This is a genomic window from Pseudomonas costantinii, from assembly GCF_001870435.1.
GTDB classification, from domain to species: domain Bacteria; phylum Pseudomonadota; class Gammaproteobacteria; order Pseudomonadales; family Pseudomonadaceae; genus Aquipseudomonas; species Aquipseudomonas costantinii.
Map to the genome: position 1 here is coordinate 281,018 of NZ_MDDR01000035.1, position 48,983 is coordinate 330,000.

Below are 48,983 nucleotides of genomic sequence, written 5' to 3' on the forward strand. Positions count from 1 at the left end.
ATAACCAGCTTAGGGTTAGGTTACTTTGCTAAAGAGAAAGCTCATGTGCTGACTCAAGTAGGTTTGCCAAACCCAGCGGTGTTGGAAGTACCAAAAGCAAAACCGGCTTCTGATGATGTCCCGGTGCTTCAAGAGCAAAAGTCGGCTACTCCAGCGACTGACGTACCTCCAGCTCAAGAGCAGAAGTAAGAAGGGTTGTAATAGCTGTATTGCCGAGGTGGTGGAATTGGTAGACACGCAACCTTGAGGTGGTTGTGCCCATAGGGTGTAGGGGTTCGAGTCCCCTTCTCGGTACCAATTATCAGGAGAGCCCGCTGTTGCGGGCTTTCTTGTAGGTGGAAGGTTACATTGACCCTGTAAGGGATCGGTCGTATACTTCCGCCCCAGCTTTGTCGCGGGGTGGAGCAGTCTGGTAGCTCGTCGGGCTCATAACCCGAAGGTCGTCGGTTCAAATCCGGCCCCCGCAACCAGTTTTAGCGGAGCCCCTTTTAAGGGGCTTTTTGTTAGCTGGACACTTTCAACGCCGCTGTTCGACGGCGTTTCAAGGATGGGCGTTTCGCCCATTTTTTATTTTGCACAGCATGCACATACATGCACGAGGGGGTTCAGGTGTCGAGCAAGCTAGAAGAGTTGCAGGCCTTGTTGGCCCCGGTGGTCGTGGCCCTAGGCTATGAATGCTGGGGTATTGAGTTTTCGGCTCAAGGTCGCCACTCAATGTTGCGCGTTTATATCGATAAAGAGGGCGGTGTGCTGGTGGACGACTGTGCCATTGTCAGCCGTCAGATCAGTGGTGTCCTGGATGTTGAAGATCCAATCTCCGTTGAATACACCCTCGAAGTTTCCTCGCCAGGCATGGAACGCCCACTGTTCACTATTGATCAGTTTGCAAAATTTGCCGGTGAACAAGTGAAGATCAAGCTGCGATCTCCCTTTGAAGGGCGACGCAACTTTCAGGGCCTTCTGCGCGGTGTAGAAGAGCAGGATGTCGTGGTGCAGGTAGAAGACCATGAATTCCTGTTGCCGATCGATATGATCGACAAGGCCAACATTATTCCCAGTTTTGACTGAGACGCGGATCCCGCGGATCCAATGGCTTGCGAAAGGCGAGGCGTACGATGAGCAAAGAAGTACTGCTGGTTGTTGAGTCGGTATCCAATGAAAAGGGCGTACCGGCAAACGTGATTTTTGAAGCGCTGGAGCTGGCCCTGGCCACTGCTACCAAAAAGCGTTTTGAAGACGAAGTTGATCTGCGTGTGGAAATCAACCGCCACACCGGTGCCTATGAGACTTTCCGTCGCTGGACGGTCGTCGAAGAAGCCGATCTTGATGATCCGGCCATCGAAACCTGGCCGAGCAAGGTTGCGCAAACGCATCCTGGCGCCCAGGTCGGTGATGTCGTCGAAGAAAAGATCGAGTCGATCGAATTCGGCCGTATTGCTGCACAGACTGCCAAGCAGGTCATCGTGCAGAAGGTTCGCGAAGCCGAGCGCGCTCAAGTCGTTGACGCCTATCGCGAGCGCCTGGGTGAAATCATTTCCGGCACCGTGAAAAAAGTCACTCGCGACAATGTGATCGTCGACCTGGGTAACAACGCCGAAGCGTTGCTGGCCCGTGAAGACATCATCTCTCGTGAAACCTTCCGTGTTGGCGTGCGTCTGCGTGCGCTGCTCAAGGAAATCCGCACCGAGAACCGCGGCCCTCAGTTGATCCTGTCGCGTACTGCGCCGGAAATGCTGATCGAACTGTTCCGTATCGAAGTGCCGGAAATCGCTGAAGGCCTGATCGAAGTCATGGCTGCGTCCCGCGACCCGGGCTCGCGCGCCAAGATCGCGGTCCGCTCCAAAGACAAACGCATCGATCCGCAAGGTGCTTGCATTGGTATGCGCGGTTCGCGCGTGCAGGCAGTGTCGGGCGAATTGGGTGGTGAGCGTGTGGACATCGTCCTGTGGGACGATAACCCGGCGCAGTTCGTGATCAACGCCATGTCGCCAGCTGAAGTGGCGGCAATTATCGTTGACGAAGATGCCCATGCAATGGACATCGCCGTTGGCGCAGACAATCTGGCTCAGGCCATTGGTCGTGGTGGTCAGAACGTGCGTCTGGCCAGCCAGCTGACCGGCTGGACCCTGAACGTGATGACCGAATCGGACATCCAGGCTAAGCAGCAAGCTGAAACCGGCGACATCCTGCGCAACTTTATCGACGAGTTGGAAGTCGACGAAGACCTGGCGCAGGTGCTGGTAGATGAAGGCTTCACCAGCCTGGAAGAGATTGCCTACGTACCGTTGGAAGAAATGCTCAACATCGACGGCTTTGACGAAGACACCGTCAACGAGCTTCGCGCTCGGGCCAAGGATCGTTTGTTGACTAAAGCCATCGCTACTGAGGAAAAGCTGGCAGACGCCCATCCGGCCGAAGACCTGCTCTCGCTTGAGGGTATGGACAAGGATTTGGCGATGGAACTGGCGGTGCGCGGCGTAATTACCCGCGAAGACCTGGCCGAGCAGTCTATTGACGATCTGCTCGACATCGACGGCATTGACGATGATCGTGCCGGCAAGTTGATCATGGCCGCCCGAGCCCATTGGTTCGAGTAACTAGGCGCGGCCTGAGGAGAGAAGTGCATGACGCAAGTCACGGTGAAACAACTGGCCGATGAGGTCAAAACACCGGTAGAGCGCCTGTTGCAGCAGATGCGTGAGGCAGGTCTGCCGCACACCGCCGCCGATGAAGGTGTGAGCGATAGTGAGAAGCAGTCTTTGCTGACTCACTTGAAGAGCAGCCACAAGGCGAAAGTGGAAGAACCGCGCAAGATTACATTGCAGCGCAAAACCACCAGCACCCTGCGTGTTGCTGGTAGCAAAAGCATTAGCGTTGAAGTACGCAAGAAGAAAGTCTTCGTACAGCGCAGCCCGGAAGAAATCGAAGCCGAGCGCAAACGCGAACTGGAAGAACGTCGCGCAGTAGAAAATGCTGCTCGTCAGAAGGCTGAAGAAGAAGCCAAGCGTCGCGCCGAAGAAGAAGCGCGTCGCCAGCCTGCTGCTGCGCAACCTGCTGCCACTGAAGCAGTCGCTGCGACTAGCGCGCCAGTAGAAGCTGTGCGTGAGGCCGCTCCGGTTGCCGCCGCACCTGCTCCTGCAGCTGACGCTCGCAAGCGCGACGAACCTCGTCGTCCGGACAAACCACGTGCTGACGATAACAGTCGTCGCGGTGGTGGTGGCGATGGCGAGCGTAAAAACGCTCCGCATCGTGCCTCGGTCAAAGAGAAAGCGCCTGCGCCACGCGTTGCTCCACGTACTACCGACGAAGAAAGCGATGGCTTCCGTCGTGGTGGTCGTGGCAAGGCCAAGCTGAAAAAACGCAACGCCCACGGTTTCCAGAGCCCAACCGGCCCTGTCGTGCGTGAAGTGAAGATCGGCGAGACCATCACTGTTGGCGATCTTGCCCAGCAGATGTCGGTCAAGGCAGCTGAAATCATCAAGTTCATGTTCAAGCTGGGTACTCCGGCCACCATCAACCAGGTACTGGATCAGGAAACTGCCCAACTGGTTGCTGAAGAGCTGGGCCACAAAGTGACCCTCGTCAGCGATACCGCCCTGGAAGATTCCCTGGCTGAGTCTCTGAAGTTTGAAGGTGAGGCCGTTTCCCGTGCACCGGTTGTGACCGTAATGGGCCACGTTGACCACGGTAAAACTTCCCTGCTCGACTATATCCGTCGTGCCAAGGTTGCTGCAGGCGAAGCCGGCGGTATCACCCAGCACATCGGCGCTTATCACGTTGAAACCGAGCGTGGCATGGTGACGTTCCTCGACACCCCTGGTCACGCCGCGTTTACCGCAATGCGTGCCCGTGGTGCCAAGGCGACCGACATCGTGATCCTGGTAGTTGCAGCGGACGACGGTGTAATGCCGCAGACCATTGAAGCTGTCCAGCACGCCAAGGCTGCCGGTGTTCCTCTGGTCGTTGCCGTGAACAAAATCGACAAGCCGGGTGCAGATCTCGATCGCATCCGTAGCGAACTGTCGGTTCACGGCGTGACTTCGGAAGAGTGGGGTGGCGAGACGCCATTCGTGTCGGTCTCCGCGAAAATGGGTACCGGCGTTGACGAACTGCTCGAAGCCGTTCTGCTGCAAGCCGAAGTGCTGGAACTGACCGCTACTCCATCGGCTCCTGGTCGTGGTGTTGTGGTTGAGTCCCGCCTCGACAAGGGCCGTGGCCCGGTTGCGACCGTTCTGGTTCAAGACGGTACCCTGCGCCAAGGCGACATGGTCCTGGTCGGTTCGAACTACGGCCGTGTACGTGCCATGCTCGACGAGAACGGCAAGCCAATCAAGGAAGCTGGCCCGGCTATCCCGGTCGAGATCCTCGGCCTGGATGGTACTCCGGACGCTGGCGACGAGATGAGCGTAGTTGCTGACGAGAAGAAAGCCCGTGAAGTGGCTCTGTTCCGTCAAGGCAAGTTCCGTGAAGTCAAGCTGGCCCGTGCTCACGCCGGCAAGCTGGAAAACATCTTCGAGAACATGGGCCAGGAAGAGAAGAAGACGCTTAATATCGTCCTCAAATCTGACGTTCGTGGTTCCCTCGAAGCGTTGAACGGCGCCTTGAACGGCCTGGGTAACGACGAAGTGCAAGTGCGCGTTGTCGGTGGCGGTGTCGGTGGTATCACCGAGTCCGACGCTAACCTGGCACTGGCTTCCAACGCTGTACTGTTCGGCTTCAACGTGCGTGCCGATGCAGGCGCTCGCAAGATCGTCGAGCAGGAAGGCCTGGACATGCGTTACTACAACGTCATCTACGACATCATCGAAGACGTCAAGAAAGCCCTTACCGGCATGCTTGGCAGCGACGTTCGGGAGAACATCCTGGGTATCGCCGAGGTGCGTGACGTGTTCCGCTCGCCGAAATTTGGCGCGATCGCCGGTTGCATGGTTATCGAAGGTGTTGTGCACCGTAACCGTCCAATCCGTGTACTGCGTGAAGACATCGTTATCTTCGAAGGCGAGCTGGAGTCTCTGCGCCGCTTCAAGGATGACGCTTCCGAAGTACGTGCCGGCATGGAATGCGGTATTGGCGTCAAGAGCTACAACGACGTCAAAGCTGGCGACAAGATCGAAGTTTACGAGAAGGTTCAGGTTGCTCGCAGCCTCTAACTCGCGCACTTCAGGAGCCACGCAGCGTGTGGGCATGCAAATGCCCCGCGCAGTGTCCGGACTCTAAACGCAACGCCCGGTCTGGCTTTTGTCAGGCCGGGCGTTTGCCGCTTTCAGACCCCACGGGTTTCACCGTGTGGCAGTAACAGGTAACAAGACATGGCAAAAGAATACAGCCGTACCCAGCGTATCGGCGATCAGATGCAGCGCGAGCTGGCCCAACTGATCCGTCGCGAAGTCAAAGACCCTCGTGTAGGCCTGGTCACCATCACTGCCGTTGAAGTGAGCCGTGACGTGGGTCACGCCAAGATCTTCATCACCGTGATGGGTCAGGACAGCAGCGAAGAAATCGCGCAAAGCATCAAGGTGCTCAACTCGGCTGCTGGCTTCCTGCGTATGCAGTTGGCCCGTGAAATGAAGCTGCGCAGTGTTCCCCAGTTGCACTTCCACTACGACGAAAGCGTCGTGCGTGGCGCGCACCTGTCGGCACTGATCGAGCGCGCCGTGGCTGAAGACAGCCAACACCCGTCTACACCTGAAGACGCCAAGGAGTAAGCGGTGGCTCAGGTCAAACGTATCCGTCGCAACGTCAGCGGTATCATTCTGCTCGATAAGCCCATTGGCTTTACCTCCAATGCTGCGCTGCAGAAGGTCCGCTGGCTGCTCAATGCCGAAAAGGCAGGGCACACCGGCAGCCTCGATCCCCTTGCCACCGGCGTTCTGCCGTTGTGCTTCGGCGAGGCCACCAAGTTCTCGCAATACCTGCTCGATTCCGACAAGGGGTACGAAACCCTGATGCAACTGGGCAAGACCACCACCACGGCAGATGCTGAAGGTGATGTTTTGCAGGTTCGCGACGTGACCGTTGGTCGTGCTGAAATCGAAGCTGCTTTACCCGGTTTTCGTGGGCAAATCAGTCAGATACCTCCGATGTACTCGGCCCTTAAGCGCGACGGGCAGCCTCTTTACAAGCTGGCACGTGCGGGCGAAGTAGTGGAGCGTGAACCGCGTTCTGTTACTATTGCGCGCTTGGAATTGCTTGCCTGTGAAGGCGACACTGCCCGCTTGGCCGTGGACTGCAGCAAAGGCACCTATATCCGTACCCTAGTGGAAGATATCGGTGAACAGCTCGGTTGCGGCGCGTACGTTGCAGAGCTGCGACGCACACAGGCCGGCCCATTCAGCTTGGCCCAGACGGTTACGCTGGAAGAGTTGGAAGCGGTACACGCCGAAGGCGGCAATGAAGCAGTTGATCGCTTCCTGATGCCATCGGACAGCGGTTTGCTGGATTGGCCGTTGTTGCACTTTTCGGAGCACAGCGCGTTCTACTGGCTCAACGGCCAGCCGGTACGTGCCCCGGATGCCCCGAAATTCGGCATGGTGCGAGTACAGGATCATAACGGTCGCTTTATCGGTATCGGTGAAGTGAGCGAAGACGGGCGCATCGCGCCGCGTCGACTGATTCGGTCAGAATGACCGAACGAGTGTGGCTGTTAACAGGCACGGTCAACACTCATTTTTAGATACAGGGATTTGTCCCTGGCCTGTTGAAACTGCCCTTTGGGTGGTTTCCTGAAAAAAGGATTGCCTCATGGCTCTCGACGTTCAAGAAAAAGCACAAATCGTAGCTGACTATCAGCAAGCTGTTGGTGACACTGGTTCGCCAGAAGTGCAAGTTGCACTGCTGACCCACAACATCAACAAGCTGCAAGGTCACTTCAAGGCCAACGGTAAAGATCACCACTCCCGTCGTGGTCTGATCCGCATGGTAAACCAGCGCCGTAAGCTGCTGGACTACCTGAAAGGCAAGGATCTGGGTCGTTATCAGACTCTGATCGGTCGCCTGGGTCTGCGTCGCTAATAAGCGATTGCGCTAGAGGTTGGTTGTCTGCCGTGTGTCAGTGGGATTCCCGCTGGCCCATGGTAGGCTCCCAGCCTCAAGTTTTATCTGGATACACGTTTTACCCTGGACGAAGGCCGGGCCGACTCCCGACATTGCCCAAGAATTTCGCAAGAAGACAAGTTCCCCAAGAGCCACAAAGAAGGTAGGACACCGTGAACCCGGTTATCAAAAAATTTCAATTCGGTCAGTCGACCGTTACCCTCGAGACAGGCCGTATCGCCCGTCAAGCCTCCGGCGCAGTGCTGGTTACCGTTGACGATGACGTTACCGTATTGGTGACCGTTGTTGGCGCCAAGACCGCTGACCCAAGCAAAGGCTTCTTCCCTCTTTCCGTCCACTACCAGGAAAAGACTTACGCTGCCGGTAAGATCCCTGGCGGTTTCTTCAAGCGCGAAGGCCGTCCTTCCGAGAAAGAAACCCTGACCTCCCGACTGATCGACCGTCCGATCCGTCCGCTGTTCCCAGAAGGCTTCATGAACGAAGTGCAGGTTGTCTGCACCGTCGTTTCCACCAGCAAGAAGACCGATCCGGACATCGCTGCGATGATCGGTACCTCGGCTGCCCTGGCCATCTCCGGTATTCCTTTCGATGGCCCAATCGGCGCTGCCCGCGTTGCTTTCCACGAAAGCACCGGCTACCTGTTGAACCCGACTTACGAGCAACAGAAAGCTTCGAGCCTGGACATGGTCGTTGCCGGTACCTCGGAAGCCGTGTTGATGGTTGAATCGGAAGCCAAAGAGCTGACCGAAGACCAGATGCTGGGCGCTGTACTGTTCGCCCACGACGAGTTCCAGGCTGTCATCAAGGCCGTCACCGAGCTGGCTGCTGAAGCTGCCAAGCCAACCTGGACCTGGGCTCCACAAGCTGAAGCCACTGAACTGCTGGGCGCTATCCGCTCCGAGTTCGGCGCTGCCATCTCCGACGCCTACACCATCACCATCAAGGCCGACCGTTACGCTCGCCTGGGTGAGCTGAAGGATCAGGTCGTTGCCAAGCTGTCCGGTGAAGAAGGCCAACCTTCTTCCAGCGAAGTCAAAGCAGCATTCGGTGAAATCGAATACCGCACCGTTCGCGAAAACATCGTTAACGGCAAGCCACGTATCGACGGTCGCGACACTCGTACCGTACGTCCGCTGAACATCGAAGTCGGCGTTCTGCCGAAGACTCACGGTTCGGCACTGTTCACCCGTGGTGAAACCCAGGCTCTGGTAGTCGCGACTCTGGGCACTGCCCGTGACGCACAACTGCTGGACACCTTGGAAGGCGAGAAAAAAGACCCGTTCATGCTGCACTACAACTTCCCTCCGTTCTCGGTAGGCGAGTGTGGTCGCATGGGTGGTGCTGGTCGTCGCGAAATCGGCCACGGCCGTCTGGCTCGTCGTTCGATTGCCGCCATGCTGCCAGCTGCTGACGTATTCCCGTACACCATCCGTGTTGTGTCGGAAATCACTGAGTCCAACGGTTCCAGCTCCATGGCTTCGGTCTGCGGTGCTTCCCTGGCTCTGATGGATGCCGGTGTACCGATGAAAGCGCCGGTTGCTGGTATCGCCATGGGTCTGGTTAAAGAAGGCGAGAAGTTCGCCATCCTGACCGACATCCTGGGTGATGAAGACCACTTGGGCGACATGGACTTCAAAGTAGCCGGTACCGCTAAAGGTGTTACCGCGCTGCAGATGGACATCAAGATCAAAGGCATCACCGAAGAAATCATGGAGATTGCTCTGGGCCAAGCCCTGGAAGCGCGCCTGAACATCCTCGGTCAGATGAACCAGATCATTGGTCAGTCCCGCACCGAACTGTCGGAAAATGCTCCGACCATGATCGCGATGAAAATCGACACCGACAAAATCCGTGATGTTATCGGTAAAGGCGGCGCGACCATTCGTGCGATCTGTGAAGAGACCAAGGCTTCGATCGACATCGAAGACGACGGTTCGATCAAGATCTTCGGCGAAACCAAGGAAGCTGCTGAAGCTGCACGTCAGCGCGTCCTGGGCATCACCGCTGAGGCTGAGATCGGCAAGATCTATGTCGGTAAAGTTGAGCGCATCGTCGACTTCGGCGCATTCGTCAACATCCTGCCGGGCAAAGACGGTCTGGTTCACATCTCCATGCTGAGCGACGCTCGCGTTGAGAAAGTGACCGACATTCTGAAAGAAGGCCAGGAAGTGGAAGTGCTGGTACTGGACGTGGACAACCGCGGTCGTATCAAGCTGTCCATCAAGGACGTAGCAGCAGCCAAGGCATCGGGCGTTTAATTACCCGCAGGCTTTACGCTGAAAAAGAGGACCCTTCGGGGTCCTTTTTTTATGGGGGACGGAAAGTGATGGAAAATCAGCCGTTTATCCATCTGCAAAACCTGCAAGTTGCATGCAGGCATCACCCTCTTCATGCAAGTTGCACGATTTCAAAAGTTGAATGAATTCATAACCTATTGTTTTTGAAGGGGATTATTGATTTATAAAACTTGGCACAACGCCTGCAACAGTACTGGTAACCCTGCGGCATTAACGTTGAAACGCTGCAGACCTTCGAAAAACAGGAGTTACTCGTATGAAGAAGTTCGCTATCGCTGCTGCAACTGCCACCGCGCTGACCCTGACCATGGCTAACGTTGCGTTCGCCCAAACTTCCCAGGCTCCAATGGTTGTCGCCGCCGGTGAAGTGACCAAGGCCAAGGAAGCGACCTCCGACACCTGGATCACTACCAAGGTGAAAAGTGACCTGGTAACCGAGAAAGGCATTCCTGGCACCGACATCAAAGTCGAAACCAACAAAGGCGTAGTTTCCCTGTCGTCGACCGTCGCAGTGACCGAAGCGCAGAAAACTACAGCGGTGAACATCACCAAGCAAATCAAAGGCGTTAAAGCTGTATCGGCCGACGGCCTGAAAGCAGAGTAACGCTTAACAATTCGTCTGAACTGAATGGCGGCGGCGGCGGGTGAGCTAGATATCCACCCAATGCACCTCTGGCGTTCATGCGACCGACCACACGGATGTGGTTATTACAGGCCCCGGCACTTGTGTCGGGGCCTGTTCTATTGTGGGAAGAAATACATTTCGTAGGTATATGAAAATCAAATGTGGGAGCGGGCTTGCCCGCGAATACGGAGTGTCAGTCGACATCTACATGACTGATCCACCGCCTTCGCGGGCAAGCCCGCTCCCACATTTAGATTTGTGCTGGTCGCCGGTTACTCAGCATCTAGATGCATCGGTGTTACCACTCGACCATCCTTCTCTGCCTGCCCCAGGTTTGCATCAATGAAGTACACCCGGTCATCCTCCAGTTGGCCTTTGTCCACCAGGTAGTCCTTGATGGTGCTGGCCCGGTCCTGGCCCAACTGGCGCAGCAGAACATCACTGGCGCTCCAGAACTTGATTATCCCGTCGCGCAGTTTCGCGGTGCGGTCATCGCTGCTCAGGTCCTTCCATTCGGCCGGTGGTTGCTGTTTCAGGCGGGTACGGTAGATGCCTTCCAGTAATGGCGCCTTTTCCTTCTCAGGTACGACAAGCAACGACGCTTGGGCCGGGACTTTGTCGCCACGACGCTGAAGGATTTTGTAGTAGTTGTATTGATATTCACGTTCCAGGCGTTGCGCGGCGAGGAACGGGCCATCACTGCTGGCGGCGGCCGTGCCTTCGATTTCCAGGCGCAGGGCTGGGCGTTCTTTCAGCGCTTTTGCCAAGCTGTTCAGAGCGCCTTCGGCGTCCTTGCTCAAATCGCTGGAGCCAGCGGCGAAGGACACATTACCCAGGTCTTCCGAGCCCCCCCCGGTCAGCAGCCCACCTATAAACTTGAACGGCGCGGTCGCTGCGCGTACCACCAGGTTGCGCAGGGTCTGCCAAACGATCGGCATCACGCTGAATTGCGGGTTGTTCAAGTCGCCGGTCACTGGCAGCTCGATGGAAATTTTTCCGTCGCTGTCTTTGAGCAGCGCGATCGCCAGGCGAATCGGCAGGTCCACGGCATCGGTGCTGTCGACTTTTTCACCCAATTGCAGTTGTTCAATCACTACTTTGTTTTCGGCCTTCAATTGGCCCTTGGTGATCACATAGTGCAGGTCGAGATTGAGGCGGCCTTTGCGGATTCGGAAACCGGCAAATTTGCCGGAATACGGCGTCAATGTCGTCAGCTCGACACGTTTGAAGCTGGTGGCGATATCCAGCGCCGCCATCGGGTCAAACGGGTTCACGCTGCCTTTGATGGTCACTGGCGCGTAGCGATCCACCTTGCCGTTGATGTCGACGCTGGCCGGTTTGGCCTGGCGACTGTCAATCGTACCGATCTGCCCGTTGAGTTGTTGAATGGCAGTGGCGAAGTTGGGTGTGAGGCTGAAGTCTGCAAAGTTGGCCGAGCCGTCATTGATCGCAATCTGTCCGATATGAATGGCCAAAGGTTTGTCTTTACTTGCCACAGGCTTGGCCGCTGATTTGGCGCCACTGTTGGCCGGTTGCGGAATCAACAAGTCGTCGATGTTGGTGGTGCGGTCATCGTTGATCATGAAACGCGCATACGGCTGCTGCAGGTTAACCTTGTCGATCGACAGGCTTTGGCCATGCTGATAGTTCACGCCCTCCAGCACCAGGCGCTGCCATTTGAGGAAGTCACGGGTCTTGAGGGTGTCCAGGGTATGCAGTTGGTCGACCTGAGCGCGGCCGGTGACCTGAAGGGCCAATGGCTCAGTGCTTTTCAGGTTCACATCCAGATTGCTACCCAGCATGCCGCTTCGCAGTTCCAGGCGAATGAAAGGGCTGATATAGGACTGAGCGACCCGCAGGTCGATGTCCTGAGTGTTTACCTTCAGTTTGGCGCTGACCGGGTTGAGGTTGACCTCGCCAGTTGCCAGGATCTTGCCTTGCTTGCCCAGACCGGTGTCGACCTTCAAGGTAAAGGGGCTCTGATTAAGGCTGTCGAAGTTCTGCACGTCGACGTTCAACGGGCCCAGCTCCAGCGCTACCGCAGGTTTGACTTGGCGGTCGGCCAGATGCACTTGGTAGTTGCGAAGCTGTACATCCTTGAGCAGCACTTGCCATGGCTTGCTGGGCGCTGCGGGTTCAACTTTTGGTGAATCGGCGGTTGCGGGTGTGGTGGCAGGTTCCGGCGCCTTGGCGACTGGCTTGCTCGGTTGGCTGGCGAACAATTTCTGCCAGTCCAGTTGCCCATCGGCCTCGCGGGCAGCCCAGGTTTCCAGCTTGTTACTGCGAATTTTGCCGACAATGACCTGCTGCTTGGCGAGGTCCACCGTGGTGTCGCTGACGTCCAGGCGTTCCAGGCGCACCAAAGGCCGGCCATCCGGAGCCTTGATAGCAAAAGGCGCGATGCTGGCTGCAGTGTTAGTCAGGTTCAGTTCAGTTTCTTTGGCCAGGCTGAATTTGTAGTTGGTGCTGAAGTTGAGCACACCGTCTTCAAGCACCAGTGGTACAGCGTCACGTACATACGGCCACCAGGCTTTCATCTTGCCATCGGTGACTTTCAGCGTGCCCTCGGAGGTGATTGGCTCCAGGCTGAAATTGCCTTTCCAGTCGATTTGTCCACCTTCTGGGCCGGCGGCCACCAAGGTCATGTCGGCGTTGTCTTCTGGCAACGTGCTGAGGTTTTTCAGCTCGAAGTCGAGTTTGTCGTAGAGAAACTCGATGGGTTCGCTGGGGCGTAAATCTTGAAAGTGTACGTAACCGCCCGCCAGTTGAATGCGGTCAATGCGCAGTGGGAACGGTTTGGCGTTTGGATCGGTCGGGGTTGGTTCACTTGGAGGCAGTTTAAATAACTGCGCCAGATTCAGTTGGCCGGACTTGTCGAACAATAGCTCGGTCTTTGGCTTGTCCAGTTGTATATCAGCCAGGTGCAGGGCGAGGGTCCAGAGACTGTCGATCTGCAAGTTGGCGTAGAGGCGCTCGAAGCCTATCTGTTCCTTGCCGGGATCGCCGATCTTCAGGCCCCACAGCGTCAGCTCCAGGCTGAACGGGTTGAGCTCAATCCGCTCGATGCGCGCCGGCACCGTGGCGTAATTGGCCAACTGTTGGTTGGCAATGCGAAGGGCAATGCCCGGCAGAATCAAAAAGCCCAGCAAGCTGTACAGAGCAAGGGCAGTCAACAAGGCGCCTATGGCGCGAATCAATCCTTTGGGCATGGGTGACGCCATCTATGTCGAACGAGAGTGCCTTGGAGTATGGCACGGGTTTTCGGTTCCGAAGAGCTTGGCTTTTTGAGACAAGTCTTACAGTTGCAGAATCAGCGTTTTCAACGGCGGCTGCTGGTCTTGTGAGGGAAAGTCGACCCCCGGCGTCATGATTTGCCAGTCGCGTACCGGGCGACCGGCTTTTTCTGCGCAACGCAGCACCTGTTCACGCCAGTCATCCATGCTGACCTTCGCCAGGTTGTTGCAGCAGATCAGCACGCCATTATCGGCGGTCGCCAGCAACGCGGGCTTGAGCAAGCTTTGATAGTCGCGCAACAGGTCGACGGTGCCGAAGGCACTCTTGGCCCAGGCCGGTGGGTCGAGCAATACCAGGTCATATTGGCGTTGCTCAAGGCGCGGATAACTCGGTAGTTTTTGGCCGCGACGCTGGGTGATCGGCAGGCCCGCCAGCTGGCGAATCGCTGGGAAGTAGTCGGACTGCACGAAATTCATTGCCGGTAATTGCGGATTCAGCAGGCCGTTTTCGCGCCCAACCGCCAGGTTGCCTTCGGCGAAGTCCAGGTTGCACACCTCGCGGGCGCCACCGGCTGCCGCGCTCAGGCCCACGCCGCAGGTGTAGGCGAACAGGTTCAACACACTTTTGCCGGCACTGTTGTTTTTGACCCAGCCGCGGGTGTTGCGCAGGTCGAGGAACAGCAACGGGTCTTGCCCTGCGTGACGCCCACGTACACGGTAATTGAGGCCCCATTCGTGGCCGACCAAGTCTTCCAGTGCGGCAGGTTCTGCACGGTACACCGTGTCTTCACGGTCGATTCGCGAGTTGCCACGGGAGCGATCGTTGTAGACCAGCAGCAGCTCGAGCCCGATGTACTGGTTGATCAGTTGATGCAGGTCCAACAGGTCCGCCGTTTCCAGGGACTGGTGGAAACTCTGCACCAGCAGTTGCGGGCCGTAGCGGTCGATTGTCAGGCCGCCGGCGCCTTCCTGGCTGCCGTGGAACAGGCGGTAGCAGTCGGTGCCCTGGGCATGCAGCTCACTGATCAGGTCTTGGCGATGATCGAGGGCGGCGCGCAGCGCCTGATTCAAGGGAGACATAGAGCGCGCCTTGCTTGCTGGTAAATGAGGGAAATGCGGGCGCGGAGTTTAACAGCTATAAGCCGCCGTCTACATCAACCCCATCCGCCGATGGGCGCGTTGCACCGAACCATTGCGCATTGCCCAGCGCAGCAACGGAGCACTGCGCCTCACCCCTGCGCGGATCATCTGGCGTTGCAGCGGGCTTTGATGTTGTTCGAGTAAAGTGCTTGCCCAGTCCGGCAGCAGGTCGATCCCGGCCTGCATCATCAGGCTGCCAAATGGCTTGGCCAAGGTGCTGGGGGCGGGCGCATTGACCAGCAGGCGCAGCACTTCGCGGCTGCGCTCGTCGCACAGCAATTGTGGGCGAATGCGTGCCAGGTAATCTGAAATTTCCTGCCGTGAACGTGGAACATGCCGAGCGCCCAGTTGTTCGGCGACCAAGGCAATTTCACTGTAGTAACGATCCTGGTCCCGACCTGAGAGGTGTGGGTTGCGATAACGCAGGTGCGCGGCCAGGAAGTTGCTGACTTCGGCCACATGCACCCAAGTCAGCAGCTCCGGGTCGCTAGCCGCATAGGGCCTCCCATCCGGAGCATGCCCGACCACTTGCAGGTGAATGGTGCGCACTTTTTCGATCAACCATTCGGCGTCTTTGCGTGAGCCGAAGGTAGTGCCGGAAATAAACTGCGAGGTACGCCGCAAACGCCCGAGCATGTCCTGGCGGAAATTCGAATGGTCCCATACCCCGGCCAGGGCCAGCGGGTGCAAGGCTTGCAGCATCAAGGCGCTGATGCCGCCGATGAGCATGCTGCTGAAGTCGCCATGGACTTGCCAACTGACCGAGTCCGGTCCGAACAGGCCTGGATCGCCCTTGGGGTTTTCCAGGTCCAGTTGGCCCAACGACAAGCCTGTGAGGCTCATCAGCTGGGTTTCGATACAGCTGCGGATAAATTCCATGGCGGCTCGGGTTTTCCTATCGATTCAGGCGTTTGTCGATCAGGCCATCTACAACGCTTGGGTCGGCCAGGGTCGAGGTATCGCCGAGGCTGTCCAGTTCATTGCAGGCGATCTTGCGCAAAATTCTGCGCATGATCTTGCCGGAGCGGGTTTTTGGCAGGGCCGGCGCCCATTGGATCAGTTCCGGCTTGGCAAAGCTGCCGATTTCCTTGCTGACCAGGTCAAGCAGGTGTTTTTTCAGTTCATCGTTTGGCTCGACGCCCTTCATCGGCGTGACGAACGCGTAGATGCCTTGGCCTTTGACATCATGGGGGTAACCCACGACGGCGGCTTCGGCCACTTGGTCATGCAACACCAGAGCACTTTCCACTTCAGCGGTGCCGATACGGTGGCCGGACACGTTGATCACGTCATCGATGCGCCCGGTGATCCAGTAGTCGCCGTCTTCATCGCGTCGCGCGCCATCGCCAGTGAAGTAGTAGCCTGGGTAGGGTTTGAAGTAAGTGTCGATCATGCGCTGTGGGTCGCCGTAGACGCTGCGGATCTGCCCTGGCCAACTGGCTTTGATCACCAAAATTCCGCTGCCTGCGCCGATGATTACGTTGCCTTTTTCATCCAGTAGCACGGGTTGCACACCGAACATCGGCTGGGTTGCGCAGCCAGGTTTGATGCGCTGGGCGCTGACCAAGGGACTGAGCATGATGCCGCCGGTTTCGGTCTGCCACCAAGTATCCACGATCGGGCAGCGTTGTTCGCCCACGGCGTTGAAGTACCAGTCCCAGGCTTCCGGGTTGATTGGCTCGCCGACGCTGCCCAGCAGGCGCAGGCTGGCGCGTGACGTATTTTCCAACGGGCCGTGGCCCTCGCGCATCAAGGCGCGCAGTGCAGTTGGCGCGGTGTAGAAGATATTCACCTGATGTTTGTCGATCACCTGCCAGAAGCGCGAGCTGTCCGGGTAGCTCGGCACGCCTTCGAACATCAACGAGGTGGCGCCATTGGCCAGTGGGCCATACACGATGTAGCTGTGGCCGGTGACCCAGCCGACATCCGCGGTGCACCAGAACACTTCGCCGTCGCGGTAGTCGAGTACGTACTTGAACGTCATTGCGGCTTGCAGCAGGTAACCGCCGGTGGTGTGCAGCACGCCTTTGGGTTTGCCGGTGCTGCCGGAGGTGTAGAGGATGAACAGCGGGTCTTCGGCGTCCATCGGTTCGGGCGGGCAGTCGTCGCTGGCTGCGTCCAGGGCTTGTTGATACTTGAGGTCGCGGTCTTTTACCCAGATAAGATCCGCACCCGTGCGTTCCACCACCAGCACCGTGCTGACGTTCGGGCAACTGGCCAAGGCCTTGTCGACGTTCTGTTTCAACGCCACCGGCTTACCACCGCGCACGCCTTCATCGGCGGTGATCACGGTGCGGCAGTCGGCGTCGAGAATACGGTCGCGCAGGGCGTCCGGCGAGAACCCACCAAACACCACCGAGTGCACTGCACCCATCCGAGTGCAGGCCAGCATCGCGTAGGCGGCTTCCGGGATCATCGGCATGTAGATGCACACCCGGTCGCCTTTTTTCACGCCACGGCTTTTCAGCACATTGGCCAGGCGACTGACGTTTTGATGAAGTTGGCGGTAGGTGATTTTGGAAGATTTTGCAGGATCATCGCCTTCCCATATGAAAGCTGGCTGATCGGCGCGATGCGCCAGGTGACGGTCGATGCAGTTGTAACTGACGTTCAGTTGGCCACTGGCGAACCATTGGGCGGCGCCAGTGTGGATGTCTGAGGTTTGAACGGTGTGCCAGGGTTTGATCCAGTCGAGAAACCCTTTGGCCTGTTCGGCCCAGAAGGTATCCGGCTGCTCAATGGATTGGCGATAGAGGCGCTGGTAGTCCTCTTGACTGAGTTGCGCAGCCCGGCGGACGGCATCGGCGGTGGGGAATGTGCTGATATCGAACATGAGCGGTCCTTATTCTTGTTTTAGCGACAAGTGATAAAGATGCACGCAGTGGGGGGAGGGTTCAAGGCCAACGTCCAAACGAACGCTGGCCTTGATTGACCGACTTTAGCCGCGGTGACGACCGCGGAAGTAGTTGATCAGGCCCTGGGTCGACGCATCGTCAGCCAAGGTTTCTTCGGCGCCGGTCAGGCGGTTGTATACGCCTTTGCCCAGCTCTTTGCCCAGCTCCACGCCCCACTGATCGAACGCGTTGATACCCCAGATCACGCTCTGCACGAACACTTTGTGTTCATACATGGCGACCAGTGCGCCCAAGCGGCGTGGGCTGATGCGTTCAACCACGAGGGTGTTACTTGGGCGGTTGCCCGGGATCACCTTGTGCGGTGCCAACTTCTGCACTTCGGCTTCCGGAATACCCTTCTCACGCAGTTCGGCTTCGGCTTCGCTGCGGGTCTTGCCGAGCATCAGCGCCTGGCTTTGGGACAGGCAGTTGGCGTACAGCCACTGATGGTGGTCGGACACCGGGTTGAAGCTGACGATCGGCACGATAAAGTCGGCCGGGATCAGTTGGGTCCCCTGGTGCAGCAACTGGTGGTAAGCGTGTTGACCGTTACAACCTACACCGCCCCAGATCACCGGGCCGGTATCGGTGGACACCGGCGTGCCATCCTGACGCACGCTCTTGCCGTTGGACTCCATGTCCAGCTGTTGCAAGTGCTTGGTGATGTTACGCAGGTAGTGGTCGTACGGCAGGATCGCATGGCTTTGCGCACCCCAGAAGTTGCCGTACCACACGCCCAGCAGGCCCAGCAGCACCGGCATGTTCTGTTCGAACGGTGCGTTCTGGAAATGCTGGTCCATGGTGTAGGCACCGGACAGCAGTTCCTTGAAGTTGGACATACCGATGGCCAGGGCGATAGGCAAGCCAATGGCGGACCACAGCGAATAACGGCCGCCGACCCAGTCCCACATCGGGAAGATGTTTTCTTCACGGATACCGAAGGCCACAGCCGCCGCGTTGTTGCTCGACACGGCGATGAAGTGGCGGTACAGCTCGGCTTCCGAGCCACCCTGGGCCAGGTACCAGGCGCGTGCGGCCTGGGCGTTTTTCAGGGTTTCCAGGGTATTGAAGGATTTCGACGAGACGATGAACAGTGTGGTCTCGGCGCGCAGCTTCATGGTCAGCTCGTGGAACTCGCTGCCGTCGATGTTTGCCAGGTAGTGGCAGCGTACGCCTTTGTGGGCGTAGGACAGCAGCGCTTCGGAGACCAGTTCCGGGCCGAGGAACGAGCCACCGATGCCGATGTTCACCACGTCAGTGATCGGCTTCTCGGTGTAGCCACGCCACAGGCCGTCGTGGATGCGGCCGACTAGGTCAGTGATCTGGTTCAGCACCTTGTGCACGTCCGGCATGATGTTCACGCCGTTGACCGACAGCTTGTCACCCACTGGGCGACGCAGGGCGGTGTGCAGGGCAGGGCGGCCTTCGGATGAGTTGACCGGCTCGCCGTTGTACAGCGCGTCGATCGCGCCCTTGAGGTTGACTTCCTTGGCCAGGGCCACCAGCAGGTCGCGGGTCTCGCTGGTGATCAGGTTTTTCGAGTAATCGAGGAAAAGTCCGCAGCTGCTCAAGGTGAATTGGGAAAAACGCTGAGGATCGGCATTGAACGCTTCGCGCATGCTGAAATCCTGCATGGCTTGGCGATGTTGATTGAGCGCTTGCCAGGCGGGCAGAGCGGTAACGTCATGAGGAGTGCGGTAGTACGCCATCGCTGCGGGTTTCCTTTTATTACGGGGACTGCCTTTAGGACACTTTAAAGTCCGGAACGTCCAGTCTTTCATCAAGGGCTGGGTCTCGGACAGCGCTAACCATAGCGCAGGGCGATTACATTAAACCTAGCGTGTCGATATGTCTTGGCTTTGTCTGCGCTGTAGCCGGTACTTTTTTATACCGGCGCAGCGGGCAGGGCAACAGCTGGGCTGTTTTTGATGTGAGAAAAACGGGGGGTGGTCAGGCCAGGTTCAGGTGCAGGTTGTCGATCAGGCGAGTAGCACCCAGGTAGGCGGCCACTAGGATCACCACATCGCGATCTTCAGCCGTGGCCGGACGTAGATGCACGCCTTGGCGCACTTCCAGGTAGTCCAGGCGCAGTCCTGCGGCCTCAATGTGTTGGATCTGTTCGGCGCGCAGCTTGGCGAAATCCTGGTCACCGCCTTTGATCGCGGCGGCAATCTGGCTGAGGCTGCGGTACAGCACCGGGGCGATGGCACGTTGTTCTTCAGTGAGGTAACCGTTGCGCGATGACAGCGCGAGGCCGTCGGCGGCACGTACAGTAGGCTCGCCGATGATCTGGATCGGCATGTTCAGGTCATGGACCATCGCGCGGATAACTGCCAACTGCTGGTAGTCCTTTTGGCCAAACACAGCCATGTCCGGTTGGACCATGTTGAACAGTTTGCTGACCACCGTGGCCACACCTTCGAAGTGCCCGGGACGGCTGGCGCCGCAGAGACCTTCAGACAGTTGCGGCACACTGACGCGGGTCTGGCCTGTCATGCCGCCGGGGTACATTTCCTCGACGGTGGGCGCGAACAACAGGTTGCAGCCGGCTTGCAGGAGTTTTTCCTGGTCGGCGGCCAAGGTGCGCGGGTACTTGTCCAGGTCTTCACCGGCGCCGAATTGCAGCGGGTTGACGAAGATACTGGCGACCACGAAATCCGATTGCTGGGCTGCTTTAGTCACAAGTGTGGCATGACCGCTGTGCAAGTTGCCCATGGTGGGCACAAAACCAATGCGCTTGCCGGCGCTGCGGGCGTGGGCGACGGCGGCCCGCAGTTCTCGTACGGTTTTAACGGTGTTCATGCAGAGAATCCGTGTTCAGCGCCAGGGAAGGTAACGGCTTTGACTTCGCTGACGTAAGCGCTCAACGCGGCGTGGATGCTGTCCTGACCGGCCATGAAGTTTTTCACGAACTTCGGTACGCGGCCGGAAATCGACAGGCCGAGCATGTCGTGCACTACCAGCACTTGGCCGTCGGTGTCCGAACCGGCGCCGATACCGATCACCGGCACTTTAACGGCTTGAGTGATTTCTGCCGCCAGTTCGCTGGGCACGCATTCAAGCACGATCATTGCCGCGCCCGCTTGCTCCAGGGCGATCGCATCTGCACGCATCTGACGCGCCTGGGCTTCGTTGCGGCCTTGAACCTTGTACCCGCCGAGGATGTTCACCGACTGTGGGGTCAGGCCCATGTGTACGCACACCGGCACGCCGCGCTCAGCCAGCAGGCGGATCGATTCGGCAAGCCACACGGCGCCTTCGACTTTGATCATGTGCGCACCGGCTTGCATCAGCTTACCGGCGTTATGGAGGGTCTGTTCAACAGTGGCGTAACCCATGAACGGCAGGTCGGCGATGATGAAAGCGCCGTCGTTACCGCGTTTGACGCTGGCAGTGTGGTAAGCGAGTTCATCGGTGGTAACAGGCAGGGTGCTGTCATTCCCTTGAAGAACCATGCCCAGGGAGTCACCCACCAGTAACACCTCGACACCCGCCTGGCAGCTGGCGTGGGCGAAGGTGGCGTCATAGCAGGTCAGCATGGTGATTTTTTCACCTTTGAGTTTGAGGCTCTGCAAGGTGGTCAGGGTAATGTCTGGCATGAAAAGGGTCCTCATTCAGGCGCTTGGAAACAGCGAGTAACGCGCGTGAGTCTTCGTTTATACAGGCGCACTGTCTTGAGAGCAGTGCTTATAAGGCCTGGATTGCGCCCTTTAGCGCCGGGTAGGCGGCAGCGGGACGCCTATAGTCGTGATGAGGACACGGGAAGTCAATTGGATGTGTTACCGCATTGTTACGAGTGGGGTGTTACCGCTGTTACTGATGCGATTCAGCTGGTGCGATGCGCTCCAGGCCGACAAACGGGCAAGCGAGTAGCAGCTCGCAGAGCGTTTGGCCGTCGGGCAGTGTCAAGGTGGCAGGCGCCAGTTCGGCCAGCGGGTACAACACGAACGCCCGCAGGTGCATCTGGTAGTGAGGCACCTTGAGGCGCGGCTCGTCGATCAGTCGATTGCCAAACAGTAGGATGTCCAGGTCCAAGGTGCGCGGGCCCCAACGCTCAAGGCGTTCGCGGCCCTGGTCGTTCTCGATGGCTTGCAGCGCGTCGAGCAGTTCCAGTGGCGCAAGGCTGCTGTCCAGCGCTGCAACCGCATTGGTGTAGCGCGGTTGGCCCGCAAGCAGCGAATCACTTTGATAGAACGCGGACACGCCAGCGACGGTGGTGCCCGGCAATGACGACAACGCCCGGGCGGCGCTGCGCAATTGCTGATCAGGGGCAGCCAGGTTGCTGCCCATGCCGATGTAGATACGCTCCACGTTTATTCGCCCGCTGCGCCCGAGGTATCTGCGCTGCGCTTACGCTTGCTGCTGGAGCTGCGACGGCGCTTTTTCGGGCCTTCGCCGGCGCCATCGCCTTTGCTGCCGAGGTCACGGATCATGTCGCGGCGCTGGCTGTCATTGGCGTCCTGATAATCGGTCCACCATTCGCCCAGGCCGTCGGTCTGCTCGCCGGCGCTTTCGCGCAGCAGCAGGAAGTCGTAGCCGGCACGGAAACGCGGGTTGTCCAGCAGCAGATCGGCGCGTTTGCCGCTGCGGCGGGGCAGGCGCTCTTGCATGTCCCAGATCTCGCGGATCGGCATGGTGAAGCGTTTCGGGATAGCGATGCGCTGGCACTGCTCTGCGATCAGCTCGTGAGCGGCTTCCTGCATGGCTGGGATTGGCGGCATGCCTCGGTCCTGCAAGCGCAGTACGCGTTTTGGCAGGGCTGGCCACAACAGTGCGGCAAACAGGAACGCCGGGGTCACCGGTTTGTTCTGCTTGATGCGCAGATCGGTGTTGATCAACGCTTCGCTGATCAGGGTGTGGGTGTAGGTCGGGTTGTGTTCCAAAGCCTCGGCGCTGGCCGGGAACAGTGGGTCGAACAACTGCAGGTCGACGAGCATTTCGAACGTGTCGGCGGCATAACCCGAGAGGAACAGCTTGAGCACTTCTTCGAACAGGCGTGCCGACGGGATTTCCCGCAGCATCGGCGCCAACTCGCGAATCGGCGCGGCGGTGTGTTTCTCGATACCGAAGTTCAGCTTGGCGGCAAAGCGCACCGCTCGCAGCATGCGCACCGGGTCTTCCTGGTAACGCTGAGTCGGGTCGCCGATCAGCCGGATCAAGTTGTTGCGGATGTCGTGTACGCCATTGGCGTAATCGAGGATGCGCTCGCTGACCGGGTCGTAATACAGGGCGTTGATGGTGAAGTCGCGGCGTTGCGCGTCCTCTTCCAGGGTGCCGTAGACATTGTCACGCAGGATGCGCCCGCTCTCGTTGCGGGAAGACTGATTGGTGTCTTCCTCTTCATCGTTTTGCGGGTGGCCGGCGCGGAAGGTCGCGACCTCGATGATTTCGCGACCAAAGTGAATGTGCACCAGCTTGAAGCGGCGGCCGATGATCCGCGCATTGCGGAATTCGGCTCGCACTTGCTCGGGCGTGGCGCTGGTGGCGACGTCGAAATCCTTCGGCGTGATATTGAGCAGCATGTCACGCACGCACCCGCCCACCAGATAAGCCTGGTAGCCGGCGTTCTGCAAACGTTCGACGATGTTCACCGCATAACGGCTGAATTGAGCGCGCTGCAATGAATGCTGATTGCTGTTAAGCACTTCAGGCGTGCTGCGAATGTGTTGCGTACGACGCAAGGGGGAACGGAATGACTGGAACAACTTCTTCAGCATGGGATGCACTGTTTGAAGGAATGTTCGGCCATAACGAAGAATGACCGCATGATGGGCGGGGATTCTAGCATTTAGTCGGGGGATGGTGTAGGAACAAGCTGCAGGCCTTGCGCCATAAGCCTTAAAACGTTAAATGCCGGAAACTACAAGGGGAGCCGAAGCTCCCCCAGAAGTAGTTGCGTGCTCTATTTTTATTATTGGTTGCGGGCTTCTTGTTTTTGTTGATCGCCCTCGCCATGAAGCTTCACCTTCATGACACTCCCAATCGGGAGTCAAGAGCAAACGGATTGCTTTGGTCGCTGTGTTGCTGATCTACGATCCAACCAGTTCAGGCTCTGCCTTAGGGCAGTTTTTGTTGTTCTCGGCCTGGTTGCGGGGCAAGCCCCAAATGCAACGCCTCTCCAAAAGAATCAGTTAGCTGCGCCTCCGCCGTGTTGTTTTTGTTATGCGTGAGTCGATTCGTCTTATTTTTATTGTCTTGTACAAAGCTTGTTATTGTTTTTGTACTAAGCATATAGCAGGGTGCGTGCCAACTTTTGTACCGCCCAGCAAAACCGGGGGGTTGAGGTGGTTTCGGGTTTCCAGCAGGCGAAAAAAAGCCGGGGCTTCGTTACCGTAAGCCCCGGCTTTTGTTACGTGAAAATTTAGCGGTAACAGTTTTTTCACATCTGAGGGTGTTACCTGTGGGGGCACACCCTCAACTCTCGCTGGCCACCCCGGTCTTGCGTCGTGGAATGCCCAAGCGCTGGCGCCGTTCCCACAGGCACTTACGGCTCACGCCCAGCTTGCGAGCCAGTTCGGTTTCGGTCATGTGGTCCTGATGCTCAAGGACGAAATGCTGGAAGTAATCTTCCAGCGACAAATCTTCCGTCGGCTCATGACTGGTATTGCTACCACCGCCCTGTTGCGGGGCCAGACCGATGAAGTCGTCGTCCTCCAAGTCACTGAGCTCAATATCGATACCCAGCAGCTCTGCAGAAATTTCCGGGCTCTCCGACAAAATCACCGCGCGTTCGACCGCGTTCTCCAGTTCTCGCACGTTACCTGGCCACGAGTAATGCCGAATCGCCTGCTCGGCGTCCGCGGCAAACTTCAGGTCGGTACGGTTGATGCGCGCACTCTGACGCAGCAGGAATGCGTTAGCGATCTCGTTGACGTCGGCGCCACGTTCACGCAGGGCCGGCAACTTGAGGGCGATCACATGGAGGCGGTAGTACAAGTCTTCACGGAACTGGCCGATCTTGGCCAGGCTCTTCAGATCACGGTGGGTAGCCGCGATCAGTCGAACATCAACCTTCTGCGATTGCACCGAACCTACGCGGCGAATTTCACCTTCCTGCAATACGCGCAGCAAGCGCGCCTGCGCTTCAAGAGGCAGTTCGCCAATTTCGTCGAGGAATAAAGTGCCGCCGTCTGCCGCCTCGACCAAACCCGCCCGCCCGGCGCTGGCGCCGGTAAACGCGCCTTTCTCGTGGCCGAACAGTTCGGACTCGATCAGGGATTCGGGGATCGCCGCGCAGTTCACCGAGATCATCGGTGCCTTGGCGCGCTTGGACAGGTTGTGCAGCGCTCGGGCTACCAGTTCCTTGCCGGTGCCCGACTCGCCCTGGATCAATACATTGGAGTCGGTAGGCGCGACTTTGCGGATCTTGCCGTACAGGTCCTGCATCGGTGGGCAGGAGCCAATGATGCCGATCTCGCCGTTGCTGTTGTCGACACCTGGCTTATCGGCGGCTTTACCGGCTGGGCGCTGCTCGGCGGGCGAACTGCTGGCCGACTGACGGTCGCGCAGGATGCGGGCTACGGCCTGGAGCATTTCGTCGTGGTCGAAGGGCTTGGCGATGTAGTCCACCGCGCCCATCTTCATTGAGTCCACTGCCGAACGCAGGCTGGCGTAGCTGGTCATGATCAGCACCGGGGTGCCTTGGCCAAGCTTGATCAGCTCGGTGCCCGGCGCGCCCGGCAGGCGCAAGTCGCTGACAACCAGGTCAAACGTGGGAATGCTGAATCGCTCTTGGGCTTCCTGCACCGAGCCGGCTTCGCTGACCTGGTACTGATTACGTTCAAGCAGGCGACGCAAGGCAGAGCGGATAATTGTTTCGTCTTCGACGATCAAAATGTGCGGCATTGATTCAATTCTCTCGACGGTCTCAGTTCACAGCGGACGTCGCTTCGACATGACGCGGCAAGGTCACCCGAATACGGGTGCCGCGTTGGCTTTCAATGTCAGCCGGGCTGTCGATGGTGATTTGTCCATAATGCTCTTCAACGATGGAATAGACCAGTGCAAGGCCCAGACCGGTACCTTCACCTGGATCCTTGGTGGTGAAGAAGGGTTCGAACAATCGGTCCATGATGTTCTGTGGAATGCCGCTGCCTTCATCCTCAACGATCAGATCGATCGTATGTTCGAAAGCCTCGGTCTTGACGCGTACCGCGCCGCCGGCCGGCGTTGCGTCGCGGGCGTTGGACAGCAGGTTGATCAGTACTTGGGCCAGGCGTTGTGAGTCGCCGTCAACCCAGTGGTCCGGGTCGCACAGGTTAAAGAACTGTACTTCGAAATTGCGCCGGTTCAAGGCCAGCAGCCCAATGGCGTCTTGCGCTACTTCAGCCAGGCACACAGCCTCGTCCTGGTTCTGATGGGCGCCCGCGTGAGCAAAGCTCATCAGCGACTGCACGATGCGCGAGACACGCTTGGTCTGCTCAAGGATTTGCCCGCTGATCTCGGTGATTTCGCCATCTTCTTCGCGCTCTTCCCGCAGGTTCTGCGCGAGGCAGGCGATACCGGTGATCGGATTACCAATTTCATGGGCTACCCCCGCTGCCAGGCGGCCAATACTGGCCAAGCGCTCGGAGTGCACCAGCTTGTCTTCGAGCATCTGGGTTTCGGTCAGGTCTTCTACCAGCAACACCAAACCGCTGTTACCGGGTGCCAGGGGTTCGTCGATGGCAGCTTTGTGCAGGTTGAGCCAACGGGTCTGGCCATCGAGGGCCAAATGTTGTTTGTGCAAATGCTCGTCAGGCAGGTTGATGAAACCTTGCAGCAGTTCTTTCCATGGGTCTCCCAGGGTATTGAGGCGCGAACCGACCACACGTTGAGCGGCGATTCCCGTCAGTTCTTCCATGGCCTTGTTCCACATCAGGATCTCTTGGTCCTTGGCCAGGGAGCACACGCCCATCGGCAGTTCCTGCAGGGTCTGGCGGTGGTAGCGACGCAGGGCATCGAGTTCGGCCGCGAGGCCGGTGAGACGTGAGTGATAATCCTCCAGCCGGCTCTCGATGAAGTGGATGTCTTCGGTCACGTAGTTTTCGCCGCCGGCCTTGTAAGGCAGGAAGGTTTCCACCATGTCCTGGGACACGCTCGGGCCCATCAGCCCGGACAGGTTGGCTTCGATTCGGTCACGCAGGCGGCGTAACGCATAGGGTCGGCGCTCGTCGAATGGCAGATAGAGATCGCGTAGCGCTTGTTCGACTTCCTTTTGCGCGGCTTTCGCACCCAGGGGTTTGGCCAATTGCGTGGCGAACTCCTGGGGTGACGCGGCATGCAGTTCACGGCGTTGCGGGCGGCGCACGTTGTCCACTGCGCAGGCTTCGGCGGCGCTGGTCTCTTCCGGGCTGGCGTTGGTGAACAGCGAGATCAGGGTGAACATCAGCACGTTGGCAGCCAGGGACGCAATCGCTGCCATGTGCCAACTGGTGTCGTCCAGCACGTAGATCATGTTCAGCAGTGGGATGTAGAAACCTTGCAGGTTGCCGACCAGCGGCAGCAGCATGGTGACGATCCACACGAGGATGCCTGCTAGCAGCCCGGCGATAAAACCACGGCGATTGGCCGTCGGCCAGTACAGCACCGACAACACGCCCGGCAGGAACTGCAAGGTGGCGACGAAGGCGACGATACCCAGGTTGGCCAGGTCCTGTCCGGCGCCGAGCAGCAGGTAGAAACCATAGCCGGCCATGATGATCGCGACGATCAGCGCACGGCGTGTCCATTTCAGCCAGCGGTAAATATTGCCTTCAGCGGGTGGCTGGTACAGCGGCAACACCAGGTGGTTGAGCGCCATGCCCGAGAGGGCCAAGGTGGTGACGATGATCAGTCCGCTGGCGGCTGATAAACCGCCGACGTAAGCGAGGAGTGCCAAGGCTGGGCTGTTGGCGGCAATCCCGATGCCGAGGGTGAAATATTCAGGGTTGGTGGTCGCCCCCAGTTTCAGGCCGGCCCAGAGGATCAGCGGCACCGCCAGGCTCATCAGCAGCAGGAACAGCGGCAAGCCCCAGCTGGCGCTGACCAGTGAGCGCGGGTTGAGGTTTTCGGTGAAGGTCATGTGGTACATGTGCGGCATCACGATCGCCGAGGCGAAGAACACCAGCAGCAGCGTGCGCCATGGGCCTTCCTGTAACGGAGTATGCAGGGCGGCGAGGGCGGTCTGGTTTTGCAGCAGCCACAGTTCAAGTTGTTGCGGGCCGTCGAACACGCCGTAGAGCGCATAGAGGCCGACGCCGCCGATGGCGATCAGCTTGATCACCGATTCGAAGGCAATCGCAAATACCAGGCCTTCGTGCTTCTCGCGGGTGGCGATATGGCGCGAGCCGAAGAAAATCGTGAACAGGCTGATCAGCGCGCAAAAGGCCAGGGCGACCCGATGTTGAACGGGTTCGCGAGTCAGAATGCTGATGGAGTCGGCGACGGCCTGGATCTGCAGGGCCAGCAGGGGCAACACGCCGATCAACATGAAGATGGTGGTCAGCGCACCGGCCCAGGTGCTGCGAAAACGAAAGGCAAACAAGTCCGCCAGGGAAGACAACTGATAGGTGCGAGTAATCTTCAGAATCGGATACAGCAACACGGGTGCCAGCAGGAAGGCGCCGGACACCCCTAGATAGCTGGAAAGAAAGCCATAACCGTATTGGTAGGCCAAACCCACTGTGCCGTAGAACGCCCAGGCGCTGGCATAGACGCCCAAGGACAATGTGTAGGTCAAGGGATGGCGAATGATCGCCCGCGGAATCATTCCACGCTCACTGATCCAGGCGACGCCGAACAACGCAGCCAGGTAGGCGGCGCTGATCAGCAGCATCTGGGTGAGGCTAAAGCTCATCGGCATCTTTTTGGCTCTGCAGGATGAAGGTCACGACGATCAGGATCAGCCACAGCAGATAAGGGCGGTACCAGGCGCCTGTGGCGTCGATCCACCAATCCATGATGGCGGGGGAAAACAGGTAGATCCCGACGACCAGCAGCAGGACCAATCGATAGATGTACATGTTGGCCTCTGATTAAAAAACTGCGGCGATGGTAACGGATGGTGGCCAAGCTGCAAGCGCCTTCAGCTCAATTGCGCTTCGGCCAATGTGAGTGTGCGCGGGATAAGCAAAGCATCCCAGTGCGCAATACCCCAATCCAGCAGTTCCCGTGGGCTGGCGTGAAGCAGCTCGTCGCCGGGTTGCTGGCCGAGAGCGCGCAATGCTCTCAACAACAAAGGCGTGGCCTGGTCGGTCGCCAACGGTGGGGATCGGTAAGACTTTCCCAGCTTGTTACCGTCCGGCTGGATGATCAGCGGTACGTGCAGGTAGCGCGGTTGGCGCAGGCCCAGTAACTCCTGCAAGTACAGCTGGCGCGGTGTGGAGTCCAGCAGGTCGGCGCCGCGCACGATATCGGTAATACCTTGCCAGGCATCATCGAGCACCACGGCCAGTTGATAGGCGTAGAGGCCGTCTCGGCGACGGATAACGAAATCGCCTACATCACGGCCAAGATGCTGTCGGAATTCGCCCTGCACGCGGTCGGTAAAGTGGTACTCAAGTTCGGGGACGCGCAGGCGTATCGCGGCATCTTGCTGATCGTGCCCCGCATTGCGGCACAAACCTGGGTAAATCCCGTTGTAGGGCTCCAGCTGTTTACGTGAGCAGGTGCAGGCGTATGCCAGGCCATGGTTGAACATGTCGTTCAGTACTTTGGCGTAGGCGTCATGCCGCTCGCTTTGCCGGACCAGTTCGCCATCCCACTCAAAGCCGTAGCTTTCCAGGGCATGCAGAATCGCCGTCTGGGCGCCGGGTTGTTCTCGAGGTGGGTCGAGGTCTTCCATGCGCATTAACCAGCGGCCATGGTTGGCACGGGCATCGAGGTAGGAGGCGAGGGCGGCGACCAGTGAGCCGAAGTGCAAATGGCCGCTGGGCGTGGGGGCGAAACGCCCGATATAGGTAGAGGCTGTCATGGGCCGGATACTACTGGAAAATCGGTAAACGCCAGAAACAAAAATGGGGCGTTTGCACGCCCCATTCGTTCAGTTCGGCAGGGATTACTTGCCGACCTGTTTTTCCTTGATTTCAGCCAAGGTTTTGCAGTCTACGCAGAGGTCCGCAGTAGGGCGGGCTTCCAGGCGGCGAATACCGATCTCGACGCCGCAGGATTCGCACCAGCCGTATTCCTCGTCTTCGATCAGTTGCAGTGTCTTGTCGATTTTCTTGATCAGCTTGCGCTCACGATCACGGGCGCGCAGTTCGAGGGCGAATTCCTCTTCCTGGCTGGCACGGTCTGCCGGGTCCGGGAAGTTGGCTGCTTCGTCCTTCATGTGGTCAACCGTGCGGTCGACTTCCTGCATCAAGTCCTGCTTCCACTGCTTCAGGATTTTGGAGAAGTGCTCGCGCATGGGCTTGCCCATGTATTCCTCACCCTTCGATTCAACGTAGGGTTGGAAGCCGCTGATGCTCTGTTGCTTTGCTTGGGTGGACATGAATAGACCGCCTCTCACTCTTCTAATCCATTGCGCAGGATTGCAACGTCACCGACACCTGCCGGCCCTGCGGCTGCAAGCGGGCGAACTTACCAGATAGATTCGGGGTGCGCCACTCCCGGTTGTCGAGGCCCACAGTAAAGGGGGTAGCAAACACTAGCAGCCCACCGTGGCTGGGAATGTATCGTCTCGAATGTTGATTTTAGTCGTTTTGCACGCGCTTGCCCGGACCGCGTAGGGGGCGAGCAGGCAATAGAACATGTTTTACGTCGCGGGTTCGGTAGAATCCTGATTTTGTCCTCACCGTTAAGGAAGGCTAATGGCTCAGCCCTACAGTGCGCGTAGTCGCGCCATCGAACCTTTTCATGTCATGGCGTTGCTGGCGCGAGCCAATGAGCTGCAGGCGGCCGGCCATGACGTGATCCACTTGGAAATCGGCGAGCCGGATTTCACCACGGCCGAGCCGATCATCCAGGCCGGGCAGGCGGCGTTGGCCAACGGCAAAACCCGCTACACCGCGGCCCGTGGGTTGCCCGAGTTGCGCGAGGCGATCAGCGGTTTTTATCAGCAACGCTACGGCCTCAGCGTAGATCCTGAGCGAATTCTGATCACTCCCGGTGGCTCCGGCGCCTTGTTGTTGGCCAGCAGTCTGTTGGTCGATCCGGGCAAACACTGGCTGTTGGCTGACCCCGGTTATCCCTGTAACCGACACTTCTTACGCTTGGTAGAAGGTGCGGCCCAGTTGGTGCCGGTAGGTCCGCAAGTCCGCTACCAATTGACCGCCGATCTGGTGGCCAAGCATTGGAATCAGGACAGTGTGGGCGCGTTGGTCGCGTCCCCGGCCAACCCCACCGGCACGATCCTCACGCGGGACGAGTTGGCCGGGTTGTCGAGTGCAATCAAGGCGCGCGACGGCCACTTGGTGGTAGACGAGATTTATCACGGCCTCACTTACGGCACCGACGCCGCCAGCGTGCTGGAAGTCGACGACGATGCCTTTGTCCTGAATAGTTTTTCGAAGTATTTCGGCATGACCGGCTGGCGCCTGGGCTGGCTGGTGGCGCCGCCTGCGGCAGTCGGTGAATTGGAGAAGCTGGCGCAAAACCTCTACATCAGCGCGCCGAGCATGGCTCAGTACGCAGCCTTGGCCTGCTTCACCCCGCAAACCCTGAGCATTCTTGAAGAGCGCCGCGCCGAATTCGGCCGTCGTCGTGATTTTCTGCTGCCGGCCTTGCGCGAACTGGGCTTTGGTATCGCCGTAGAGCCGGAGGGCGCGTTCTATTTGTACGCCGATATCAGCGCGTTCGGCGGTGATGCCTTCGCCTTTTGTCGTCACTTCCTCGAAACCGAGCACGTGGCATTTACCCCGGGGCTGGATTTCGGCCGCTATCAAGCCGGTCACCATGTGCGTTTTGCCTACACGCAAAACCTCGATCGGCTACAAGAGGCGGTGGAGCGCATTGCCCGTGGCTTGCGGAGCTGGCAAGGCTGATGCGTTTTTATCCTCCTCTCGAAGAAGGGCGGCTGATTCGCCGCTACAAGCGCTTTCTTGCCGATATCGAAACCGTTACCGGCGAGTTACTGACTATTCACTGCCCGAACACCGGTTCGATGTTCAATTGCATGGTGGAAGGTGGCCAGGTCTGGTTCAGTCGTTCCGATGACCCAAAACGCAAGCTGCCAGGCACTTGGGAAATTGCCGAAACGCCGCAAGGCCGCCTGGCGTGCGTCAACACCGCGCGCGCCAACCCGTTGGTCGAGGAAGCGTTGCGCGCCGGGGTCATCACTGAGCTCAACGGTTTTACTGCGTTGAAGCGCGAAGTGCCTTACGGCCAGGAAAAAAGCCGCATCGACTTTCGGCTGGAATACCCACAAGGGGCGGCGTATGTGGAGGTCAAAAGCGTCACGCTAGGCTTTGATGGCTCGGCGGTGGCAGCTTTTCCCGATGCGGTAACCCTGCGCGGCGCCAAGCATTTGCGGGAGCTGGCGCACCTGGCACGCGAAGGTGTGCGGGCGGTGCAGTTGTATTGCGTCAATCTCTCGGGGATCGATGCGGTGCGCCCGGCGGTGGAAATCGACGCCGGTTACGCCGCCGCGTTGCGTGAAGCCAAGGCTGCCGGTGTGGAGGTGTTGGCCTACGGTGTGCGGGTCACGCCTGAGGAAATTTACGTCGACCGTCGGTTGGATGTGCTGATGGGCGACTAGAGTTCAACCCACAGGCCCTGTTCGTCTTCGCGGCCGGGTAGGGCGATGAGGCTTTGGCCTGCGCAGGGGCCGGCGATGCATTCGCCGCTTTCGATCAGAAACAGCGCGCCGTGGGTGGCGCACTGGATCAGGCTGGCGCTTGAATCGAGAAAGCGATCGGGCTGCCATTCCAGCGGGATACCGCGGTGCGGGCAGCGGTTGATATAGAAGTAGGCAACGCCATCCCGGCGAACGGCCAACAGCTTGCAACCGTCGATCTCAAAGCCGAGGCTGCTGTCTGGCGCGAGGGTGTCGGAGGGGCAGAGAAACTTCATTTCAATCCTTAAGTGCCTTGACGTTCAAATGCAAACAATTATCAAATGCCGGCTTCGCCCGTTAGCTGACTGGGCGCTCAGTACGATGCCAGACAGGGGTTATCTGTCACATTGATGAGTGCTTGAGCGGCCCTGCCCTTGGAAGGAAACCCTGTTATGCGCCTGAGTACCAGCGCTATTGCGCTTGTTGCCTCACTGCTGGTCAACCACGGAGCACACGCCTCTGAACTGCCACAACGCTGGGTCAGCGCTGGTGGGGCACTGTCGGAATGGGTGACGGCCTTGGGCGCTGAGTCGAAGTTGGTGGGGGTCGATACCACCAGTCAGCACCCGGAGTCGCTCAAGGCGTTGCCGAGCATTGGTTATCAGCGGCAGTTGTCGGCTGAAGGCATCCTGAGCCTGCGCCCGCAAGTCCTCGTAGGTACCGAGGAAATGGGGCCGCCGCCGGTCCTGGCGCAGATTCGCGGTGCGGGTGTGCAGGTGGAAATGTTCTCGGCCCAGCCCGATTTGCCAACCTTGAAAGCCAACCTCCAGCACTTGGGCAAATTGCTCGGCAGTGAAGCCAAGGCCAACGAATTGTTTACCGGATATGAGCAGGCGCTTGAGCAGCAGAAGAGCTGGGTCGCCAAGGCCCAGGGTACGCAGAAGGCGCCGGGCGTGCTGTTGCTGCTGGGCCATGCGGGTGGCAAGCCGCTGATTGCGGGTAAAGACACGGCGGCCGATTGGATGTTGCAACAGGCGGGTGGCCACAATCTGGCGACCCACACGGGTTATAAGCCGTTTTCGGTGGAGTCGCTGGCGGGGTTGAGTCCTGATGTGCTGGTGTTTGCTGATCGAGCCCTTACCGGTGACGCGGCGCGGGCGGCCTTGTTCAAGGAAAACCCGATTTTGGCTTCAACGCCGGCAGCCAAGAATGGGCGGGTGTTTGAGCTGGACCCGACCTTGCTGGTCGGTGGGCTGGGGCCGCGCCTGCCGCAAAGTCTGGTGAAGCTGTCCGCCGGGTTTTATCCGTCCCAGGCTAAACCTGCCCCATGACCACTTTGGTTAAGCCGAAAACGCTGTTTATGGGTCTGTCGCTGCTGTGTGTTTTGGCGATCTGGCTCTCATTAGCCCTGGGGCCGGTCAGCCTGCCTTTATTGGATACGCTCAGGGCAGCCCTGCGCTTGATGGGTGTACCGATCGAGGCTCAGGGGCTGGAGCAGGCTGAGTTGATCCTGGGGCAGATTCGCTTGCCGCGTACGTTGCTCGGTCTGGCGGTGGGTGGCGTGCTGGCGTTGTCGGGTGTGGCGATGCAGGGGCTGTTTCGCAACCCGCTGGCTGATCCTGGGTTGGTTGGCGTCTCCAGTGGCGCGGCGTTGGGCGCGGCTATCGCCATCGTTGGTGGTTCCTTTTTTGGTGGGTTGCCGGATGCGTTCGGGCCGTACTTATTGTCGCTGTGTGCATTCCTTGGCGGTTTGGGTGTCACGGCGCTTGTCTATCGACTGGGACGTCGTAACGGCCAGACCAATGTTGCGACGATGCTGCTCGCCGGTATCGCCCTCACGGCGCTCGCCAGCTCTGCGGTGGGGTTGTTTACCTATCTGGCGGATGACGCCACCTTGCGTACCCTGACCTTCTGGAACCTGGGCAGCCTTAATGGCGCCAGCTATTCGCGGTTGTGGCCGTTGTTGCTGGTGAGCGCCGGTGTGGCGTTGTGGTTGCCTCGTCGGGCTAAAGCACTGAATGCGTTGCTGCTGGGTGAGTCTGAGGCCAGTCACCTTGGGATTGATGTTGAAGGGCTCAAGCGCGAGCTGGTCTTCTGTACGGCGTTGGGTGTGGGCGCGGCGGTTGCGGCGGCGGGGATGATCGGATTTGTCGGGCTGGTGGTGCCGCATCTGGTGCGGTTGCTATCGGGGCCGGATCATCGGGTGCTATTGCCGGCTTCGGTGCTGGCGGGCGCTAGCCTGTTGCTGTTTGCCGACTTGGTAGCGCGTTTGGCCCTGGCGCCGGCGGAGTTGCCGATCGGCATCGTGACCGCGTTTATTGGTGCGCCATTTTTTCTCTTTTTGTTGTTGCGGGGGCGTGCCTGATGCTGCGAGTGGAAGAGCTGCAGATCCGGCGCGGTCGTAAAACCGTGTTGGCTGACGTCACCCTAGACCTGCTGCCGGGAGAAGTGTTGGGTGTGCTGGGGCCTAATGGTGCCGGCAAAAGTACGTTGCTCGGTGCGTTGTGCGGGGAGTTGCATCCGGACCAAGGCAGGGTCTGGCTGGATCAGCAAGAGTTGAAGAGCTGGAGCGGTTCACAGCGTGCCCAGCGCTTGGCAGTGTTGCCACAAACCTCAACCCTGGATTTCGCCTTCCGTGTCGAAGAGGTTGTCGGCATGGGCCGCTTGCCCCATCAAACAGGTCGGGTGCGTGATGATGAAATCATCGAAGCAGCTTTGCATGCGGCTGATGTTGGGCACCTGAGTGGTCGCAGTTATCTGGCCTTGTCGGGCGGAGAGCGCCAACGTGTGCACCTGGCGCGGGTACTTGCGCAGTTATGGCCGGGTGAAGCGGGGCAGACGTTGCTGTTGGATGAGCCGACGTCGATGTTGGACCCTCTGCATCAACACACCACCTTGCAAGCCGTCCGTAGCTTTGCCGATCGAGGCGCGGCGGTGCTGGTGATCCTGCATGACCTGAATCTGGCGGCCCGTTACTGTGACCGTATTTTGTTGCTGGAGGACGGGCGACCACATGCCTTGGACATACCGTCAAAGGTCTTGCGACCGGATCCGCTCAAGGCTGTGTTTGGTTTGGATGTGTTGGTGCAACCGCATCCGGAGCGTGGGCATCCGTTGATTATCGCGCGCTGAAGTCAACTTTTTCACGGGTAAAAAAAGACCCGGCAAGAGCCGGGTCAAATAACCGTGATTAGCCTGATGAGGAGATAATCTGAGAGTCCGAACCAATGGTCTTTCAGTTATCGGCTGATCTCGCGACCAGTTGTGATAATCATAACGATTCTCATTTGAGAGTCAACATTTGTTTTGCATGCTCTGCTGGTTTTCTCAATCGCTTGGTCACAATGCCCGTAAACGTTGGGTTTGATTGTCGATCTAATTCTTCTGACGCGCTGAAATAGCATCCAACTGACGGTTCAACGCTTCCTTGCGCTCCGTAGGAATGTCGTTCCAGTGCACATCCATCAATGCGCCCTCAATTGCATACAGCAGTACTTTCGATGCCCTGAACCCGCGAGTCCGCACGGCTCGGTAGGCATCAACCGCTCCCAGGCGGCGCAAGTCGGACGCGCTGTGGATGCCCACCGCGTGCAGCCACTGCGCCGACGTCTTGCCAAGATTTTTCAGGTGTTGCAACTCATCATTCATCAAGCCTCCTTGCGACGGCCGAATGGTGCGGTGGGTATCGTGACCAGGCAAGCCTGAAAAGGAGTGTAGCGCTCAGTAGGAAAAGCGTGGTTCTTTGGTCAGGAACGGCTGAAAAGCTTATAAGAATGGCGCGGGAATTTTGACGATACGCAGGCGAGAAGCCCCCGGCCCGCTGGGCGCGTAGCCGGGAGCTGGGTGTGGTGTTATTTAGTACGGTAGCGCAGGCGAGTACCGAAATTGACCGACATCAGGATCTCGTCGGCGGTCAACTCCGGTGGGAAGTAGGTGCCGGAGATCTGCGCATGAGCCAGGCTCGCGCCTTCCAGTGAGCAGTCACGCAAATCCAGGCCACGCAGGTCGGCAGAGCGGAAATACGCGTCGGTGAAGTCCACGCCTGTGGCATTCAAGTCGCGCAGGTCCAGCCCTCGGAAGTCGCCACCACGCATGTCGACAGTGCCATCTTTGGGGCGTTCCTGGTTGAAACCGCGGATATTATCTTTGTGCAGGAGTGCGTAGAGCGGGGTATCAAGAAGCTTGGGCTGACTCATGATGGCGACTCCTGTTGGAATTATGACGCCATTATAGTGCCACTATTGCTCGGCCGTGCACCGAAGATCGGTGACACGGCCAAGAAATATTTCTTACAGGCCGGGCAGGCGCTGGCGAATGTGAGCCACCAAAGCGTCCAGCGTCCCGCTTTCATTGGTCTCGACACGTTTGCTCAGCAGCAGTTCTTGGGCAGTCAACGGATCGCGATTGGCGAGTTGCTCCTCGATAACGGCCAGCGTCGCGTCGGACGGATCGTTTTTGTCTGCCTGACGTTGTGCCAACCAACTGGCGATAACGGCTTGCGGTGCATTGCAATCCAGGATCAGGAACGGCGCACCGGTGGCCTCGGCAACCTTGGCGGCTGCGTCGCGCTGCTCGCGCTTCAGGAAGGTGGCATCCAGTACCACCGGGAAGCCGGCGCGCAATACGGTATCGGCGATTTCGTTCAGACGGGCGTAGGTAGCAGCGCTGGCGTCGGCAGCATAGATGCCCGCCTGTGGTGTGTTCTCCACCTGCTGTTCGCCAAACAGGCGTTTGCGCTCTACATCCGAACGCAGGCGCACCGCACCAAGCGCTTCCACCAAGCGCATCGCAACGTGGCTTTTGCCGACGGCCGAAACACCGTGGGTAATCGCCAGGAAGCGCGAAGGAATGGTGCTGTAGCTTTCCGCCAGGTTGGCGTAGTTGCGGTATTGGCGAAGAGTGGTAGCGCGCTGTACCGGATTTGCTTCGCTCGGCATGCTGAACAGCGAAACTTTGGCGCGAACCAGCGCACGGTAAGCTTTATAGAAGTTCAGCACTTCAAGGCCTTGGTAGTCGCCGGTCAGTTCCAGGTATTGGCTGATAAACCGACGCGCCAGGGATTTGAGGCCGCGGTCTTCCAGGTCCATGGCCAGGAAACCGGTGTCGGCGTAAACGTCGGTGAAGCGGAACGGTTCGTTGAATTCGATGCAGTCGAAAATCACCACTTTGCCATCAATCAGGGTGGCGTTGCCCAAGTGGATATCGCCGTGGCATTCGCGGGTAAAACCGTCGAGCTTGCGTTGTGCCAGCAGCGGCTTGAGGCGTTCGAAGCTGCTTTCGGCCCAGGCTTGCAGGGCTTCGAGCTGTACCAGGTCGGCTTTGTCGCTAAGGAACGGGCGGATCTGATCGAAGTTCTGACGTACCGGCGCCATCACCTCGTCTGGGGTACCGGCTGGGTGGTTTTGCGGAACCTTTGGTGCGGTGAGGTGAAAATGCGCGATTTGCTTGGCCATCTCATCAATGTGCGCGCTGGTCAATTCGCCGTTGGCTTGTAAGGTGCTGAGCAATTGGCTTTGTGGGAACTGGCGCATTTTCAGCGCGTACTCGATCACCGGGCCGTCGCCACCCAATTGCGGGGCTTCGGCTGTGCCGGTAATTGGCAACACCTCAAGATACAAATCTTCGGTCAGGCGCTGGTTGAGGCGCAGCTCTTCGTTACAGAAGTGACCGCGATCGTTCAGGGCGGTGAAGTCCAGAAAACCGAAATTCATCGGTTTCTTCAACTTATAAGCGTAGGGGCCGGTCAGTATCACCCAGGAAATATGGGTTTCGATGACTTGAAACGCTTCAACCGGATGAGGGTACAAAGCCGGGTTTTGCAGGGCGGCGATCAGGGACTGGCTCACGGGCGATCCTTCAAAGACTGGGGGAAATCATGGCGGGCATTATGGCCGCTACGAGCGGTCATGCAAACCGCCGTCCGGTTCATGTTGATCATCAATAAAGTGCGTATAATCCGCCGCCATGACTCGAACCCGATCTCCCCGTTCCCGTAAAAAACCTCCTTCTCGCGGCCTGCGTCCGTGGCTGGGCTGGGCGCTGAAGCTCAGCCTGGTGGGCCTTGTGGTGCTTGCCGGCTTTGCGGTGTACCTCGATGCTGTGGTCCAGGAGAAGTTCTCCGGTAAGCGCTGGACCATCCCGGCCAAGGTGTACGCCCGCCCGTTGGAGCTGTTCACCGGCCAGAAGCTGAGCAAGGATGACTTCCTCACCGAACTCGATGCGCTGGGCTACCGCCGCGAACCCGTGAGCAATGGCCCGGGTGCGGCAGCTGTCAGCGGCAATACCGTCGACTTGAACACCCGCGGCTTCCAGTTCTATGAGGGCCTGGAAAAAGCCCAGCCGGTGCGCGTGCGTTTTTCAGGCGACTATGTGGCCGAGCTGGCGTCGCTCAATGGCTCGAAGTTGCCCGTGGTGCGCCTGGAACCGCTGCTGATCGGCGGCATTTATCCGAAGAACCTTGAAGATCGCATCCTGATCAAGCTTGATCAGGTACCGCCGTATCTGCTGGAAACCCTGGTAGCTGTAGAAGACCGCGATTTCTACAGCCACTGGGGCGTGTCGCCGAAGTCCATTGCCCGCGCCATCTGGGTCAACACTTCCGGCGGCAAAATGACTCAAGGCGGCAGTACGCTGACGCAACAGTTGGTCAAGAACTTCTACCTGACCAACGAGCGCAGCCTGACCCGTAAGCTCACCGAAGCCATGATGGCGATGCTGCTGGAGTTGCACTACAGCAAGCAGGAAATCCTTGAGGCGTATCTCAATGAGGTATTCGTCGGTCAGGATGGCCAGCGCGCGGTGCACGGGTTTGGCTTGGCCAGTCAGTTCTTCTTCGGCCAACCATTGTCCGAATTGAAGCTGCATCAGGTCGCGCTGCTGGTGGGCATGGTCAAGGGACCGTCCTATTACAACCCGCGCCGCAACCCGGAGCGTGCGCTCGAGCGCCGCAACCTGGTGCTTGACGTGCTGGAGCAGCAGGGCGTTGCCACTGCCGAGCAAGTCGCAGCGGCGAAGAAAATGCCACTGGGTGTGACAACCCGCGGCAAGCTGGCCGACAGCTCCTTCCCAGGCTTTATCGATCTGGTCAAACGTCAGTTGCGTGAAGACTATCGCGACGAAGACTTGACCGAAGAAGGTCTGCGGATCTTCACCAGTTTCGACCCGATTCTGCAAATGAAGGCCGAAGCGTCCGTCAACGACACCTTCAAGCGTCTGACAGGCCGTAAAGGCTCCGATGAAGTAGAAGCGGCCATGGTGGTAACCAACCCGGAAACCGGTGAAGTCCAGGCCATGATCGGCAGTCGCCAAGCCAGTTTTGCAGGTTTCAACCGCGCACTGGATGCCGTGCGGCCGATCGGCTCGCTGGTCAAGCCGGCGGTCTACCTGACGGCTTTGGAAAAACCGAGCAAATACACCCTGACCAGTTGGCTGTCGGATGACCCGCTGTCAGTCAAAGGTGCTGATGGCCAGGTGTGGACGCCGCAGAACTTCGATCGTCGCTCCCACGGCACCGTGTTCCTGTATCAGGGCCTGGCGCATTCCTACAACATCTCCACCTCGCGTCTGGGGCTTGAGGTGGGTGTGCCGAATGTGCTGAAAACCTTGGGGCGCCTGGGTATCACCCGTGAGTTCCCGGCTTTCCCATCGATGCTGTTGGGCGCTGGCGCCATGACCCCGATGGAAGTGGCCACGATGTACCAAACCCTCGCCAACGGGGGCTTCAATACACCGATGCGCGGCATTCGCAGTGTGCTGACCGCCGAGGGCGAACCGCTTAAGCGCTACCCATTCCAGATTCAGCAGCGTTTTGATGCGGGCTCCATCTACCTGATCCAGAACGCCATGCAGCGCGTGATGCGTGAGGGCACCGGGCGTTCGGTCTACAGCGTGCTGCCGGCGAACCTGACGCTGGCGGGTAAGACTGGCACCAGTAACGATTCGCGTGACAGTTGGTTCGCCGGTTTTGGCCAGGATGTGCTGGCGGTGGTGTGGCTGGGGCGTGACGATAACGGCAAGACACCGTTTACCGGTGCGACCGGTGCGCTGCAGGTCTGGACCAGCTTCATGCGCAAGGCTGACCCGCTGCCGCTGAACATGCCGCAACCGGATAACATCGTGCAAGCCTGGATTGATCCGCACACGGGGCAGGGCTCCAATGCCAGCTGTCCGGGCGCGGTACAGATGCCGTATATTCGCGGCAGCGAGCCACCAGCCGGCGCCGCGTGCGGTGGCAGTGCGCCCGCTGACGCGGAATCGGTGATGGATTGGGTCAAGGGCTGGATGAATTAAGCAAAGAGGGTTTCAAGTGAACAAGTGGTGGATTCCAGCTATTACAGCTCTGGCTTTGCTCAACGGTTGCGCCAGCGTGCAGCGCGGTTCGATTCCGGTGGTGGACTCGAGCACGACCGTTTCCAATAACGACCGTATCTCGGCCAATGGCGGTTTCCGTCAGACCGTGGTCAAGCGTCCTGCCCAAGCGACAACTCAAGCAATGCCGCAGGATTCGGGTGTGGTGGTGATGGTGCCGGGCGCTGGTGCGGCCACGTCGGCGCCGATCAGCGCTGAGCCGTGGACTCCAGGGCCGAGTACTTCGGGTCCGGTCAATTCCGCGCCGATTCAAACGGCGCCGATCAACCAAGGCACCTACAACATGCCGTCGACACCCAGCGGCATTCCGTCGTCGTCCAATTCCGGTGGCCTGTCGGCTGACGAGCAACTGGATGGTCCGGTACTGGCCTTGCTGACTACCGCCCAGCAACAGCAGGCGGGTGGCGATTTGAACGGCGCGTCGTCGAGTCTCGAGCGTGCTCAGCGCGTGGCACCTCGTGAGCCGCAAGTGTTGTACCGTCTGGCCCAAGTCCGTATGGCCCAGGGTGATGCACCGCAAGCCGAGCAGTTCGCTCGTCGCGGCCTGACCCTGGCTAACGGTCGTCCTGACCTGCAAGCCAACCTGTGGGGTTTGATTGGTGATGCGCGTGCTGCCCAAGGCGATGCCGCAGGCGCCGCCCAGGCCCGGCAAAAAGCCAAGGTCAGTCTCTGATGGATTCGCGTTTTCCCGCGATAGCCGAACAGCTATTGCTGATCGAGCGTGAATTGCGCGTGCAAGGCTGGTGGGACGAGGTGTCCCCCAGCACCGAGGCGCTCAGCAGTGTCGAGCCGTTTTCGGTCGACACCCTGGACTTTCATCAGTGGCTGCAATGGATCTTCCTGGTGCGCATGAAGCAGATCCTCGAGCAGGACCTGCCATTGCCGAATGCGTCGGGGATCATGGAGATGGCCGAGATGGTCTACGCCGATCGTCCGCAAGAGAGCCTTGGCTTGCGAAATGCGCTGAAAAAGTTCGATCAATTGATCGTCGACGCTCGTTAATTGCCTGACTGCCGGTTTTTCCGGCAGTCTTGCGCACATTTCTACCGCTTGACGACATTCAGGCGAGTTTTATCCCTCCTCAAAGCCCTTTCTTCTGCGTTCTCATGCGCTTAGTTGGAAAAAAGCGCAATTATTGCTTGACTTGAACGGCCTGAAACAGAAGAATCCAAAGTCCGCTGTATCGGGACTGCCAGAAGCAGGCCCGCTCAGCAGATCATGAGGCGCACATCCGCGCCGACCTGTTACACCCGCAACGCGTTACCTCGCGCTGGGTGGGAAAAGCCCGCAACACTTGGGACGATCCCAATACTTGCTCAGTCAGTGCTGACGTAGTCGGCGACCACCGTCGCTCATGCTCTGTTGAGAAGTAAACCTATTAAGACCCGTCGGTTTCAACGGACGGTATTCTGGCGTTTTAGAGGTGAACAACGTGGAGCTTTTATCTGGCGGTGAGATGCTCGTCCGCTTTTTGCGTGACGAAGGCGTCGACTATATCTACGGGTACCCAGGTGGTGCTCTGCTGCATGTTTACGACGCACTGTTCAAGGAACCGGCTGTTACCCACATCCTGGTTCGCCACGAACAGGCCGCGACCCATATGGCTGACGGTTACGCCCGCGCCACCGGTAAAGCTGGTGTGGTACTGGTAACGTCAGGCCCAGGCGCAACCAATGCCATTACCGGCATCGCGACTGCGTATATGGACTCCATCCCGATGGTGATCATTTCCGGCCAGGTGCCAAGCACGATGGTGGGGACTGATGCATTCCAGGAAACCGACATGATCGGTATCTCCCGGCCGATCGTGAAACACAGTTTCATGATCAAGCGCGCATCGGAAATTCCGGAAGTCATGAAAAAGGCCTTCTACCTCGCACAGTCCGGTCGCCCGGGGCCTGTAGTGGTCGATATTCCGAAAGACATGACCAACCCGGCCGAGAAATTCGAATACATCTTCCCGAAGAAAGCCAAGCTGCGCTCCTACAGCCCGGCTGTTCGTGGGCACTCGGGTCAAATCCGCAAGGCGGCAGAAATGCTCCTGGCGGCTAAACGTCCTGTGCTGTACTCAGGCGGTGGCGTGATTCTGGGCGGCGGTTCTGCACCGTTGACTGAACTGGCCAAGCTGCTCAACCTGCCGGTGACCAACACCTTGATGGGCCTCGGCGCATTCCCGGGTACGGACCGTCAGTTCGTCGGCATGCTCGGCATGCACGGCAGCTACACCGCCAACTTGGCCATGCACCACGCTGACGTGATCCTGGCCGTGGGCGCGCGTTTTGATGACCGCGTGATCAATGGCCCGAGCAAATTCTGCCCGAATGCCAAGATCATCCACATCGACATCGACCCGGCGTCCATCTCCAAGACCATCAAGGCCGACGTGCCGATCGTGGGTCCAGTAGAAAGCGTCTTGACCGAAATGGTTGCTGCGCTCAAGGACATCGGCGAAACGCCAAACAAGGAATCCGTTGCCAGTTGGTGGAAGCAGATCGACGAATGGCGCGGTGATCGCGGCCTGTTCCCTTACGACAAGGGTGACGGCAGCATCATCAAGCCACAAACCGTGATCGAAACCCTGTGCGAAGTGACCAAGGGCGATGCCTTTGTGACCTCCGACGTAGGCCAGCACCAGATGTTCGCCGCGCAGTACTACAAGTTCGACAAGCCTAACCGCTGGATCAACTCCGGTGGCCTGGGCACGATGGGCTTTGGTTTCCCTGCGGCCATGGGTGTGAAACTGAGCTTTCCGGAGACCGACGTGGCGTGTGTCACCGGTGAGGGCAGCATCCAGATGAACATCCAGGAACTGTCGACATGCCTGCAGTACGGCCTTCCGGTGAAGATCGTCTGCCTGAACAATGGCGTGCTGGGCATGGTTCGTCAGTGGCAGGACATGAGCTACAACAGCCGTCACTCCCATTCCTACATGGAGTCGCTGCCGGATTTCGTCAAGTTGGTTGAAGCCTATGGCCACGTCGGCATGCGCATCACTGATTTGAAAGATCTGAAGCCGAAGATGGAAGAGGCGTTCGCCATGAAGGACCGCCTGGTGTTCCTGGATATTCAGGTAGATACCAGCGAGCACGTCTACCCGATGCAGATCAAAGACGGCTCTATGCGCGACATGTGGCTGAACAAGACGGAGCGTACTTAATCATGCGGCATATTATCTCCCTGCTTCTGGAGAACGAACCCGGCGCTCTGTCCCGTGTTGTCGGCCTGTTTTCGCAACGTAACTACAACATCGAAAGCCTGACCGTGGCCCCGACCGAAGACCCGACGCTGTCGCGCCTGACGTTGACCACCGTAGGCCACGATGAGGTGATCGAGCAGATCACCAAGAACCTCAACAAGCTGATCGAAGTGGTCAAGCTGGTCGACTTGTCGGAAAGTGCCCACATCGAGCGCGAGCTGATGCTGGTTAAAATCAAGGCCACGGGTGCTCAACGTGCCGAGATCAAACGCACTACCGATATTTATCGCGGGCAGATCGTCGATGTGAGCGCCAGCGTTTATACCGTTCAACTGACCGGTACAAGCGACAAACTGGACAGCTTCATCCAGTCGATCGGGACGGCCTCGATTCTGGAAACTGTACGCAGTGGTGTCACCGGGATTGCCCGTGGCGACAAAGTACTCAGCATTTAACCCAATTAGTGAATGGCCTCACGGCCTGGATATATAGAGGAACCTCATGAAAGTTTATTACGAAAAAGATTGTGACCTGTCGATCATCCAGGGCAAGAAAGTCGCCATTATCGGCTACGGTTCCCAGGGTCACGCGCAAGCTTGCAACCTGAAAGACTCCGGCGTTGACGTGACTGTCGGCCTGCGTAAAGGCTCGGCCACTGTTGCCAAGGCTGAAGCCCACGGCCTGAAAGTGACTGACGTTGCTTCCGCTGTTGCTGCTGCCGACCTGGTCATGATCCTGACTCCGGACGAATTCCAGTCCGCGCTGTACAAGAACGAAATCGAACCGAACATCAAGAAGGGCGCCACCCTGGCCTTCTCCCACGGTTTCGCTATTCACTACAACCAGGTTGTGCCGCGTGCTGACCTCGACGTGATCATGATCGCGCCGAAAGCACCGGGTCACACCGTGCGTTCCGAGTTCGTCAAAGGCGGCGGTATCCCTGACCTGATCGCGATCTACCAGGACGCGTCGGGCAACGCCAAAAACGTTGCTCTGTCCTACGCGGCCGGCGTTGGTGGCGGTCGTACCGGCATCATCGAAACTACTTTCAAGGACGAGACTGAAACCGACCTGTTCGGCGAACAAGCCGTTCTGTGCGGTGGTACCGTTGAGCTGGTTAAAGCCGGTTTCGAAACCCTGGTTGAAGCTGGCTACGCGCCGGAAATGGCCTACTTCGAATGCCTGCACGAACTGAAGCTGATCGTTGACCTCATGTACGAAGGCGGTATCGCCAACATGAACTACTCGATCTCCAACAACGCCGAGTACGGCGAGTACGTGACTGGCCCGGAAGTGATCAACGCCGAGTCCCGTCAGGCTATGCGCAACGCCCTGAAACGTATTCAGGACGGCGAATACGCCAAAATGTTCATCAGCGAAGGCGCTACCGGCTACCCTTCGATGACCGCCAAGCGTCGTAACAACGCCGCTCACGGTATCGAAATCATCGGCGAGCAACTGCGCTCCATGATGCCGTGGATCGGTGCCAACAAGATCGTCGACAAAGCCAAAAACTAAGTCGTACGTATCAAGAGAAAACGCGGCTTAGGCCGCGTTTTTTCGTTTGGGGAGACGGGTTCTGGTATAAAGCTGCATCGTTTGCGGGCGAACACTCGCCGCAAGTATTTGTCGAATTCTTTTCACACCGTTGCAAGGTAAAGTCCATGAGCGAACGTCCCGAAGAGCCAAACCAGGCCTCTGACGCCGAAAGCCTGCTACCAATCGATGAGCATGTCGAAGAAGGGCATGACGCCGAAGGTCGCAAGGTCCGGCATCGTGGCATCTATCTTCTGCCCAATCTGTTCACCACGGCGAACCTGTTTGCCGGGTTCTATTCCATCATCAACTCCATGAGCGCCCAAAGTGCACTGGCCGCGGGTGATGCGGCGAGTGCCAGCAAGTATTTCGGTTTTGCTGCCATCGCAATCTTCGTGGCCATGGTGCTCGACGGTCTTGATGGTCGCGTTGCGCGTATGACCAATACTCAGAGCGCCTTCGGTGCCGAGTATGACTCGCTGTCGGACATGGTTGCCTTTGGTGTTGCGCCAGCGTTGCTGGCGTTTGCCTGGGCGTTGGGTGATATGGGTAAGGTTGGCTGGATGGTTGCCTTTATCTATGTTGCGGGTGCCGCTTTGCGTCTGGCGCGCTTCAATACCCAGGTGGGTACTGCCGACAAGCGTTACTTCATCGGTCTTGCCAGCCCGGCTGCTGCGGGTGTGGTGGCGGGTATCGTCTGGGCGTTCAGTGATTACGGCATCCAGGGTTCGAAGATGTCGTTCTTGGTGGCCTTGATGGTTGCAGCAGCCGGTATGCTGATGGTCAGCAACATCAAGTACAACAGCTTCAAGGAGTTCGATCTCAAGGGGCGCGTGCCTTTCGTGGCGATCCTGGTAGTGGTGCTGGTATTTGCGGTCGTGTTCAGTGATCCGCCGCGTATTCTGTTGCTGGCGTTCCTGATCTACGCCGCTTCGGGGCCGGTTCAGTACTTGCTGCATCTGCGCCGCGACAAAACATTGCCTTAATGTAATTTCCCCCATACTCCGCAGTCTATTGGTGCATCAGTTCTCCAATGCTGCGGAGTTGCCATGTTAATCAAATTGCCCAAAGCGTCCGATTGCCATGAATCGGATGTCACGCCTGAATCCTTCTACCTCTCTCGCCGCAGCTTGCTCGGTGGTGCGCTTGCCGGTGTTGCTGTTAGTAGCTTGCCGCGCTGGGCCAGTGCCGAAGAGGCTGCTCGCTATACCGATGTCGAGCCAGGCAACGCGCCGAAATGGTTTACCGAGAAACTGCCAGGTACAAAGTGGCAGTCGGTAACTGTAAAGGACGAGGCTATCACCCCGTTCAAGGACGCGACCCACTACAACAACTTCTATGAGTTCGGCACAGGCAAGGGCGACCCGGCGGCGAATGCGGGCTCCCTCAAGACCCAGCCGTGGAGTGTTGTGATTGACGGTGAGGTCGCGAATCCGGGGCGCTATGCCTTGGAGGACTTCATGAAGCCTTATCAGTTGGAGGAGCGGATCTATCGTTTGCGCTGTGTAGAGGCGTGGTCGATGGTTATTCCGTGGATGGGCTTCCCCATTTCGGCCTTGCTCAAGCAAGTTGAGCCGACTTCCAAAGCCAAATATATCCGCTTCGAAACCCTGCAAGATCCTAAAAACATGCCTGGTCAGCGCTCAAGTTTTGGCTTGATTGACTGGCCTTATGTAGAGGGGTTGCGTCTGGATGAGGCGATGAATCCCTTGGCTATTCTTGCCGTCGGTATGTATGGGCGCGAATTACCTAATCAGAATGGCGCGCCGTTACGTTTGGTGGTGCCGTGGAAGTATGGCTTCAAGAGCGTGAAGTCCATTGTGCGGATCAGTCTTGTGAGCGAGCAGCCTAAGACCACTTGGCAGAGTATTGCGGCGGACGAGTATGGGTTTTATGCAAACGTGAATCCTACGGTTGATCATCCTCGTTGGACCCAGGCGCGGGAGCGTCGCCTACCGAGCGGCCTGTTCAGTCCTAATGTGCGAGAGACTCAGATGTTCAACGGGTACTCCGATGAGGTCGCTTCTCTATATACCAGTCTCGATCTGCGGAAGAACTATTGATGCGCTATCCGATCTGGCGCATCGGCGTCTTTATAGTTGCGGCAGTGTGGCCGTTGTTCTGGCTGTATGAGGCGTGGAGTTCGGCACTCGGGCCTGATCCGGGAAAAGTGCTGGTTGATCGGTTGGGGTTGGGCACGTTGATCTTGTTGCTGATCACCCTGGGAATGACGCCGCTGCAAAAGCTGAGTGGATGGGCGGGGTGGATAGCTGTGCGCCGGCAGCTGGGTTTGTGGTGTTTTGCTTATGTCGTGCTGCATCTTGCAGCCTATTGTGTATTTGTCCTTGGGTTGGATTGGTCGCAGTTGGGGGTGGAGTTGCGTAAGCGGCCCTACATTATTGTGGGGGCGCTGGGCTTCCTGTCTTTATTGGTGCTCGCGGTGACGTCTAATCGCTATAGCCAGCGTCGGCTTGGGAGTCGCTGGAAGAAACTGCACCGCTTGGTCTATGTGATTCTTGGGCTCGGCTTGCTACATATGTTGTGGATTGTTCGGGCTGATCTGAAGGAGTGGGCCATCTATGCATCTATAGGTGCGCTGCTTCTGGTGCTGCGGATCCCTCCGGTAATGCGCCGGATCCCCCGCCTTATTGCGAAAAAAGCACTTTCTGCAACAAAAGCGTAATTAAGGGTTGACGGCAGATTCTAGAAGTCTATAATTCGCCCCACTTCCGGCGCAGTCGAAACGGAAAACTCCTTGGTAAACAAAGAGTTATGTAGGTTTCGATAGCGAGTTGCTTCAGTTCATCGAGGCCCAGAAGGAGTTGGTAGAGCGGTGTAGTTTGGCTCTATTAACGTTTCGATCCTCTCGGTCGAAAGCGGAGAAAAAGAGGTGTTGACAGCAGCGTGTAACGCTGTAGAATTCGCCTCCCGCTAACGAGAGATCGGAAGCGCAAGTGGTTGAAGTTGTTGAAGAAATCTTCGAAAGCTTCTGAAAATAATCACTTGACAGCAAATGAGGCTGCTGTAGAATGCGCGCCTCGGTTGAGACGAAAGATCTTAACCAACCGCTCTTTAACAACTGAATCAAGCAATTCGTGTGGGTGCTTGTGGAGTCAGACTGATAGTCAACAAGATTATCAGCATCACAAGTTACTCCGCGAGAAATCAAAGATGTAACCAACGATTGCTGAGCCAAGTTTAGGGTTTCTTAAAAACCCAAAGATGTTTGAACTGAAGAGTTTGATCATGGCTCAGATTGAACGCTGGCGGCAGGCCTAACACATGCAAGTCGAGCGGTAGAGAGAAGCTTGCTTCTCTTGAGAGCGGCGGACGGGTGAGTAATGCCTAGGAATCTGCCTGGTAGTGGGGGATAACGTTCGGAAACGGACGCTAATACCGCATACGTCCTACGGGAGAAAGCAGGGGACCTTCGGGCCTTGCGCTATCAGATGAGCCTAGGTCGGATTAGCTAGTTGGTGAGGTAATGGCTCACCAAGGCGACGATCCGTAACTGGTCTGAGAGGATGATCAGTCACACTGGAACTGAGACACGGTCCAGACTCCTACGGGAGGCAGCAGTGGGGAATATTGGACAATGGGCGAAAGCCTGATCCAGCCATGCCGCGTGTGTGAAGAAGGTCTTCGGATTGTAAAGCACTTTAAGTTGGGAGGAAGGGCAGTTGCCTAATACGTAACTGTTTTGACGTTACCGACAGAATAAGCACCGGCTAACTCTGTGCCAGCAGCCGCGGTAATACAGAGGGTGCAAGCGTTAATCGGAATTACTGGGCGTAAAGCGCGCGTAGGTGGTTTGTTAAGTTGGATGTGAAATCCCCGGGCTCAACCTGGGAACTGCATTCAAAACTGACTGACTAGAGTATGGTAGAGGGTGGTGGAATTTCCTGTGTAGCGGTGAAATGCGTAGATATAGGAAGGAACACCAGTGGCGAAGGCGACCACCTGGACTA

41 protein-coding genes, 2 tRNA genes and 1 rRNA gene (2 of these 44 running past the window's edge) are annotated in these 48,983 nt (G+C 58.1%); 26 read left to right on the forward strand and 18 right to left on the reverse strand.

The window, feature by feature from the left end; all coding sequences use genetic code 11:
* From secG to BFL40_RS20045, 11 genes are all read left to right on the forward strand, one after another.
* On the forward strand, positions 1–189 hold the end of the coding sequence (secG, locus tag BFL40_RS19995) for a preprotein translocase subunit SecG (RefSeq protein ID WP_010206600.1). It extends 195 nt beyond the left edge of the window; only the last 189 of its 384 coding nucleotides appear in the window; its start codon lies beyond the left edge, outside the window; its stop codon occupies positions 187–189.
* Between the two features lie 22 nt (positions 190–211).
* Positions 212–297: transfer RNA gene (locus BFL40_RS20000), tRNA-Leu, on the forward strand.
* Between the two features lie 96 nt (positions 298–393).
* Positions 394–470 (forward strand) — tRNA-Met (locus BFL40_RS20005).
* A gap of 139 nt (positions 471–609) precedes the next feature.
* Positions 610–1,068 (forward strand): ribosome maturation factor RimP, encoded by a 459-nt coding sequence (rimP, locus tag BFL40_RS20010; RefSeq protein WP_003235029.1) that lies wholly within the window; start codon positions 610–612, stop codon positions 1,066–1,068.
* Positions 1,069–1,115: 47 nt separating this feature from the next.
* Entirely contained in the window at positions 1,116–2,597 is a 1,482-nt protein-coding gene (nusA, locus tag BFL40_RS20015) for a transcription termination factor NusA (RefSeq protein WP_071485563.1), read from the forward strand.
* A 27-nt stretch (positions 2,598–2,624) separates the two neighbouring features.
* Entirely contained in the window at positions 2,625–5,150 is a 2,526-nt protein-coding gene (gene infB, locus BFL40_RS20020) for a translation initiation factor IF-2 (RefSeq protein WP_071485564.1), read from the forward strand.
* A 159-nt stretch (positions 5,151–5,309) separates the two neighbouring features.
* The gene (gene rbfA, locus BFL40_RS20025; protein WP_016973761.1) at positions 5,310–5,705 is read left to right on the forward strand and encodes a 30S ribosome-binding factor RbfA; all 396 of its coding nucleotides are present in this window, start codon (positions 5,310–5,312) and stop codon (positions 5,703–5,705) included.
* A gap of 3 nt (positions 5,706–5,708) precedes the next feature.
* Complete coding sequence (gene truB / locus BFL40_RS20030; RefSeq protein WP_071485565.1) at positions 5,709–6,626, forward strand: tRNA pseudouridine(55) synthase TruB; 918 nt, start codon at positions 5,709–5,711, stop codon at positions 6,624–6,626.
* A 115-nt stretch (positions 6,627–6,741) separates the two neighbouring features.
* A complete protein-coding gene (gene rpsO / locus BFL40_RS20035) occupies positions 6,742–7,011 on the forward strand; it encodes a 30S ribosomal protein S15 (RefSeq protein WP_003177875.1) in 270 nt (89 codons plus the stop codon).
* Positions 7,012–7,205: 194 nt separating this feature from the next.
* Positions 7,206–9,311 carry a polyribonucleotide nucleotidyltransferase gene (gene pnp, locus BFL40_RS20040; RefSeq protein WP_071485566.1) on the forward strand — a complete coding sequence of 702 codons (2,106 nt, stop codon included), beginning with the start codon at positions 7,206–7,208 and terminating at the stop codon, positions 9,309–9,311.
* Between the two features lie 295 nt (positions 9,312–9,606).
* Complete coding sequence (locus BFL40_RS20045; protein ID WP_071485567.1) at positions 9,607–9,954, forward strand: BON domain-containing protein; 348 nt, start codon at positions 9,607–9,609, stop codon at positions 9,952–9,954.
* A 293-nt stretch (positions 9,955–10,247) separates the two neighbouring features.
* Here BFL40_RS20045 and BFL40_RS20050 read toward each other — a convergent pair whose 3' ends face one another.
* The 14 genes from BFL40_RS20050 to dksA form a co-directional block, all read right to left on the reverse strand.
* Complete coding sequence (locus BFL40_RS20050) at positions 10,248–13,184, reverse strand: DUF748 domain-containing protein (protein WP_071485568.1); 2,937 nt, start codon at positions 13,182–13,184, stop codon at positions 10,248–10,250.
* Positions 13,185–13,271: 87 nt separating this feature from the next.
* Positions 13,272–14,288, reverse strand: a complete 1,017-nt coding sequence (locus tag BFL40_RS20055) for a class I SAM-dependent rRNA methyltransferase (protein ID WP_071485569.1) — start codon at positions 14,286–14,288, stop codon at positions 13,272–13,274.
* A gap of 69 nt (positions 14,289–14,357) precedes the next feature.
* Entirely contained in the window at positions 14,358–15,227 is an 870-nt protein-coding gene (locus tag BFL40_RS20060; RefSeq protein WP_071485570.1) for an oxygenase MpaB family protein, read from the reverse strand.
* A 16-nt stretch (positions 15,228–15,243) separates the two neighbouring features.
* Positions 15,244–17,181: an acetate--CoA ligase gene (acs, locus tag BFL40_RS20065; RefSeq protein ID WP_071485571.1), complete on the reverse strand. Its 1,938-nt coding sequence runs from the start codon at positions 17,179–17,181 to the stop codon at positions 15,244–15,246.
* A 105-nt stretch (positions 17,182–17,286) separates the two neighbouring features.
* Positions 17,287–18,951, reverse strand: a complete 1,665-nt coding sequence (gene pgi / locus BFL40_RS20070; RefSeq protein ID WP_071485572.1) for a glucose-6-phosphate isomerase — start codon at positions 18,949–18,951, stop codon at positions 17,287–17,289.
* A 241-nt stretch (positions 18,952–19,192) separates the two neighbouring features.
* Complete coding sequence (gene panC, locus BFL40_RS20075; protein WP_071485573.1) at positions 19,193–20,044, reverse strand: pantoate--beta-alanine ligase; 852 nt, start codon at positions 20,042–20,044, stop codon at positions 19,193–19,195.
* Positions 20,041–20,841, reverse strand: a complete 801-nt coding sequence (panB, locus tag BFL40_RS20080; protein ID WP_071485574.1) for a 3-methyl-2-oxobutanoate hydroxymethyltransferase — start codon at positions 20,839–20,841, stop codon at positions 20,041–20,043. The genes panC and panB overlap by 4 nt, the downstream gene beginning before the upstream one ends.
* Positions 20,842–21,055: 214 nt before the next feature.
* Positions 21,056–21,553, reverse strand: coding sequence for a 2-amino-4-hydroxy-6-hydroxymethyldihydropteridine diphosphokinase (folK, locus tag BFL40_RS20085; RefSeq protein ID WP_071485575.1), 498 nt, complete (start codon positions 21,551–21,553; stop codon positions 21,056–21,058).
* Positions 21,554–21,555: 2 nt separating this feature from the next.
* On the reverse strand, positions 21,556–22,959 hold the full coding sequence (locus BFL40_RS20090; RefSeq protein WP_071485576.1) for a polynucleotide adenylyltransferase PcnB: 1,404 nt from the start codon (positions 22,957–22,959) through the stop codon (positions 21,556–21,558).
* 697 nt (positions 22,960–23,656) lie between these two features.
* On the reverse strand, positions 23,657–25,087 hold the full coding sequence (locus BFL40_RS20095) for a sigma-54-dependent transcriptional regulator (protein WP_071485577.1): 1,431 nt from the start codon (positions 25,085–25,087) through the stop codon (positions 23,657–23,659).
* Positions 25,088–25,109: 22 nt separating this feature from the next.
* Entirely contained in the window at positions 25,110–28,064 is a 2,955-nt protein-coding gene (locus BFL40_RS20100) for a sensor histidine kinase (RefSeq protein WP_162493875.1), read from the reverse strand.
* Positions 28,048–28,224 carry a hypothetical protein gene (locus tag BFL40_RS33825; protein WP_003176118.1) on the reverse strand — a complete coding sequence of 59 codons (177 nt, stop codon included), beginning with the start codon at positions 28,222–28,224 and terminating at the stop codon, positions 28,048–28,050. The genes BFL40_RS20100 and BFL40_RS33825 overlap by 17 nt, the downstream gene beginning before the upstream one ends.
* A 62-nt stretch (positions 28,225–28,286) precedes the next feature.
* Complete coding sequence (gene gluQRS, locus BFL40_RS20105; protein WP_071485579.1) at positions 28,287–29,174, reverse strand: tRNA glutamyl-Q(34) synthetase GluQRS; 888 nt, start codon at positions 29,172–29,174, stop codon at positions 28,287–28,289.
* Between the two features lie 84 nt (positions 29,175–29,258).
* Positions 29,259–29,693, reverse strand: coding sequence for an RNA polymerase-binding protein DksA (gene dksA, locus BFL40_RS20110; protein WP_005791430.1), 435 nt, complete (start codon positions 29,691–29,693; stop codon positions 29,259–29,261).
* Between the two features lie 319 nt (positions 29,694–30,012).
* Here dksA and BFL40_RS20115 point away from each other — a divergent pair, with 319 nt between their 5' ends.
* Entirely contained in the window at positions 30,013–31,185 is a 1,173-nt protein-coding gene (locus BFL40_RS20115) for a pyridoxal phosphate-dependent aminotransferase (protein WP_071485580.1), read from the forward strand.
* A complete protein-coding gene (gene sfsA / locus BFL40_RS20120) occupies positions 31,185–31,898 on the forward strand; it encodes a DNA/RNA nuclease SfsA (RefSeq protein WP_071485581.1) in 714 nt (237 codons plus the stop codon). The genes BFL40_RS20115 and sfsA overlap by 1 nt, the downstream gene beginning before the upstream one ends.
* On the opposite strand, the gene BFL40_RS20125 is transcribed toward sfsA, so the two are convergent.
* Positions 31,895–32,212 (reverse strand): Rieske (2Fe-2S) protein, encoded by a 318-nt coding sequence (locus BFL40_RS20125; protein WP_071485582.1) that lies wholly within the window; start codon positions 32,210–32,212, stop codon positions 31,895–31,897. The two genes, sfsA and BFL40_RS20125, sit on opposite strands and share 4 nt — an antisense overlap.
* 156 nt (positions 32,213–32,368) lie before the next feature.
* Here BFL40_RS20125 and BFL40_RS20130 point away from each other — a divergent pair, with 156 nt between their 5' ends.
* From BFL40_RS20130 to BFL40_RS20140, 3 genes are read left to right on the forward strand one after another with little or no spacing between them, the layout of a single operon-like run.
* Entirely contained in the window at positions 32,369–33,247 is an 879-nt protein-coding gene (locus BFL40_RS20130; protein WP_071485583.1) for a heme/hemin ABC transporter substrate-binding protein, read from the forward strand.
* Entirely contained in the window at positions 33,244–34,281 is a 1,038-nt protein-coding gene (locus BFL40_RS20135) for a FecCD family ABC transporter permease (protein WP_071485584.1), read from the forward strand. The genes BFL40_RS20130 and BFL40_RS20135 overlap by 4 nt, the downstream gene beginning before the upstream one ends.
* On the forward strand, positions 34,281–35,048 hold the full coding sequence (locus BFL40_RS20140) for a heme ABC transporter ATP-binding protein (RefSeq protein ID WP_071485585.1): 768 nt from the start codon (positions 34,281–34,283) through the stop codon (positions 35,046–35,048). The genes BFL40_RS20135 and BFL40_RS20140 overlap by 1 nt, the downstream gene beginning before the upstream one ends.
* Before the next feature lie 243 nt (positions 35,049–35,291).
* On the opposite strand, the gene BFL40_RS20145 is transcribed toward BFL40_RS20140, so the two are convergent.
* The 3 genes from BFL40_RS20145 to BFL40_RS20155 all read right to left on the reverse strand — a co-directional run bounded on the left by BFL40_RS20145 (position 35,292) and on the right by BFL40_RS20155 (position 37,762).
* The gene (locus BFL40_RS20145) at positions 35,292–35,564 is read right to left on the reverse strand and encodes a TfoX/Sxy family protein (protein ID WP_016973739.1); all 273 of its coding nucleotides are present in this window, start codon (positions 35,562–35,564) and stop codon (positions 35,292–35,294) included.
* A 203-nt stretch (positions 35,565–35,767) separates the two neighbouring features.
* Positions 35,768–36,112 carry a pentapeptide repeat-containing protein gene (locus BFL40_RS20150; protein ID WP_071485586.1) on the reverse strand — a complete coding sequence of 115 codons (345 nt, stop codon included), beginning with the start codon at positions 36,110–36,112 and terminating at the stop codon, positions 35,768–35,770.
* Between the two features lie 93 nt (positions 36,113–36,205).
* Complete coding sequence (locus tag BFL40_RS20155) at positions 36,206–37,762, reverse strand: bifunctional aminoglycoside phosphotransferase/ATP-binding protein (protein ID WP_071485587.1); 1,557 nt, start codon at positions 37,760–37,762, stop codon at positions 36,206–36,208.
* A gap of 118 nt (positions 37,763–37,880) precedes the next feature.
* Between BFL40_RS20155 and mrcB the strand changes: the two genes are divergently transcribed.
* From mrcB to BFL40_RS20205, 10 genes are all read left to right on the forward strand, one after another.
* Entirely contained in the window at positions 37,881–40,205 is a 2,325-nt protein-coding gene (gene mrcB, locus BFL40_RS20160; RefSeq protein ID WP_071485588.1) for a penicillin-binding protein 1B, read from the forward strand.
* A 16-nt stretch (positions 40,206–40,221) separates the two neighbouring features.
* Positions 40,222–40,956, forward strand: coding sequence for a tetratricopeptide repeat protein (locus tag BFL40_RS20165; protein WP_071485589.1), 735 nt, complete (start codon positions 40,222–40,224; stop codon positions 40,954–40,956).
* A complete protein-coding gene (locus tag BFL40_RS20170) occupies positions 40,956–41,285 on the forward strand; it encodes a YqcC family protein (RefSeq protein WP_071485590.1) in 330 nt (109 codons plus the stop codon). Before BFL40_RS20165 ends, BFL40_RS20170 begins: the two co-directional genes overlap by 1 nt.
* A gap of 430 nt (positions 41,286–41,715) precedes the next feature.
* The gene (locus BFL40_RS20175) at positions 41,716–43,440 is read left to right on the forward strand and encodes an acetolactate synthase 3 large subunit (RefSeq protein ID WP_071485602.1); all 1,725 of its coding nucleotides are present in this window, start codon (positions 41,716–41,718) and stop codon (positions 43,438–43,440) included.
* 2 nt (positions 43,441–43,442) lie between these two features.
* Entirely contained in the window at positions 43,443–43,934 is a 492-nt protein-coding gene (ilvN, locus tag BFL40_RS20180; RefSeq protein WP_060783453.1) for an acetolactate synthase small subunit, read from the forward strand.
* Between the two features lie 46 nt (positions 43,935–43,980).
* Positions 43,981–44,997 (forward strand): ketol-acid reductoisomerase, encoded by a 1,017-nt coding sequence (gene ilvC, locus BFL40_RS20185; RefSeq protein WP_007948647.1) that lies wholly within the window; start codon positions 43,981–43,983, stop codon positions 44,995–44,997.
* 146 nt (positions 44,998–45,143) lie between these two features.
* Positions 45,144–46,001 (forward strand): CDP-diacylglycerol--serine O-phosphatidyltransferase, encoded by an 858-nt coding sequence (gene pssA, locus BFL40_RS20190; protein WP_071485591.1) that lies wholly within the window; start codon positions 45,144–45,146, stop codon positions 45,999–46,001.
* 63 nt (positions 46,002–46,064) lie between these two features.
* The gene (msrP, locus tag BFL40_RS20195) at positions 46,065–47,078 is read left to right on the forward strand and encodes a protein-methionine-sulfoxide reductase catalytic subunit MsrP (protein WP_071485592.1); all 1,014 of its coding nucleotides are present in this window, start codon (positions 46,065–46,067) and stop codon (positions 47,076–47,078) included.
* Positions 47,078–47,698, forward strand: a complete 621-nt coding sequence (gene msrQ / locus BFL40_RS20200; RefSeq protein ID WP_071485593.1) for a protein-methionine-sulfoxide reductase heme-binding subunit MsrQ — start codon at positions 47,078–47,080, stop codon at positions 47,696–47,698. Before msrP ends, msrQ begins: the two co-directional genes overlap by 1 nt.
* Before the next feature lie 545 nt (positions 47,699–48,243).
* A 16S ribosomal RNA gene (locus tag BFL40_RS20205) occupies positions 48,244–48,983 on the forward strand (it continues 797 nt past the right edge of the window).

Excerpts from the sequence above, each read along its gene's own strand:
- nusA (WP_071485563.1), top strand. The coding sequence starts at position 1,116 with ATGAGCAAAGAAGTACTGCTGGTTGTTGAGTCGGTATCCAATGAAAAG.
- infB (WP_071485564.1), top strand. The coding sequence starts at position 2,625 with ATGACGCAAGTCACGGTGAAACAACTGGCCGATGAGGTCAAAACACCG.
- rbfA (WP_016973761.1), top strand. The coding sequence starts at position 5,310 with ATGGCAAAAGAATACAGCCGTACCCAGCGTATCGGCGATCAGATGCAG.
- rpsO (WP_003177875.1), top strand. The coding sequence starts at position 6,742 with ATGGCTCTCGACGTTCAAGAAAAAGCACAAATCGTAGCTGACTATCAG.
- BFL40_RS20045 (WP_071485567.1), top strand. The coding sequence starts at position 9,607 with ATGAAGAAGTTCGCTATCGCTGCTGCAACTGCCACCGCGCTGACCCTG.
- BFL40_RS20050 (WP_071485568.1), bottom strand. The coding sequence starts at position 13,184 with ATGCCCAAAGGATTGATTCGCGCCATAGGCGCCTTGTTGACTGCCCTT.
- BFL40_RS20055 (WP_071485569.1), bottom strand. The coding sequence starts at position 14,288 with ATGTCTCCCTTGAATCAGGCGCTGCGCGCCGCCCTCGATCATCGCCAA.
- BFL40_RS20060 (WP_071485570.1), bottom strand. The coding sequence starts at position 15,227 with ATGGAATTTATCCGCAGCTGTATCGAAACCCAGCTGATGAGCCTCACA.
- acs (WP_071485571.1), bottom strand. The coding sequence starts at position 17,181 with ATGTTCGATATCAGCACATTCCCCACCGCCGATGCCGTCCGCCGGGCT.
- pgi (WP_071485572.1), bottom strand. The coding sequence starts at position 18,951 with ATGGCGTACTACCGCACTCCTCATGACGTTACCGCTCTGCCCGCCTGG.
- panC (WP_071485573.1), bottom strand. The coding sequence starts at position 20,044 with ATGAACACCGTTAAAACCGTACGAGAACTGCGGGCCGCCGTCGCCCAC.
- panB (WP_071485574.1), bottom strand. The coding sequence starts at position 20,841 with ATGCCAGACATTACCCTGACCACCTTGCAGAGCCTCAAACTCAAAGGT.
- BFL40_RS20090 (WP_071485576.1), bottom strand. The coding sequence starts at position 22,959 with ATGCTGAAGAAGTTGTTCCAGTCATTCCGTTCCCCCTTGCGTCGTACG.
- BFL40_RS20095 (WP_071485577.1), bottom strand. The coding sequence starts at position 25,087 with ATGCCGCACATTTTGATCGTCGAAGACGAAACAATTATCCGCTCTGCC.
- BFL40_RS20100 (WP_162493875.1), bottom strand. The coding sequence starts at position 28,064 with ATGCCGATGAGCTTTAGCCTCACCCAGATGCTGCTGATCAGCGCCGCC.
- BFL40_RS33825 (WP_003176118.1), bottom strand. The coding sequence starts at position 28,224 with ATGTACATCTATCGATTGGTCCTGCTGCTGGTCGTCGGGATCTACCTG.
- gluQRS (WP_071485579.1), bottom strand. The coding sequence starts at position 29,174 with ATGACAGCCTCTACCTATATCGGGCGTTTCGCCCCCACGCCCAGCGGC.
- dksA (WP_005791430.1), bottom strand. The coding sequence starts at position 29,693 with ATGTCCACCCAAGCAAAGCAACAGAGCATCAGCGGCTTCCAACCCTAC.
- BFL40_RS20115 (WP_071485580.1), top strand. The coding sequence starts at position 30,013 with ATGGCTCAGCCCTACAGTGCGCGTAGTCGCGCCATCGAACCTTTTCAT.
- sfsA (WP_071485581.1), top strand. The coding sequence starts at position 31,185 with ATGCGTTTTTATCCTCCTCTCGAAGAAGGGCGGCTGATTCGCCGCTAC.
- BFL40_RS20125 (WP_071485582.1), bottom strand. The coding sequence starts at position 32,212 with ATGAAGTTTCTCTGCCCCTCCGACACCCTCGCGCCAGACAGCAGCCTC.
- BFL40_RS20130 (WP_071485583.1), top strand. The coding sequence starts at position 32,369 with ATGCGCCTGAGTACCAGCGCTATTGCGCTTGTTGCCTCACTGCTGGTC.
- BFL40_RS20135 (WP_071485584.1), top strand. The coding sequence starts at position 33,244 with ATGACCACTTTGGTTAAGCCGAAAACGCTGTTTATGGGTCTGTCGCTG.
- BFL40_RS20140 (WP_071485585.1), top strand. The coding sequence starts at position 34,281 with ATGCTGCGAGTGGAAGAGCTGCAGATCCGGCGCGGTCGTAAAACCGTG.
- BFL40_RS20145 (WP_016973739.1), bottom strand. The coding sequence starts at position 35,564 with ATGAATGATGAGTTGCAACACCTGAAAAATCTTGGCAAGACGTCGGCG.
- BFL40_RS20150 (WP_071485586.1), bottom strand. The coding sequence starts at position 36,112 with ATGAGTCAGCCCAAGCTTCTTGATACCCCGCTCTACGCACTCCTGCAC.
- mrcB (WP_071485588.1), top strand. The coding sequence starts at position 37,881 with ATGACTCGAACCCGATCTCCCCGTTCCCGTAAAAAACCTCCTTCTCGC.
- BFL40_RS20170 (WP_071485590.1), top strand. The coding sequence starts at position 40,956 with ATGGATTCGCGTTTTCCCGCGATAGCCGAACAGCTATTGCTGATCGAG.
- ilvN (WP_060783453.1), top strand. The coding sequence starts at position 43,443 with ATGCGGCATATTATCTCCCTGCTTCTGGAGAACGAACCCGGCGCTCTG.
- ilvC (WP_007948647.1), top strand. The coding sequence starts at position 43,981 with ATGAAAGTTTATTACGAAAAAGATTGTGACCTGTCGATCATCCAGGGC.
- pssA (WP_071485591.1), top strand. The coding sequence starts at position 45,144 with ATGAGCGAACGTCCCGAAGAGCCAAACCAGGCCTCTGACGCCGAAAGC.
- msrP (WP_071485592.1), top strand. The coding sequence starts at position 46,065 with ATGTTAATCAAATTGCCCAAAGCGTCCGATTGCCATGAATCGGATGTC.
- msrQ (WP_071485593.1), top strand. The coding sequence starts at position 47,078 with ATGCGCTATCCGATCTGGCGCATCGGCGTCTTTATAGTTGCGGCAGTG.